Annotated in this window: 57 protein-coding genes, 3 tRNA genes and 1 other annotated feature (1 of these 61 running past the window's edge); of the genes, 5 read left to right on the top strand and 55 right to left on the bottom strand. The window is 32.2% G+C overall.

Features of this window, described 5'->3' with window-relative positions; all coding sequences use genetic code 11:
- The 35 genes from rplP to KQI89_RS08035 all read right to left on the bottom strand — a co-directional run.
- A protein-coding gene (gene rplP, locus KQI89_RS08205; RefSeq protein WP_032120403.1) for a 50S ribosomal protein L16 crosses the window boundary here: on the bottom strand, window positions 1-149 show its 5' portion. 295 nt of this gene lie to the left of the window's left edge; 149 of the gene's 444 nt are visible here — the first part of the coding sequence; its start codon is at window positions 147-149; the stop codon falls past the left edge of the window.
- A 17-nt stretch (window positions 150-166) separates the two neighbouring features.
- A complete protein-coding gene (gene rpsC, locus KQI89_RS08200; RefSeq protein WP_032120402.1) occupies window positions 167-832 on the bottom strand; it encodes a 30S ribosomal protein S3 in 666 nt (221 codons plus the stop codon).
- A 16-nt stretch (window positions 833-848) separates the two neighbouring features.
- Window positions 849-1184, bottom strand: coding sequence for a 50S ribosomal protein L22 (gene rplV, locus KQI89_RS08195; RefSeq protein WP_032120401.1), 336 nt, complete (start codon window positions 1182-1184; stop codon window positions 849-851).
- A 24-nt stretch (window positions 1185-1208) separates the two neighbouring features.
- Window positions 1209-1490 carry a 30S ribosomal protein S19 gene (rpsS, locus tag KQI89_RS08190; RefSeq protein ID WP_032120400.1) on the bottom strand — a complete coding sequence of 94 codons (282 nt, stop codon included), beginning with the start codon at window positions 1488-1490 and terminating at the stop codon, window positions 1209-1211.
- Window positions 1491-1553: 63 nt separating this feature from the next.
- Window positions 1554-2387, bottom strand: coding sequence for a 50S ribosomal protein L2 (gene rplB, locus KQI89_RS08185; RefSeq protein WP_032120399.1), 834 nt, complete (start codon window positions 2385-2387; stop codon window positions 1554-1556).
- Between the two features lie 56 nt (window positions 2388-2443).
- Window positions 2444-2740, bottom strand: coding sequence for a 50S ribosomal protein L23 (rplW, locus tag KQI89_RS08180; protein ID WP_032120398.1), 297 nt, complete (start codon window positions 2738-2740; stop codon window positions 2444-2446).
- Window positions 2740-3360 (bottom strand): 50S ribosomal protein L4, encoded by a 621-nt coding sequence (rplD, locus tag KQI89_RS08175; RefSeq protein WP_032120397.1) that lies wholly within the window; start codon window positions 3358-3360, stop codon window positions 2740-2742. The genes rplW and rplD overlap by 1 nt, the downstream gene beginning before the upstream one ends.
- Before the next feature lie 26 nt (window positions 3361-3386).
- Window positions 3387-4016 (bottom strand): 50S ribosomal protein L3, encoded by a 630-nt coding sequence (rplC, locus tag KQI89_RS08170; RefSeq protein WP_032120396.1) that lies wholly within the window; start codon window positions 4014-4016, stop codon window positions 3387-3389.
- Between the two features lie 96 nt (window positions 4017-4112).
- Window positions 4113-4421, bottom strand: a complete 309-nt coding sequence (gene rpsJ / locus KQI89_RS08165) for a 30S ribosomal protein S10 (protein ID WP_032120395.1) — start codon at window positions 4419-4421, stop codon at window positions 4113-4115.
- 445 nt (window positions 4422-4866) lie between these two features.
- Entirely contained in the window at window positions 4867-6060 is a 1194-nt protein-coding gene (gene tuf, locus KQI89_RS08160; RefSeq protein ID WP_216456717.1) for an elongation factor Tu, read from the bottom strand.
- A 44-nt stretch (window positions 6061-6104) separates the two neighbouring features.
- Entirely contained in the window at window positions 6105-8168 is a 2064-nt protein-coding gene (gene fusA, locus KQI89_RS08155; protein ID WP_216456721.1) for an elongation factor G, read from the bottom strand.
- A 90-nt stretch (window positions 8169-8258) separates the two neighbouring features.
- The gene (gene rpsG / locus KQI89_RS08150; RefSeq protein WP_032120392.1) at window positions 8259-8729 is read right to left on the bottom strand and encodes a 30S ribosomal protein S7; all 471 of its coding nucleotides are present in this window, start codon (window positions 8727-8729) and stop codon (window positions 8259-8261) included.
- A 144-nt stretch (window positions 8730-8873) separates the two neighbouring features.
- Window positions 8874-9251, bottom strand: coding sequence for a 30S ribosomal protein S12 (gene rpsL / locus KQI89_RS08145; RefSeq protein WP_032120391.1), 378 nt, complete (start codon window positions 9249-9251; stop codon window positions 8874-8876).
- A gap of 63 nt (window positions 9252-9314) precedes the next feature.
- Window positions 9315-9560: a ribosomal L7Ae/L30e/S12e/Gadd45 family protein gene (locus tag KQI89_RS08140; RefSeq protein WP_032120390.1), complete on the bottom strand. Its 246-nt coding sequence runs from the start codon at window positions 9558-9560 to the stop codon at window positions 9315-9317.
- A gap of 163 nt (window positions 9561-9723) precedes the next feature.
- A complete protein-coding gene (gene rpoC / locus KQI89_RS08135) occupies window positions 9724-13260 on the bottom strand; it encodes a DNA-directed RNA polymerase subunit beta' (RefSeq protein ID WP_216456720.1) in 3537 nt (1178 codons plus the stop codon).
- A gap of 20 nt (window positions 13261-13280) precedes the next feature.
- The gene (gene rpoB / locus KQI89_RS08130; RefSeq protein ID WP_032120388.1) at window positions 13281-16985 is read right to left on the bottom strand and encodes a DNA-directed RNA polymerase subunit beta; all 3705 of its coding nucleotides are present in this window, start codon (window positions 16983-16985) and stop codon (window positions 13281-13283) included.
- A gap of 280 nt (window positions 16986-17265) precedes the next feature.
- Entirely contained in the window at window positions 17266-17628 is a 363-nt protein-coding gene (gene rplL, locus KQI89_RS08125; RefSeq protein ID WP_032120387.1) for a 50S ribosomal protein L7/L12, read from the bottom strand.
- 55 nt (window positions 17629-17683) lie between these two features.
- Window positions 17684-18187 (bottom strand): 50S ribosomal protein L10, encoded by a 504-nt coding sequence (gene rplJ, locus KQI89_RS08120; protein WP_032120386.1) that lies wholly within the window; start codon window positions 18185-18187, stop codon window positions 17684-17686.
- 32 nt (window positions 18188-18219) lie between these two features.
- Window positions 18220-18349: a sequence feature (ribosomal protein L10 leader region), on the bottom strand.
- A gap of 43 nt (window positions 18350-18392) precedes the next feature.
- The gene (gene rplA, locus KQI89_RS08115; RefSeq protein ID WP_035324440.1) at window positions 18393-19082 is read right to left on the bottom strand and encodes a 50S ribosomal protein L1; all 690 of its coding nucleotides are present in this window, start codon (window positions 19080-19082) and stop codon (window positions 18393-18395) included.
- Window positions 19083-19146: 64 nt separating this feature from the next.
- Window positions 19147-19572, bottom strand: a complete 426-nt coding sequence (gene rplK / locus KQI89_RS08110; RefSeq protein WP_032120384.1) for a 50S ribosomal protein L11 — start codon at window positions 19570-19572, stop codon at window positions 19147-19149.
- Between the two features lie 77 nt (window positions 19573-19649).
- The gene (gene nusG / locus KQI89_RS08105; RefSeq protein ID WP_216456719.1) at window positions 19650-20171 is read right to left on the bottom strand and encodes a transcription termination/antitermination protein NusG; all 522 of its coding nucleotides are present in this window, start codon (window positions 20169-20171) and stop codon (window positions 19650-19652) included.
- Between the two features lie 36 nt (window positions 20172-20207).
- Window positions 20208-20444: a preprotein translocase subunit SecE gene (gene secE / locus KQI89_RS08100; protein WP_216456718.1), complete on the bottom strand. Its 237-nt coding sequence runs from the start codon at window positions 20442-20444 to the stop codon at window positions 20208-20210.
- Window positions 20445-20474: 30 nt separating this feature from the next.
- On the bottom strand, window positions 20475-20624 hold the full coding sequence (gene rpmG, locus KQI89_RS08095) for a 50S ribosomal protein L33 (RefSeq protein ID WP_081923153.1): 150 nt from the start codon (window positions 20622-20624) through the stop codon (window positions 20475-20477).
- 167 nt (window positions 20625-20791) lie between these two features.
- Window positions 20792-21985 (bottom strand): elongation factor Tu, encoded by a 1194-nt coding sequence (gene tuf / locus KQI89_RS08090; RefSeq protein ID WP_216456717.1) that lies wholly within the window; start codon window positions 21983-21985, stop codon window positions 20792-20794.
- A gap of 72 nt (window positions 21986-22057) precedes the next feature.
- Window positions 22058-22133, bottom strand: a tRNA-Thr gene (locus KQI89_RS08085).
- Between the two features lie 156 nt (window positions 22134-22289).
- Complete coding sequence (gene sigH, locus KQI89_RS08080; protein WP_032123652.1) at window positions 22290-22931, bottom strand: RNA polymerase sporulation sigma factor SigH; 642 nt, start codon at window positions 22929-22931, stop codon at window positions 22290-22292.
- Window positions 22932-23002: 71 nt separating this feature from the next.
- The gene (locus KQI89_RS08075) at window positions 23003-23512 is read right to left on the bottom strand and encodes an NYN domain-containing protein (protein WP_216456716.1); all 510 of its coding nucleotides are present in this window, start codon (window positions 23510-23512) and stop codon (window positions 23003-23005) included.
- Between the two features lie 2 nt (window positions 23513-23514).
- The gene (gene rlmB / locus KQI89_RS08070; protein ID WP_216456715.1) at window positions 23515-24345 is read right to left on the bottom strand and encodes a 23S rRNA (guanosine(2251)-2'-O)-methyltransferase RlmB; all 831 of its coding nucleotides are present in this window, start codon (window positions 24343-24345) and stop codon (window positions 23515-23517) included.
- 13 nt (window positions 24346-24358) lie between these two features.
- Window positions 24359-24784, bottom strand: coding sequence for a Mini-ribonuclease 3 (locus tag KQI89_RS08065; protein WP_216456714.1), 426 nt, complete (start codon window positions 24782-24784; stop codon window positions 24359-24361).
- A 302-nt stretch (window positions 24785-25086) separates the two neighbouring features.
- Window positions 25087-25680 (bottom strand): 30S ribosomal protein S4, encoded by a 594-nt coding sequence (gene rpsD / locus KQI89_RS08060; RefSeq protein ID WP_216456713.1) that lies wholly within the window; start codon window positions 25678-25680, stop codon window positions 25087-25089.
- A 286-nt stretch (window positions 25681-25966) separates the two neighbouring features.
- Entirely contained in the window at window positions 25967-27751 is a 1785-nt protein-coding gene (locus KQI89_RS08055; RefSeq protein ID WP_216456712.1) for a penicillin-binding transpeptidase domain-containing protein, read from the bottom strand.
- Window positions 27752-27865: 114 nt separating this feature from the next.
- Window positions 27866-29263: a cysteine--tRNA ligase gene (cysS, locus tag KQI89_RS08050; protein WP_216456711.1), complete on the bottom strand. Its 1398-nt coding sequence runs from the start codon at window positions 29261-29263 to the stop codon at window positions 27866-27868.
- Window positions 29264-29358: 95 nt separating this feature from the next.
- Window positions 29359-31044: a proline--tRNA ligase gene (gene proS, locus KQI89_RS08045; RefSeq protein WP_216456710.1), complete on the bottom strand. Its 1686-nt coding sequence runs from the start codon at window positions 31042-31044 to the stop codon at window positions 29359-29361.
- 148 nt (window positions 31045-31192) lie between these two features.
- Window positions 31193-31870, bottom strand: a complete 678-nt coding sequence (gene ispD, locus KQI89_RS08040) for a 2-C-methyl-D-erythritol 4-phosphate cytidylyltransferase (RefSeq protein WP_032123645.1) — start codon at window positions 31868-31870, stop codon at window positions 31193-31195.
- A 35-nt stretch (window positions 31871-31905) separates the two neighbouring features.
- A complete protein-coding gene (locus KQI89_RS08035) occupies window positions 31906-33006 on the bottom strand; it encodes a PIN/TRAM domain-containing protein (protein WP_032123644.1) in 1101 nt (366 codons plus the stop codon).
- Between the two features lie 346 nt (window positions 33007-33352).
- Here KQI89_RS08035 and KQI89_RS08030 point away from each other — a divergent pair, with 346 nt between their 5' ends.
- Window positions 33353-33751 (top strand): nucleoside triphosphate pyrophosphohydrolase family protein, encoded by a 399-nt coding sequence (locus KQI89_RS08030; RefSeq protein WP_032123643.1) that lies wholly within the window; start codon window positions 33353-33355, stop codon window positions 33749-33751.
- A gap of 54 nt (window positions 33752-33805) precedes the next feature.
- On the opposite strand, the gene disA is transcribed toward KQI89_RS08030, so the two are convergent.
- From disA to KQI89_RS07985, 9 genes are all read right to left on the bottom strand, one after another.
- Window positions 33806-34870, bottom strand: coding sequence for a DNA integrity scanning diadenylate cyclase DisA (disA, locus tag KQI89_RS08025; RefSeq protein ID WP_032123642.1), 1065 nt, complete (start codon window positions 34868-34870; stop codon window positions 33806-33808).
- A 62-nt stretch (window positions 34871-34932) separates the two neighbouring features.
- On the bottom strand, window positions 34933-36300 hold the full coding sequence (gene radA / locus KQI89_RS08020; protein ID WP_216456709.1) for a DNA repair protein RadA: 1368 nt from the start codon (window positions 36298-36300) through the stop codon (window positions 34933-34935).
- A 332-nt stretch (window positions 36301-36632) separates the two neighbouring features.
- A complete protein-coding gene (nagB, locus tag KQI89_RS08015) occupies window positions 36633-37370 on the bottom strand; it encodes a glucosamine-6-phosphate deaminase (protein WP_216456708.1) in 738 nt (245 codons plus the stop codon).
- Window positions 37367-38092, bottom strand: a complete 726-nt coding sequence (locus KQI89_RS08010; RefSeq protein WP_216456707.1) for a GntR family transcriptional regulator — start codon at window positions 38090-38092, stop codon at window positions 37367-37369. The genes nagB and KQI89_RS08010 overlap by 4 nt, the downstream gene beginning before the upstream one ends.
- 215 nt (window positions 38093-38307) lie before the next feature.
- Window positions 38308-41235 carry an insulinase family protein gene (locus KQI89_RS08005; protein ID WP_216456706.1) on the bottom strand — a complete coding sequence of 976 codons (2928 nt, stop codon included), beginning with the start codon at window positions 41233-41235 and terminating at the stop codon, window positions 38308-38310.
- A gap of 219 nt (window positions 41236-41454) precedes the next feature.
- A complete protein-coding gene (locus tag KQI89_RS08000; RefSeq protein WP_216456705.1) occupies window positions 41455-43905 on the bottom strand; it encodes an ATP-dependent Clp protease ATP-binding subunit in 2451 nt (816 codons plus the stop codon).
- Between the two features lie 20 nt (window positions 43906-43925).
- Window positions 43926-44954, bottom strand: coding sequence for a protein arginine kinase (locus tag KQI89_RS07995; RefSeq protein WP_216456704.1), 1029 nt, complete (start codon window positions 44952-44954; stop codon window positions 43926-43928).
- 10 nt (window positions 44955-44964) lie between these two features.
- On the bottom strand, window positions 44965-45480 hold the full coding sequence (locus KQI89_RS07990) for a UvrB/UvrC motif-containing protein (protein ID WP_032123635.1): 516 nt from the start codon (window positions 45478-45480) through the stop codon (window positions 44965-44967).
- A 35-nt stretch (window positions 45481-45515) separates the two neighbouring features.
- A complete protein-coding gene (locus KQI89_RS07985; protein WP_032123634.1) occupies window positions 45516-45977 on the bottom strand; it encodes a CtsR family transcriptional regulator in 462 nt (153 codons plus the stop codon).
- Between the two features lie 283 nt (window positions 45978-46260).
- On the opposite strand from KQI89_RS07985, the gene KQI89_RS07980 reads away from it, so the two are divergent.
- A complete protein-coding gene (locus KQI89_RS07980) occupies window positions 46261-46908 on the top strand; it encodes an MBL fold metallo-hydrolase (protein ID WP_216456703.1) in 648 nt (215 codons plus the stop codon).
- Window positions 46909-46970: 62 nt separating this feature from the next.
- Here KQI89_RS07980 and KQI89_RS07975 read toward each other — a convergent pair whose 3' ends face one another.
- The 8 genes from KQI89_RS07975 to KQI89_RS07940 form a co-directional block, all read right to left on the bottom strand.
- Window positions 46971-47141 (bottom strand): DUF362 domain-containing protein, encoded by a 171-nt coding sequence (locus KQI89_RS07975; protein ID WP_032123632.1) that lies wholly within the window; start codon window positions 47139-47141, stop codon window positions 46971-46973.
- 153 nt (window positions 47142-47294) lie between these two features.
- A complete protein-coding gene (locus KQI89_RS07970; protein ID WP_032123631.1) occupies window positions 47295-47501 on the bottom strand; it encodes a heavy-metal-associated domain-containing protein in 207 nt (68 codons plus the stop codon).
- A 14-nt stretch (window positions 47502-47515) separates the two neighbouring features.
- A complete protein-coding gene (locus KQI89_RS07965) occupies window positions 47516-48421 on the bottom strand; it encodes a PSP1 domain-containing protein (protein WP_032123630.1) in 906 nt (301 codons plus the stop codon).
- A 1-nt stretch (window position 48422) separates the two neighbouring features.
- On the bottom strand, window positions 48423-49358 hold the full coding sequence (locus KQI89_RS07960; RefSeq protein ID WP_216456702.1) for a DNA polymerase III subunit delta': 936 nt from the start codon (window positions 49356-49358) through the stop codon (window positions 48423-48425).
- A gap of 17 nt (window positions 49359-49375) precedes the next feature.
- Entirely contained in the window at window positions 49376-49705 is a 330-nt protein-coding gene (locus tag KQI89_RS07955) for a cyclic-di-AMP receptor (protein ID WP_032123628.1), read from the bottom strand.
- 494 nt (window positions 49706-50199) lie between these two features.
- A complete protein-coding gene (locus tag KQI89_RS07950) occupies window positions 50200-50895 on the bottom strand; it encodes a dTMP kinase (RefSeq protein WP_096878010.1) in 696 nt (231 codons plus the stop codon).
- Entirely contained in the window at window positions 50891-52336 is a 1446-nt protein-coding gene (locus KQI89_RS07945) for an aminotransferase class I/II-fold pyridoxal phosphate-dependent enzyme (protein ID WP_216456701.1), read from the bottom strand. Before KQI89_RS07945 ends, KQI89_RS07950 begins: the two co-directional genes overlap by 5 nt.
- Before the next feature lie 49 nt (window positions 52337-52385).
- Window positions 52386-52598: a sigma factor G inhibitor Gin gene (locus tag KQI89_RS07940; protein ID WP_216456700.1), complete on the bottom strand. Its 213-nt coding sequence runs from the start codon at window positions 52596-52598 to the stop codon at window positions 52386-52388.
- 338 nt (window positions 52599-52936) lie between these two features.
- Here KQI89_RS07940 and KQI89_RS07935 point away from each other — a divergent pair, with 338 nt between their 5' ends.
- Window positions 52937-54094: a zinc-binding metallopeptidase family protein gene (locus KQI89_RS07935; protein ID WP_216456699.1), complete on the top strand. Its 1158-nt coding sequence runs from the start codon at window positions 52937-52939 to the stop codon at window positions 54092-54094.
- A 205-nt stretch (window positions 54095-54299) separates the two neighbouring features.
- Here the strand turns inward: KQI89_RS07935 and KQI89_RS07930 are convergent, their stop codons facing one another.
- Window positions 54300-54818: a hypothetical protein gene (locus tag KQI89_RS07930; protein ID WP_032123623.1), complete on the bottom strand. Its 519-nt coding sequence runs from the start codon at window positions 54816-54818 to the stop codon at window positions 54300-54302.
- 321 nt (window positions 54819-55139) lie between these two features.
- Between KQI89_RS07930 and KQI89_RS07925 the strand changes: the two genes are divergently transcribed.
- Window positions 55140-56084: a magnesium transporter CorA family protein gene (locus KQI89_RS07925; RefSeq protein ID WP_216456698.1), complete on the top strand. Its 945-nt coding sequence runs from the start codon at window positions 55140-55142 to the stop codon at window positions 56082-56084.
- Window positions 56085-56197: 113 nt separating this feature from the next.
- Window positions 56198-57112 (top strand): S66 peptidase family protein, encoded by a 915-nt coding sequence (locus tag KQI89_RS07920; protein WP_216456697.1) that lies wholly within the window; start codon window positions 56198-56200, stop codon window positions 57110-57112.
- 230 nt (window positions 57113-57342) lie between these two features.
- Here KQI89_RS07920 and KQI89_RS07915 read toward each other — a convergent pair.
- Window positions 57343-57417 (bottom strand) — tRNA-Cys (locus tag KQI89_RS07915).
- A 7-nt stretch (window positions 57418-57424) separates the two neighbouring features.
- Window positions 57425-57500: transfer RNA gene (locus KQI89_RS07910), tRNA-Phe, on the bottom strand.
- Between the last annotated feature and the right edge of the window lie 171 nt (window positions 57501-57671).

Raw genomic sequence — 57671 nt, 5'->3', positions numbered from 1 at the left:
GCTGCTTCTATTTGATTGCTTGTTATCCAACCACATTCAGTTGCTTGAATTGCGTAATCTCCGTAAGCTATAAAATTACCTCTTGTAGCTTTACCACGCATTCTACCTTTCTGAACCTTACGATGCTTTACTCTTTTAGGCATTAACATCTCGAATTCCTCCTTTCTTACGCGTTAGCTTCTTCCTTTACTACATTTTTAACTGGAAGAACTTCTCCTCTATAAACCCATACCTTTACTCCAATTTTTCCGTATGTTGTATTTGCTTCCGCAAATCCATAATCAATGTCTGCTCTTAGTGTTTGTAGTGGAATTGTTCCATCATGATATTGTTCTGTTCTTGCAATTTCTGCACCAGCTAATCTTCCTGCACAAGCTGTTTTAACTCCTTTAGCTCCTGCTCTCATTGCTCTTTGAATTGTTTGTTTCATTGCTCTTCTAAATGAAATTCTCTTTTCAAGTTGAGCTGCTATATTTTCAGCCATTAATTGAGCGTCTATCTCTGTGTTCTTAACTTCAACTATATTTATTAATATGTTTTTATCAGTTACGAACTGTTCTAAACCTTTTTTAAGAGCTTCTATTCCTGATCCACCCTTACCAATAATTACTCCTGGTTTAGCAGTATATATGTTTAGTTTAACCCTCTTAGCTGCTCTTTCAATTTCTATTCTTGAAATACCTGCTGAATATAGCTTTGTCTTAACATACTCTCTTATTTTATTATCTTCTACAAGATAATCAGAAAAATTCTTCTTATCAGCGAACCATTTTGCATCCCAATCTTTGATTACGCCAACTCTTAAACCGTGCGGATTTACCTTCTGTCCCACTCTCTTTCCCTCCTTTTTAAGCTCTTTCTTTAACAACTAGTGTTATGTGGCTTGTTTTTTTATTTATTCTAAATGCTCTTCCTTGAGCATGAGGTCTAAATCTCTTTAAAGTTGGGCCTTGACCTACATGCGCTTCTGCAACAAATAATCTTGAAGCATCTAGATTCATATTGTTTTCAGCATTCGCTACAGCTGATTTCAAAACTTTATTTACAACTACTGCAGCATCCTTTGGAGTGTATTGTAATATAGCAAAAGCCTCATTTACATTTTTTCCTCTTATTAAATCTAAAACAATCCCAACCTTCATTGGAGACATTCTCACATATTTAGCTATAGATTTAGCTTCCATTTAATAATCCTCCTTTCTAAAGGCTTATCTTACCTTTGATGATTTCTCGTTACCTACGTGTCCTCTGTAAGTTCTTGTTAAAGCGAACTCACCAAGTTTATGTCCAACCATATCTTCGCTCACATAAACCGGCACATGCTTTCTACCATCGTGAACTGCAATAGTGTGACCTATCATTTGTGGAAAAATAGTTGAACTTCTTGACCAAGTCTTTATAACTTTCTTCTCACCTGATTTGTTCATTTCATTTATCTTATTTAAAAGACCTTCATGGACAAATGGTCCTTTTTTAATTGATCTACTCACTAGATTTGCCTCCCTTCAAAATGGATATATTGGGTTGAAGAGAATAATTTATATTCTCTTCAATTATTTATCGTTTCTTCCCTTTATTATTAATCTATCTGAATACTTCTTAGTCTTTCTAGTCTTGTAACCAAGTGCAGGTTTACCCCATGGTGTAAGTGGTGATGGTCTTCCGATAGGTGATCTACCTTCTCCTCCACCGTGTGGGTGATCAACAGGGTTCATAACAGATCCTCTTACTGTTGGTCTCCATCCCATATGTCTCTTTCTTCCTGCTTTACCTATGTTAACTATTTCATGAGTTAAGTTTGAAACTGTTCCTATAGTTGCTCTACACTCAACTCTAACGTATCTCATTTCTCCACTTGGAAGTCTTAATGTAGCATAATTACCTTCTTTAGCCATTAATTGAGCAGATGTTCCTGCTGACCTAACTAATTGGCCACCTCTTCCTGAATGTAACTCTATGTTATGAATTACTGTACCTACTGGTATATTCTTCATTGGAAGAGTATTTCCTGGTTTAATATCAGAATCTGGTCCAGATACTATAACATCTCCAACCTTTAGTCCAACTGGAGCAAGTATGTATCTTTTTTCACCATCAGCATAAACTACAAGTGATATGTATGCTGATCTGTTTGGATCATATTCTATTGTTGCAACCTTTGCTGGTATATTATCTTTATTTCTTTTGAAATCTATTATTCTATATTTTTGTTTAGCTCCACCACCGTGGTGTCTAACAGTTATCTTTCCATGAGCATTTCTACCACCACTTTTGTTTAATGCTACTAAAAGAGATTTTTCCGGTTTGTCTGTAGTTATCTCTTCAAATGTTGGCATTGTCATTTCTCTTCTTGATGGGGTAGTCGGTTTAAAAGTTTTAACTGCCATCTAAATTCCCTCCTTGCTTACGCTTTTCTGGCTTTCCGCCAATACCTGCTTTTTTACTATTGCATTCCTTCAAAGAATTCTATAGCTTTGCTATCTTCTGTTAACTTAACAACAGCTTTTTTATAATCTGCTCTTTTTCCAACATGTACGCCTACTCTTTTTGTCTTTCCCATAGTTCTTATAGTCTTTACATCTTCAACTTCAACGCCAAAAACTTCTTCAACAGCTCTCTTTATTTGAGATTTGTTAGCCGATATATGAACGATGAAGGTGTATTTCTTTTCAGCCATAGCTGTCATACTTTTTTCTGTTATAACAGGCTTTCTAATTATATCATGGCTTGTTAATTTCATTATGCGTACACCTCCTCAATTTTAGACACAGCGTCTTTAGTTATAATTACTTTTTCATACTTTAATAAATCATACACATTTATGTTGTTTACTGGAAGTACAGTTACTCCCTCTATATTTCTTGCTGATTTGTATACTGCCTCATTTGATTCTGCTGTTACGATTAAAGCCTTTTTAGTTTCAAATGCATTTAACATCTTAACTATCTCTTTTGTCTTTGGAGCATCTAAGCTTAAGCTTTCTAATACTACCATTTCATTGTCTTGAACTTTACTTGTTAAAGCAGATTTCATAGCAACTCTTCTCATTGTCTTTGGAACTGAAACTCTGTACTCTCTTGGCTTTGGTGCAAATACGATACCTCCATGTATCCATTGAGGTGCTCTTATTGAACCCTGTCTAGCTCTACCTGTTCCTTTTTGTCTCCAAGGCTTTATTCCGCCTCCTGAAACCTCAGCTCTTGTCTTTGCTGATTGAGTTCCTTGTCTTTTATTTGCAAGTAATGCAACAACTACTTGATGCATTGCGTATTGATTAACTTCAACACCGAAAACATTATCTGATAATTGGAAATCTCCAACTTTTTGTCCTTCTCTATTAAATAATCCTACTGTAGGCATTCTACTTCCTCCTTTCTTTCAAAGAATTAAGCCTTAACTGAATTTCTTATTATAACCATGCCTTTATTTGGGCCTGGGATACCACCTTTGATTAATATTACATTTTTCTCAGGCATTATTTTAACAACTTCAAGATTTAATACAGTTGTTTTTTCATTTCCCATATGTCCTGGCATTTTCTTGTTTTTAAATGTTCTTGCTGGGTCGGATGAACCTCCCATAGAACCTACTGCTCTGTGGAATTTAGAACCGTGGGACATTGGTCCTCTGTGTCCATTCCATCTCTTAATTGTACCTTGGAACCCCTTACCTTTAGAAATTCCGCTAACATCAACTTTTTCACCTTCTGCAAACACATCAACTTTGATCTCTTGACCAACTTGGTACTCGCTAGTGTTATCAAGTTTAAATTCTCTTACAAATCTTTTAAAGGAAACTCCAGCTTTGTTAAAATGTCCTTTCTTTGGACCATTAACTAACTTTTCCTTTATATCTGCGAACCCAACTTGGATAGCTTCATAACCATCTCTCTCTAAAGTTTTCTTTTGAAGTACAACACATGGACCTGCTTCAACAACAGTCACTGGAACTACTTTTCCATTAGCATCAAATATTTGGGTCATTCCAACTTTTCTACCCATTATTGCTTTTTTCATTACTTTACACCTCCTAAACATATTAGCGGATCACTGCTATTGCAGCAATCATAATAGTTCGTAATAGTTATCTATTACGCGTACACCCTATGTACGTTATAGCTTAATTTCGATGTCAACTCCTGCTGGTAGATCTAATCTCATTAGAGCATCAACAGTCTTTGGTGACGGATTTACTATGTCTATTAATCTTTTGTGAGTTCTTATTTCAAACTGTTCTCTAGAATCTTTGTACTTATGAACAGCTCTTAATACTGTAATAATGTCTTTTTCTGTTGGTAGTGGTACCGGACCAGCTACTTTAGCTCCTGTGGATTTTGCTGTTTCAACAATTCTCTCTGCTGATTGATCTAATATTTTGTGATCAAAAGCCTTCAATCTGATTCTAATTTTTTGTTTTGACATTTAATTTCCCTCCTTTTCATGTACGCATTACTTCTAACGCACAACAGCGGACGTTCTGTAAACTGCCCCAGGTGTTTCCTTTTTGTGCACCCTAGAACTCAGTCTATGAAATCCCGACGTTGGGTTCTAAGACCCTAACATACTCAACAAGAATTCCCCCGGAAGTCCGGCAACCTCTTGTCTCATCGCTGTTATAGCTTTACAACTACTTTATTATACTATATTTATTTTAAAGTTACAAGCATTTTTTATTCATTTGTTTTTTATTATTGACATATATTTAATGCCCTAATCTACTAATTTATTTATAAAAAAATTTTTTAAACTTACTTTTAAAATTATATATTTATTTTTAAGTTAATGCAACAAAAATGGGTAAGATCTCGTCTTACCCATTTAATGTCAATCGATTGAATTTTTTATTTTAACTAATCTAAGCCTTTAATTATTCAACTATTTTAGTAACAACGCCTGAACCAACTGTTCTTCCGCCTTCTCTTATAGCGAATCTTAGTCCTTCGTCCATTGCTACTGGGTTTATTAATTCAACATTCATATCTATGTGATCCCCTGGCATTACCATTTCCATTCCGTCTGGTAATTTGATTGATCCTGTTACGTCTGTTGTTCTGAAATAGAATTGTGGTCTGTATCCATCAAAGAATGGTGTATGTCTTCCACCTTCTTCTTTCTTTAATACGTAAACTTGACCTACAAATTTCTTGTGTGGGTTTACGCTTCCTGGTTTTGCTAATACTTGACCTCTTTCGATTTCTGTTCTTTGTATTCCTCTTAATAATGCTCCTATATTGTCTCCTGCTTGTGCTTCATCTAGTAACTTTCTGAACATTTCTACTCCAGTTACTACTACTTTTCTCTTATCTTCTGATAGTCCGATTAATTCTACTTCGTCTCCTACATGTAAAATTCCTCTTTCTACTCTTCCTGTTGCAACTGTTCCTCTTCCTGTTATTGTAAATACATCTTCTACTGGCATTAAGAATGGTTTGTCAGTTGCTCTTTCTGGTGTTGGAATGTAGCTATCTACTGCATCCATTAAGTCTAATATCGGCTTAATTACTGCTTCATCTGTTGGATTTTCTAATGCTTTTAATGCTGATCCTGCGATTATTGGTGTATCGTCTCCTGGGAAGTTGTATTCGCTTAATAGCTCTCTTACTTCCATTTCAACTAACTCTAATAATTCTGCATCGTCTACCATATCTGCTTTATTTAAGAATACTACTATATAGTCAACACCAACTCTTGATGCTAGTAGTATATGTTCTCTTGTTTGTGGCATTGGACCGTCTGCTGCTGATACAACTAAGATCGCTCCATCCATTTGTGCTGCTCCTGTTATCATGTTCTTTACATAGTCAGCGTGTCCTGGGCAGTCAACGTGTGCATAGTGTCTGTTTTCTGTTTGGTACTCAACGTGAGAAGTATTGATTGTGATTCCTCTTTCCTTCTCTTCTGGTGCCTTATCTATTTCGTCATACTTAAATGCGTCTGCAAATCCCTTGTTTGCTAATACTGATGTTATTGCTGCTGTTAATGTTGTCTTACCGTGGTCTACGTGTCCTATTGTTCCAATATTAACGTGAGGTTTACTTCTTTCAAATTTTGCTTTTGACATTTATAATTTCCTCCTTACTATTAAAGCTCATATATTTATTTTAATTATTTATTTCCTACTATTTGTTCTTGTATGCTCTTTGGAGCTTGTTCATAATGGTCAAATTCCATACTATAAGTTCCTCTACCTTGTGTTCTTGATCTTAAGGTTGTTGCATATCCAAACATTTCTGAAAGGGGAACAAACGCTTTTATAACTTGCGCTCCACCTCTTGCTTCCATACCTTCTATTCTTCCTCTTCTAGAGTTTATATCTCCTATAACATCTCCCATGTATTCCTCTGGAACAACAACTTCAACTCTCATTGAAGGTTCAAGTAATACTGGGTCAGCTTTTGACATAGCATTTTTGAATGCCATAGATCCAGCTATCTTAAATGCCATTTCTGAAGAGTCAACATCGTGGTATGATCCATCAACTAGCTTAACTTTAAAGTTTATAACTGGGTATCCTGCTATAACACCACTATCAGATGCTTCTTTAATTCCGTTATCTACAGCTGGTATGTATTCTCTTGGGATAGCTCCCCCAACAATAGCATTTTCGAATTGATATTCTCCCTCATGCGGCATCATCTCAATCCAACAATGTCCATATTGTCCACGTCCACCTGATTGTCTAACGAATTTACCTTCAGCTTTAACAGCTTTTCTAATAGTTTCTTTATAAGCAACTTGTGGCTTACCAACATTACATTCAACCTTAAACTCTCTTTGAAGTCTATCTACTATAATTTCAAGGTGAAGCTCACCCATACCTTCTATAATAACCTGACCTGTTTCTTGATTAGTGTAAGTTCTGAATGTTGGATCTTCTTCTGCTAACTTAGCAAGAGCTATACCCATTTTTTCTTGACCTGCTTTTGTTTTAGGCTCAATAGCTACGTTTATAACTGGTTCAGGGAATTCCATGCTCTCAAGTATAATTGGAGCGCTATCATCACATAATGTGTCCCCTGTAGTCGTTTCTTTTAATCCAACTATGGCACCTAAATCTCCTGCACGTAATTCTTCAACTTCTTCTCTATGATTTGCGTGCATTTTAACAAGTCTTCCAACTCTTTCTTTCTTACCTTTTGTTGAGTTAAATACATATGTACCACTCTTCATTATTCCAGAATAGATTCTTGTAAATGCTAACCTTCCTACAAATGGGTCAGTTGCAATCTTAAATGCTAATGCAGACATAGGCTCTGCATCATCTGCTTTTCTTTCATCTTCTTCGTTAGTGTCCGGTGACATACCTTTTATTGCAGGTATATCTAATGGTGATGGCATGTATTCAACTGCTGCATCTATCATTTCTTGAACACCCTTATTCTTGTATGAAGAACCACAGATAACTGGAATTATTTCATTGGCAATAGTTCCTTTTCTTATAGCTACATGAATTTCTTCTTCAGTGATTTCTTCACCTTCCAAATACTTCATCATTAATTCTTCATCGCTTTCAGCAATAGCTTCAATCATTGCAGCTCTATATTCTTCTGCCTTTTCTTTTAATTCTGCTGGAATTTCACCTTCTTCTATTTCAGTTCCTAAATCATTCTTATGAACTATTCCAACCATTCTTATAAGGTCAACCATTCCAACGAACTCTGATTCTTGACCTATAGGAATTTGAATTGGCACTGCATTTGCTTTTAATCTATCTCTTATGGAGTTTACACAGTTATAAAAGTCTGCTCCAACGGCATCCATTTTATTAACATAAATCATTCTTGGTACTCCATACTTATCTGCCTGTCTCCAAACAGTTTCAGTTTGTGGTTCAACACCACTTTTAGCATCAAGAACTGTTACAGCTCCATCTAGAACTCTTAGTGATCTTTCAACCTCAACTGTAAAGTCTACGTGTCCTGGTGTATCTATTATGTTTATTGTGTAGCCTTTCCATTGACAGGTAGTCGCTGCTGAAGTAATTGTTATACCTCTCTCTTGCTCTTGAACCATCCAGTCCATTGTAGCTGCACCTTCGTGAGTTTCACCAATCTTATGTGTTTTTCCTGTGTAGAATAAAATACGCTCAGTAGTTGTAGTTTTACCTGCATCTATATGTGCCATTATTCCTATATTACGATATTTATCTAAAGGATTTTGTCTTGCCACTATTTTTTCCTCCTCTCAAGTATAATTTATACAAAATTAGTAATTAAAATTCGATAAAACTGTTTTGGCAAAAGCCAAAACAGTTTTATATTAGTATCTGTAATGAGCGAATGCTTTATTAGCTTCAGCCATTTTATGAGTATCTTCTCTCTTCTTAACAGCAGCTCCTGTGTTGTTAGAAGCATCGATTAGCTCATTAGCTAATCTTTCTCTCATGTACTTTTCTCCTCTTTTTCTAGAAGCAGCTAACATCCATCTTATTCCTAATGTCTGTCTTCTCTCTGGTCTTACTTCCATTGGTACTTGGTAAGTAGCTCCACCTATTCTTCTAGCTTTAACTTCTAATAATGGCATAACATTGTTCATAGCAGCTTCGAAAACCTCTAAAGCTTCTTTACCTGTTTTCTCTGCAATTATGTCAAATGCGTCGTAGCATATTTGTTGTGCTACTCCTTTTTTACCATCTATCATTATACTGTTTATGAACTTTGTAACAACTATACTGTTGTACAAAGGATCTGGTAAAACATCTCTTTTTCCTATATGTCCTTTTCTTGGCACTTTTCTTCCCTCCTTAACATGAATATTTAAGTTCATTGGTACTCGACTTTACGCCGTAAAGTGCTCTGCGCTCCGAAATCTATATAAACTTAGGTTTATAAATCTATTTAAACGACGAAGACATAGCACTATGATTTTGCAAAATTACTTTTGCTTTGGTTTCTTAGCACCATACTTTGACCTACTTTGCATTCTGTTAGCTACACCTGCTGAGTCTAATGCGCCTCTTACAATGTGGTATCTAACACCAGGAAGGTCCTTAACTCTTCCACCTCTGATTAAAACAACACTATGTTCTTGTAAATTATGTCCTATTCCTGGGATGTACGCAGATACTTCATAACCATTTGTCAATCTAACTCTGGCAATTTTTCTAAGCGCTGAGTTAGGTTTCTTTGGTGTAGTAGTTTTAACTACAGTACATACACCTCTTTTTTGAGGACAATTTTTAAGAGCTGGAGAATTAGATTTAGTTGCTACTGTCTTTCTGCCTTTTCTAACTAATTGGCTAATTGTTGGCATGTTTTCACCTCCTGAATTTTTAAAATAAATTTATTAATCTATTAAAATAAGATAATAGCTAAATTATTCTTCTTTTAGGATTAAAGTAGTTGCTGCACCCACTTCTATACCACACATCTTTCCCAGATGCTTCATGGTACTAACATATTCTATATCTATGTCTTTTTCTTTAGCCATGTCTACTATAGGGACAATAAGCTTTGAATCGGCATCTTTTGCTACATATAGCTTTAAACCTTTATCATCACTTAAAGCTTTTTTCACTTGTTTTATACCGACTACTTTCTTTCCTAAAAGTCTGTCTATCATGAGATTTACCTCCTTGAATTAAATTAAACCCGGAGCGAAGCTAAAGCTTCACCCCGCAAAACTCATGTAAACAAATTTAAAATTGATTTTTCAAAGTGTGATTATGATAAAATCACACAAATTGTATTTTATCATTTTCGTTATATGCTGTCAATAAAATTAATTAATCTTCTAAAGTATTAACAGCTTCTTTTTCTATTAGATCAACTTCTGTATTTAATCTTACTGATCTATATCTACTCATCCCTGTACCTGCTGGTATAAGTTTTCCTATGATTACATTTTCCTTTAATCCTAGCAATGGATCAATTTTTCCTTTTATTGCTGCATCAGTTAACACTCTTGTAGTTTCTTGGAAAGATGCTGCAGATAAGAAAGAATCAGTAGCTAAGGCTGCTTTAGTAATTCCAAGAAGTATTTTTTCACCTTTAGCTTCTTCCATTCCTAATTCTGTAACTCTTTCATTTTCTCCAATAAAATCAAACATATCTATCATAGTTCCTGGTAAAAGTTCTGTTTCCCCAGATTCTATTACTTTGATTTTTCTTGTCATCTGTCTTATTACAACTTCAAGGTGCTTATCGTTTATGTCAACCCCTTGTAATCTATAAACCTTTTGAACTTCAGATAAAAGATAACTTCTAACGCCTTCAACACCTTTAATTCTCATGATATCGTGTGGGTTTACAGAACCTTCTGTTATCTCATCCCCAGCTTCAATAAAGTCCCCATCGCTAACTTTTAATCTTGAACCAAATGGTATATCATAGCTAAATTCTTCACCTGATTCTGTGGTTATAAAAGCAACTCTCTTTTTCTTTGTTTCTTCAATTTTAACTGTACCAGGAACTTCTGTTACTATAGCTAATCCTTTTGGCTTTCTAGCTTCAAATAATTCTTCAACTCTAGGAAGACCTTGCGTTATATCTGCTCCAGCAACTCCACCTGTATGGAATGTTCTCATTGTAAGCTGTGTACCTGGTTCCCCTATAGACTGTGCTGCTATTATACCAACAGCTTCACCAATATTTATTCTTTGTCCTGTAGCCATGTTCATACCATAACATTTAGCACAAACACCAACCTTAGACTTACAAGTAAATACGGATCTTATCTTAACTTTTTTAATTCCCGTTTTTTGTACTCTTTCAGCTATTTCTGCGTTCATGTAGGAATCTTTTTCTACTATTACATTACCAGTTTCAGGATCCATAATATCCTCAGCTGAATATCTTCCTGTTAATCTCTCTTTTAATGGCTCTATTACTTCGCTTCCTTCTTTTATTTCTGCTACATAAATTCCTTCTGATGTTCCACAGTCCTCTTGTCTTACTATTACGTCCTGACTTACATCAACAAGTCTTCTTGTAAGGTATCCTGAGTCAGCTGTTTTTAACGCTGTATCTGCATTACCTTTTCTAGCTCCGTGGGTAGATATGAAGTATTCTAATACATCAAGTCCTTCCCTAAATGAAGCTTTAATTGGAAGCTCTATTATCTTTCCTGAAGGGTTCGCCATAAGTCCCCTCATACCGGCTAGCTGCTTAATCTGACTCTTAGAACCTCTCGCCCCTGAGTCAGCCATCATAAATATTGGATTAAATCTATCCAAGTTAGCCATAAGAGCATCTGCTACTTCTTCAGTAGTCTTAGTCCATTTATCTATAACTCTTTCATATCTTTCATCTTCAGATATGAAACCTCTTTTATACATTTTTTCTATCTTCTTTACAGTTTCTTCTGCTTCTTTAAGAAGTACTGACTTTTGTTCTGGAACAACCATATCAGATACAGAAACTGTAATAGCTCCAATAGTAGAATAATGATATCCTTTTGCTTTAATCTGATCTAACATTACAGATGTTTCAGTTGGACCATGTGTTGCATAACATTTATCTACTATCTTTCCAAGATTCTTTTTATCTACTAGGAAATCTACTTCCAATTTAAATATATTGTCCTTTAAAGATCTATCAACAAACCCTAAATCTTGTGGTATGGATTCATTAAATATTATCTTACCTACAGTGGTTTCAACTATTCCTTGTTGGATTTCTCCATTAATTTCCTTAGATAATCTAACCTTTATTTTAGCGTGTAAAGATATTTCTTTTAACTGATAAGCCATTATAGCTTCTTCTGGTGTTCCAAATAAATTTCCTTCACCTAACTCCCCATCTTTATCTAGGGTCAAGTAATATGAACCTAGTATCATATCCTGAGTAGGTACACAAACTGGCTTTCCATCTGAAGGTTTCAATATATTACCCGCTGCAAGCATTAAAAATCTTGCCTCTGCTTGAGCTTCCACTGAAAGTGGTACGTGAACCGCCATCTGATCTCCGTCAAAGTCAGCGTTATAAGCAGTACATACTAGTGGATGAAGCTTTATAGCTCTTCCCTCTACCAATACAGGTTGGAATGCTTGAATCCCTAATCTATGTAGTGTAGGAGCACGATTCAATAATACTGGATGGTCTGAAATAACTTCCTCTAACACATCCCATACTTGAGGCATTACTCTTTCCACCATTCTCTTTGCACTCTTTATGTTATGAGCTATACCATTTTCAACCAATTTTTTCATAACAAAAGGTTTGAAAAGCTCAAGAGCCATTTCCTTTGGTAAACCACATTGATACATTTTAAGTTCTGGTCCTACAACTATAACAGATCTTCCAGAGTAATCAACACGTTTTCCTAATAAGTTTTGTCTAAATCTACCTTGCTTTCCCTTTAGCATATCTGACAATGATTTTAAAGGTCTGTTTCCAGGACCTGTTACAGGTCTACCTCTTCTACCATTGTCTATCAAAGCATCTACCGCTTCTTGAAGCATTCTTTTTTCATTTCTTACTATTATATCCGGAGCCCCTAAATCCAATAGCTTTTTAAGTCTATTGTTTCTATTTATAACTCTTCTATATAAATCATTTAAATCAGAAGTTGCAAACCTTCCTCCATCTAATTGAACCATAGGCCTTAAATCTGGCGGTATAACAGGAATTACACCTATTATCATCCACTCAGGTTTATTTCCTGATTTTCTGAAAGACTCAATAACTTCAAGTCTTCTTATGATTCTAACTTTCTTTTGACCTGTGCTGTTTTTTAATTCTTCTTTTAAATCTACTGCTGATCTTTCTAAGTCAATCTCTTCTAGTAAATTTTTTACGGCTTCTGCTCCCATACCAGCAGTAAAACTCTCTTCACCATATTTGTCTACAGCTTCTCTATACTCTTTTTCATTAAGAAGTTGTTTCTTCAAAAGTGGAGTATCTTGAGGATCTAAAACCACATAAGAAGCAAAATATAGTATTTTTTCAAGGGATCTTGGAGACATATCCAGCATTAATCCCATACGTGAAGGTATTCCTTTAAAGTACCAAATGTGAGATACTGGGGCAGCTAATTCTATATGCCCCATCCTTTCACGTCTTACTTTAGATTTTGTAACCTCAACTCCACATCTGTCACAAACTATACCCTTATATCTTACTCTTTTATATTTACCACAATGGCATTCCCAGTCTTTCATAGGTCCAAATATTCTTTCACAGAACAAACCATCTCTTTCAGGTTTTAATGTTCTATAATTGATTGTTTCTGGTTTTTTAACTTCGCCTCTAGACCATTCCCTTATCTGTTCTGGAGAAGCTAGACCTATTTGCAAAGCATCAAAATTGTTTAATTCAACCAAGGGTAATCCTCCCTTCAAAATTAGTGTTCATCGCCAAAGTCATCTAATTCCAATTCTTTTTCAAAATCATCTAACGGCAACTCATCATAATCTATATCTATTTCTTCTTGTTCTTCTTCATTATTTTCAACATAGTCATCTTCTGGTTCTGCAGGTTGCACAACTTGTTCTGCACCTTCAATATTTACATCTAAATCTTCTTGTTCTTCTTCTACGGACTCTTTTAATTTAATTTCTTCATTTTCATCATTAAGAACTTTTACGTTTAAGCATAACGCTTGAAGTTCCTTTATAAGAACCTTAAAGGATTCTGGCACACCAGGTTCTGGTATGTTTTCACCTTTAACTATTGACTCATAAGTTTTAACTCTACCTACAACGTCATCAGACTTAACTGTCAATATTTCTTGAAGAGTGTGCGCTGCTCCATATGCTTCAAGAGCCCAAACTTCCATCTCTCCAAATCTTTGTCCGCCAAACTGAGCCTTTCCTCCTAAAGGTTGTTGTGTAACCAATGAGTAAGGTCCTGTTGATCTTGCGTGGATCTTATCGTCAACTAAGTGGGCAAGTTTTAATATATACATATATCCAACAGTTACCCTATTATCGAAAGGTTCTCCTGTTCTTCCATCATATAATACAGTTTTTCCATCTCCATTATATCCTGCTTTTATAAGATGTTCTTCTATGTCATATTCATTTGCTCCATCAAATACTGGAGTAGCTATATGCCATCCTAGCTTACTTGCTGCAAGACCTAAGTGAACTTCTAATACCTGACCTATATTCATACGTGAAGGAACCCCTAATGGGTTTAAGCATATTTGTAACGGTCTTCCATCTGGTAAGAAAGGCATATCTTCTTCTGGTAAAACTCTTGATATAACCCCTTTATTTCCATGACGACCCGCCATTTTATCTCCTACAGATATCTTTCTCTTTTGAGCTATATAGCATCTTACAAGTTGATTTACCCCTGGTGGCAATTCATCTCCGTTTTCTCTAGTAAACACTTTAACATCTACTATGATTCCTGCCTCCCCATGAGGAACTCTTAATGAAGTATCTCTTACTTCTCTTGCTTTCTCTCCAAATATAGCTCTAAGCAATCTCTCTTCTGCAGTCAACTCAGTTTCACCTTTTGGTGTAACTTTTCCTACAAGTATATCTCCAGATCTTACCTCTGCACCTATTCTTATAATTCCACGTTCATCTATGTCTTTTAATGCATCTTCACCTACGTTTGGTATGTCTCTTGTTATTTCTTCTGGCCCTAGCTTAGTATCTCTAGCTTCACATTCATATTCTTCTATATGAATAGAAGTAAACACATCGTCTCTTACCAACTGTTCAGAAATAAGCATAGCATCCTCATAGTTATACCCTTCCCATGTGATGAAGCCCATTCTTATATTTTTACCTAATGCAATTTCCCCTAAATCTGTAGAAGGTCCATCAGCTAATACTGCTCCCTTTGCTACATAATCACCTTTACTTACAATAGGTCTTTGATTTATGCAAGTACCTTGGTTGGATCTTTTAAATTTAAGCAATCTATATACATCCATACCACCATCAGAGTCTCGTTTAACCCTAACTTCACTTGCCCCTACATAAGCTACAGTTCCTGCATTCTTAGCCTTAGGAAGAACCCCTGAGTCTACTGCTGCTTTATATTCGATACCTGTTCCAACTATCGGAGCTTGAGGTTTCAATAAAGGTACAGCCTGACGTTGCATGTTAGATCCCATAAGCGCACGGCTGGCATCATCATTTTCAAGGAAAGGTATCATAGCTGTAGCAACAGATACTATCTGCCTTGGGGATACGTCCATTAAATCAACATCTTCATAAGGTACAACTAAAATATCTTCTTTTGTTCTTACTGTTACCCTATCATCTAAGAACTTATTATTTTCATCTAAAGGCTCATTGGCTTGAGCTACTAGATAATGATCTTCTTCGTCTGCTGTATAGTATCTGATTTCACCTGTTACTATACCAGTCTTTTTATCTACCACCCTATATGGCGTTTCTATAAACCCGTATTCATTAACTCTAGCATAAGTAGCTAAAGAGTTTATAAGTCCTATATTCGGTCCTTCTGGCGTTTCTATAGGACACATTCTTCCATAATGGGAATGGTGAACGTCTCTTACTTCAAATCCAGCTCTTTCTCTAGATAAACCACCTGGTCCAAGTGCTGAAAGTCTTCTCTTATGAGTAAGTTCAGAAAGTGGATTGGTTTGATCCATGAACTGTGAAAGCTGTGAACTACCAAAGAATTCTTTTATAGCTGCAGCTACTGGTCTTATATTTATAAGAACCTGAGGAGTTATCCCTTCTTGGTCCTGTATTGTCATTCTTTCTTTTACTACTCTTTCCATTCTAGAAAGACCTATTCTGAATTGGTTTTGTAGCAATTCTCCAACTGATCTTAATCTTCTGTTTCCTAAGTGATCTATATCATCCACATAACCCACAACATACAAAAGACCTATTTCATAGTTTATAGTTGCATATATATCATCCTTGATTATATGTTTTGGTATAAGCCTATGTATATTTTTTTTGATTTCTTCTTTTATAGCGGACTCTTCTGTATAATTGCTAAGTATTTCTCTTAAAGTTGGATAATGCACAAATTCCCTTATGTTTAAATCATCTATATCGAAAGGTAGATGTTTGCGTATATTGACAAAGTTATTTCCTACAATCCTTACTATTCTATCATCAATAACTATGTCTACTGAATTTATTCCGCTATCTTGTATATCAATAGCTTTCTCTCTATCTATTTTCTCTCCCTTTTGAACAAATATTTCACCAGTTTCAGGGTGAATTATATCAGCTCCTGCTATTTGGTTAGTAATCCTTAAATTTAAAGCCAATTTCTTATTAAATTTATACCTACCAACCTTTGATAAATCATAACGCTTAGCGTCAAAAAACAATGAATCTATTAAACTCATTGCACTATCTACTGTAGGAGGTTCTCCTGGTCTTAATCTTTTATATATCTCTAATAGGGCTTCTTCCCTTGTTTTAGTATTATCTTTTTCTATAGTAGCTTTTAATCTTTCATCTTCACCGAAATAATCCATTATCTCTTGGTCACTTGCAAAGCCCATAGCCCTAGCAAGAATAGTAATTGGTAGCTTTCTTGTCTTGTCTATTCTTACATATATTACATCATTTGAGTCTGTTTCATATTCTAGCCATGCCCCTCTGTTAGGTATTACTGTGGAAGAAAATAATTTCTTTCCATTTTTATCCAGTGACTGACTATAATACACACCCGGTGATCTTACTAATTGGCTTACAATTACTCTTTCAGCACCGTTTATAATAAAAGTTCCCTGTTCAGTCATTAATGGGAAATCTCCCATAAATACTTCTTGTTCTTTAAGTTCACCAGTTTCCTTATTTTGAAGTCTAACCTTAACTTTTAGTGGTGCTGCATAAGTTGCATCTCTTTCTTTACATTCTTCTACAGAATACTTGATATTATCCATATCAAGTTTATACCCAACAAATTCAAGTACAAGATTTCCTGTATAGTTTGCTATTGGATTTATGTCATCAAATACTTCTTGAAGTCCTTCATCCAAAAACCATTGGTAGGAATCTAACTGTACCTCGATTAAGTTAGGCATCTCTGCCACATCTTTGACTCTTGCAAAGCTCATTCTTGTTCTTTTCCCGACTTGGACAGGATGTACCATTAGCTTTTCACCCCTTGTATAAACTAAAATAACCAAAAACAAACTTTCTTTAAGAATTTTTGCTTCTGGATTGCATACACATCATCATATTAGTATAACCAATTGTGTCAAAAAAAATCATCATATCGCTGAAATATTGAAATATATTATTACTTTGAATATACTTCCCCATATTCAACGGTACATTAAATAATAGTATCATAATAAATATTAGCCGTCAATAGGAAATACTTTAAAAAAGAGGCACTTTAACTATAAAGCGCCTCTTATGTATATACTACTACTTAACTTCTACTGTAGCACCAACTTCTGAAAGTTTAGTTTTGATTTCTTCAGCTTCTTCTTTAGAAACTCCTTCTTTTAATGTCTTAGGAGCTCCGTCTACAACTTCTTTAGCTTCTTTTAATCCTAATCCAGTTATTTCTCTAACAGCCTTTATAACTTTTATCTTTTCTGATCCAGCACTTGCTAATACTACATCAAATTCAGTCTTTTCTTCAGCAGCTGCTGCTGGAGCTCCACCTGCTACCGCAACTGGTGCTGCAGCACTTACTCCAAATTCTTCTTCACAAGCAGTAACTAATTCGTTTAATTCTAATACACTCATTTCTTTTATAGCTTGAATTATTTCTTCTCTTGTCATTTAAATACACCTCCGAATTTTCTATCTAATAATAATTAATGTTTTGATAATTGAATTACTCAGCTGATTCGCTTTCTTTCTTTTCTTTAATCGCATTTAACAAGTAAGCTAAATTTGATAATGGAGCTTTGAAGCTTCCAAGAAGTTTTGCAATAAGAACTTCTTTTGGTGGTATTGATGCAAGTTGTTTAACTTTATTAGCATCGTATACTTCACCTTGAACAACACCAGCTTTCAACTCAAGCTTCTTATGATCTTTAGCAAAATCGCTAAGTATTCTAGCTGGAACAGTAACATCTTCATAGCCTAATGCTATAGAAACTGGTCCTTCTAAAAATTCAACCATTCCATCTAAGCCTAAGTCTTTTGCAGCAAGAGCAACTAATGAATTTTTATAAACTTTATATTCTACACCAGCTTCTCTTAATTTCTTTCTAAGCTCTGTATCTTCTTCAACTGTTAATCCTTGATAATCAGTAAGTACAACAGCTTGAGCTTTTTCTAATTTTTCTCTTATTTCAGCAACTTTAGCTTCTTTTAATTGTCTATTCTTATTCACTGTGTGTCCACCTCCTCACAGTTTCCACTGCTTTTTATAATAACAAAGGCCTTCTCGCAGACGTGAGAAGACCTATAATTATCTCTATTATTGGGTCCTCGGTAGGTAGTTAAACTATTATGCTTTCGCACCTACTGTCTACGGAATATCTTTATTTAATTTTCAACAAAAGAAATTATACTATATGTATTAACCTTTGTCAATACTACTCTAAAACTTTTGTTGGATTTATTTTCACTCCAGGTCCCATAGTGCTAGAAACAGATACTGACTTAATGTATTGTCCCTTAGCAGCTGCTGGTTTAGCCTTCACCAATGCTTCCATTAATACACGGAAGTTATCCATTAGCTTATCATTTCCAAAGGATTTTTTTCCTACTGGAACGTGAACTATAGCAGTTTTATCTACTCTATATTCAACTTTACCTGCTTTTATTTCTTGAACAGCCTTTGCTACATCAAATGTAACTGTTCCTGATTTTGGGTTTGGCATTAATCCCTTAGGTCCAAGTACTCTACCTAATCTACCAACTACACCCATCATATCTGGAGTTGCAACAACTACATCATAATCGAACCAGTTTTCTTTTTGAATTTTATCAACTAGATCTTCTGCTCCTACAAATTCTGCACCAGCCGCTTCAGCTTCTTTAGCTTTATCACCCTTAGCAAAAACTAAAACTCTAACTTTCTTACCAGTTCCGTGTGGAAGCACAACTGCTCCTCTTACTTGTTGATCAGCGTGTCTAGGATCAACTCCAAGTCTTACGTGTAATTCTATTGTTTCATCGAATTTTGCTTTAGCTGTTTTTAAAGTTAAATCTACCGCTTCTGCTGGTGTATATAAAACATTTCTGTCTATTAGCTTTATGCTTTCTAGATAATTTTTACCCATTTTTCCCATTGTTAAGCCTCCTTTGTGGTATTAACGGTCCTAGCCTCCCACCAATTTACAATAATTAGTCTTCTACAACTATTCCCATACTTTTTGCTGTTCCTTCAATCATGCTAATAGCTGTTTCTAAAGATGCTGCATTTAAATCAGGCATTTTAGTTTCTGCTATTTGCTTAACTTGTTCTCTTGTAACTTTACCAACTTTAGTTCTGTTTGGTACTCCAGATCCACTTTCAAGTCCAGCTGCTTTCTTTAATAATACCGCTGCTGGTGGTGTCTTAAGTATAAAACTGAAAGATCTATCTTGATAAACAGTTATTACAACCGGGATTATTAATCCAGCTTGATTTGCTGTTTTAGCGTTGAATTCTTTACAGAATCCCATAATATTTACTCCATGTTGTCCTAGCGCTGGTCCAACAGGTGGTGCTGGTGTTGCCTTCCCTGCAGGAAGTTGAAGTTTTATCATTCCTGTTACTTTCTTAGCCATGAGTTATTCCTCCTATACTGTGGTTATACGGGACTTTAAAAAGCCCTCCCACTTAATTAAGACCTTTAGTCTAGAATTTAATCTAATTTTTCTACTTGGTTAAAATCAAGTTCTGCAAGAGTTTCTCTTCCGAACATACTAACCAAGGCTTTAACTTTTCTTTTCTCAAGGTTTATTTCTTCTATAGTTGCCATAAATTCTTTTAAAGGACCTGAAATAACCTTGACACTTTCTCCTACCTCTAAATCGATGGATACAGGAGTTTCATATATCCCCATAGAACCCACTTCTTCATCAGTAAGCGGTACAGGTTTAGACCCTGGACCTACAAACCCAGTAACTCCTCTTGTGTTTCTTACAACATACCAAGAGTCGTCTGTCATTATCATTTTTACCAATACATATCCTGGAAATACTTTTTTCATAGTAACCTTTTTCTTTCCATCTTTTTCTTCTACGGACTCTTCCATAGGAACTTGTACGTCATGTATTAACTCATGCAAGTTTCTATTTTCAATGGTTTTCTCAAGGTTAGCTTTTACTTTATTTTCATATCCTGAATACGTATGTACTACATACCATCTAGCTTTTTCACTCATAATATTCGGGACGAATTCTCATCCCAACCTCCTTTTTTACTTTAATTTGAAAATTAACTTAAAGAGGTTTTTAAATAAAAGATCTACTGCGCCTATAAAGACAATGTATAACAAACAAAAGCTAATGACAGCTAAAAAGGCCTTTTTAATGTCTTTTTTAACTGGCCAGCTTATCCTCTTAAATTCTGACTTAACTTCTCTAAGAAAATTAGTCTTTTGATTTGATTTATTGCCTGTACTCTTAACCACTTTGTTTTTTTCATCCACAGCCATAAATTCACATCCTTAAGGTTTCTAAGCGCGCTATTTTGTCTCTTTATGAAGTGTGTGCTTTTTACAGAATTTGCAGTATTTCTTCATTTCTAATCTGTCTGGGTCGTTCTTTTTGTTTTTCATTGAGTTGTAGTTTCTCTGCTTGCACTCTGTGCATGCTAAAGTTATCTTCACTCTCACCTTGTGCACCTCCAGTATTTTCGTATATAACCATAAGAACTCTACTGCTCTTATACTCGTTTTTACGCATTACCTTAATAATTTATCATAATTAAAGCTCTATGTCAACTTTAAACTTATGTAAAGGACTAGGTTTTTAAACCCAGCCCCGTTATGTTCTAAGACGATTATTCAACTATTTTAGTAACAACGCCTGAACCAACTGTTCTTCCGCCTTCTCTTATAGCGAATCTTAGTCCTTCGTCCATTGCTACTGGGTTTATTAATTCAACATTCATATCTATGTGATCCCCTGGCATTACCATTTCCATTCCGTCTGGTAATTTGATTGATCCTGTTACGTCTGTTGTTCTGAAATAGAATTGTGGTCTGTATCCATCAAAGAATGGTGTATGTCTTCCACCTTCTTCTTTCTTTAATACGTAAACTTGACCTACAAATTTCTTGTGTGGGTTTACGCTTCCTGGTTTTGCTAATACTTGACCTCTTTCGATTTCTGTTCTTTGTATTCCTCTTAATAATGCTCCTATATTGTCTCCTGCTTGTGCTTCATCTAGTAACTTTCTGAACATTTCTACTCCAGTTACTACTACTTTTCTCTTATCTTCTGATAGTCCGATTAATTCTACTTCGTCTCCTACATGTAAAATTCCTCTTTCTACTCTTCCTGTTGCAACTGTTCCTCTTCCTGTTATTGTAAATACATCTTCTACTGGCATTAAGAATGGTTTGTCAGTTGCTCTTTCTGGTGTTGGAATGTAGCTATCTACTGCATCCATTAAGTCTAATATCGGCTTAATTACTGCTTCATCTGTTGGATTTTCTAATGCTTTTAATGCTGATCCTGCGATTATTGGTGTATCGTCTCCTGGGAAGTTGTATTCGCTTAATAGCTCTCTTACTTCCATTTCAACTAACTCTAATAATTCTGCATCGTCTACCATATCTGCTTTATTTAAGAATACTACTATATAGTCAACACCAACTCTTGATGCTAGTAGTATATGTTCTCTTGTTTGTGGCATTGGACCGTCTGCTGCTGATACAACTAAGATCGCTCCATCCATTTGTGCTGCTCCTGTTATCATGTTCTTTACATAGTCAGCGTGTCCTGGGCAGTCAACGTGTGCATAGTGTCTGTTTTCTGTTTGGTACTCAACGTGAGAAGTATTGATTGTGATTCCTCTTTCCTTCTCTTCTGGTGCCTTATCTATTTCGTCATACTTAAATGCGTCTGCAAATCCCTTGTTTGCTAATACTGATGTTATTGCTGCTGTTAATGTTGTCTTACCGTGGTCTACGTGTCCTATTGTTCCAATATTAACGTGAGGTTTACTTCTTTCAAATTTTGCTTTTGACATTTATAATTTCCTCCTTATCCTTTATTTCATTTGCAATAAACTTTGCCTAGTGTTTTGTGTTTTCCATATATTTGGAGCCCACGATCGGGCTCGAACCGACGACCTCCACCTTACCAAGGTGACGCTCTGCCTACTGAGCTACATGGGCAACATCTGCTGAACTGAGAAACAGATTGGTTAATCTTTATTTATTATGAATTAAAATTATTAAGTTTAAACTGCCTCTGTTCAGATATTTATATCCGATTAACCACTTTTAGATTTTACTACTAATTTTATTCCATGTCAATAATTTTTGTGCAAATTATCTGTTATTTAAACATTTTTCAAGTTTCCTCTTAACCCTTTGAAGAGCGTTGTCTATAGACTTAGCATGTCTATCTAAATCACAAGCTATTTCTTGATAGGATTTTCCATCTAAATATGACATTAAAACTTCCATTTCTAAGTCTGAAAGTACCTTTCCTATCTCTTTTTCTATATGACTCATTTCTTCCTTACTTATAACTAACTCTTCCGGGTCACTAACCTTTATACTTGACAGTACGTCTAAAAGGGTTCTGTCTGACTCTTCTTCATATATAGGTTTATTAAGAGATACATAAGTATTTAAAGGAATATGTTTTTGTCGGGTAGCTGTTTTAATTGCGGTTATTATTTGCCTTGTTACACAAAGTTCTGCAAAAGCTTTAAAGGAAGCTAATTTATCTGGTCTGAAATCTCTTATAGCTTTATATAATCCTATCATTCCCTCTTGATATATATCCTCTCTGTCTGCCCCTATCAAAAAATAGGATTTAGCCTTTGCTTTTACAAAATTTTCATATTTATTTATAAGATATTCTTGGGCTCTTACATTTCCTTTTTTGGCCTCTACAACAATCTCTTCATCAAGCATATCTTGATAAGGAGAAAAATTTTTAGCAGCACTACCCCTCTTCTCCATCGCTCTCCCTCCAAATCATGTACATCATGTATTTAATTATAAGCTAGCGTAAAGCTTTAAGTCAAGGTATTTCAACGGCTTCTACGAATTTTCTCAAGTTTTTCCAATATATTCTTATCTATCCTATCTTCCAACAAATTCCTCTGTGAAGATGTGACTTTTTCCGCATTAACCATTATTTTACTTTCTATTTCTTTTACCTCATAATAAAATTCCAAAGAGGAAACTCTTATAGCTCCCCTTTGGAAAGCAACTTGCTGTTCTAAGGAGTCAGAAGTTACTACAGCAACTTCTGTTTTTCTTCCTATATTGTTTACGGATTTTTCTATGTAACTATCTGCTGTTTCACCATCTTTAGTAAATACCACTATTACATTTCCTATTTTCTCTTTTTTCTCTAAAGCACCTGAAACCTTGTGAGCATCAAATACCAAAAAGATTTTATGTCCTTTAAAACTAGAATAATTTTGCATATAATCTGTAAGCTTTTGTCTTGCGGCTTCATAGCTATATTCTTTCATCGCTCTTAATTCTGACCAGCTATTTATAACATTATAGCCATCTACAAAAACAATTCGCACAATTATTCCTCAAATCTACTCTTTAGAACTTCATACATTAATATTCCAGCCGCTACTGAGGCATTAAGAGAATTTAACTTTCCAGCCATAGGTATACTTACAATTACATCACATTTTTCTCTGGTTAATTTAGAAATACCTTTCCCTTCGCTACCTATAACTAATGCTACAGCACCCTTAAAATCCACATTATGACTATATTGGTCTCCTTCCATATCAGCTCCATATATCCATATTCCTTTTTCTTTTAATTTCTGTATGGTGGAATTAATATTAGTAACCTTAGCCACTTTCATATGTTCTGCAGCACCAGCAGAAGTTTTATATACAGTAGCAGTAACCCCTACGTTTCTTCTTTTTGGTATTATTATACCGTGTGCACCACATAATTCTGCAGTTCTTATTATAGATCCTAAATTATGCGGATCTTCAATTTCATCTAATATAACTATAAATGGATCCTCACCCTTTTCCTCTGCATTTTTCAATATATCTTCTACACTATAATAATTATATGGAGTTATAAGAGCTATAACACCTTGATGATTTCCCGTTTGAGAAATGGAATTTAGCTTTTGTCTATCTACCTCTTTAATTACTATAGACTTTTCTTTGGCTAATGATAGTATAGAATTTATAGATCCTTCTCTTTCTCCTTTTGCAACCCATAATTGCTCAATGGTTCTTTCAGATTTCAAAACCTCTATAACAGCATTTCTTCCTTCGATTAAGTCTTCTCTTTCTTTGGAATCTTTATTTTTATTATCTGAATATACTTTACTTTCTTTTCTTGGAGCTTTCTTTTCTTTTATATATGATTTTTTTTCTTTCATAATATTATTCTCCTTAACTATTTAATGATTTCAAATCCAATTTTATGGTTTCTTCAAGAATAAATTTCAACCTGTCTTCTTGACCTGTTAGGTACAGATATCCTAAAAGTGCTTCAAATCCACTAGCATTTCTATAATCCTTAACATCAGCATTTTTAGGTACTGTATGAGACTTCGTATTTCTCCCTCTTTTATATATATAAATTTCCTCTTCATTAAGCTCTTCCTTAAGTGCATTCACTATTTTACTTTGAGCAGAAGCTTTAACATAAGCTATAGCTCTAATATGTATTTTATGAGCTGAAAGCTCTCCATTCTGATCTAAAATATAATTTCTTATAAATAGCTCAAATACAGCATCACCAATTAGAGCCAATGTTAATGGGTTTAGTGTCTTTGCCTCTTGTATATCATATTTTCTGCTTTTTAAATAATCCATCTTAATTCTCCTTGACACTATTTTAGTATAGATTAATTATTACTCATATTTAAAATAATCTCAACCAAAATATAAATATTCCTATATAAAATATGCTATCTTAATATAAATAACAGAAAGATATTTTATATAGAAATATATTATACAACTTAAAATAGCAAAATCACACTATAAAAATAAAACTCTAAATTCATTATGATTATACATAAATAAATTTAGAGTTCTTTATAATTCTTTTTAACTATATATATGTAAGTTTATTTACATATATAATATTGTACCTAAAGTCACCTTTTTAATCTTTATTTAGAATAATATTCAACTATTAATTGTTCATTAATCTCTATTGGCAACTCATTTCTTTCAGGTAATCTTTTGAGAGTTCCCTCAAAGTTTTCCTCATCTCTATCTATATAAGGCAAGCTGAGTACATATGTGTTTTGAAAATTATCCTTGAATAAGTCCACATTTCTAGAAGATTCCCTAAGTGCTATTTTATCTCCTACCTTAACTTCATAAGAAGGTATGTCTACCTTATTCCCATTAACTCTTATATGTCCGTGACTTACCATTTGTCTTGCTTGTCTAATAGATGAAGCGAATCCCATTCTGTATATCATGTTATCTAATCTACATTCTAAATTTCTAAGTAACACTTCACCAGGCATTTCTTTGCTTTTCAACGCCTTATCTACATATCTTTTAAACTGTTTCTCCAAAACTCCGTAATAAGCTCTTAGCCTTTGTTTTTCTAAAAGTTGTACTCCATAATCAGATAGTTTTTTATCCGCTCTGCTAGTTCCTTTTGCAGATCTTTTCATTGCCTTTGGATGCCCACTTACATTTAAACCCAACCTTCTGCATTGTTTAAAACGTGGTCCCATCATTTTCGCCATAATATACCTCCATATAAATGAATTGCCGCGGTAAATTATTGCCTTAAAATAATATATCATATCCATGATAAATTGAAAATGATTATCATTTCTTCTATTTCCTTGTTATATTAAATTAATCTTATAATTCTCTCTGTACTTGCTTTATCCTCTTATTTCTTATTTTACTTTAAATAATTTTCAAGCTGAGAATCTAATTGTATTCTCAGCTTTATGAAAGACTAAAAGATACTTATTAAATTGGTTTAATTACAATTCCTCTTTTAAAATCAACTATACAATTACATTACTGCTCAGGTTTTATAGCTAATTGGTTAAATATCTCTTCAAATAATTCTTTAGCTACAGGCGAAGCTATTATACCTCCAAAATATTCTTTCTCAGGCTCATCAATTCCTATAAACACACTCACCTTAGGATCATTATACGGAGCTGCCCCTACAAAGGAAGCATATTTTTTTTCTGAATAACCTTTTCCACCTATATTAGCTTTTTCTGCTGTTCCTGTCTTTCCTGCTATACCGTAACCTTCTATATAAGCTTGTTTTCCTGATCCCTTAGATACAGTTTCTTCTAACATTCGTGCTACTTCATTTGCTGTAGATTTACTTATTACCTGCCTTTGATTTTTCTCTTCATATTCGCCCACCTTTGTTTTTTCACCATGCTTATCCACACTAAAAACTTCTTTCATAAAATGCGGAGTAGTATATATTCCATCATTCATTATGGTATTCAGTGCTGCAAGTACTTGTATAGCTGAAACTGCATCAGTTTGACCAAAGGCTATAGTTGCAAGATCCAAATCTGTCATTTTATCTGCTGGTTTAATTATTCCAGCGGCCTCTCCTGTTAAATCTATTCCTAAAGGCTTTCCAAACCCAAAATCATATATGTATTTATTCAGTTTTTCTTGGCCTAACCTTTTACCTAACTCAACAAAACCTGGATTACAGGAATTTTCTAAGATATCTATTAATTTTTGTGCTCCATGACCTTCTGGTTTCCAACAATTTAGCCTAACTCCATTAATTATACTAAACCCCTTACAATAAAAACTATCATCAACAAAAGTTAACTTTTCCTCTAAGGCAGCGGAAGTTGTTACTATTTTAAAAGTTGATCCAGGTTCAAAAACATCATTAACAGCCTTGTTTCTCCAAAGATGTTGAAGTTCATCATTATTTGTTATACCCTTTCTTGGATCGTTTGGATTAAAGTCTGGTTTGTTAACCATAGCTAATATTTCACCATTTTTAGGGTTACTTACAATAATAGTCACTCCTTTAGCCTTATTATCCTTCATAGCTTTATCAGCAATAGCTTCTGCGGCGTACTGTATATTTTCATCTACGGTTAAAGCTAAGTCTTTTCCATTTATAGGTTCTGTGTAAATCGCATCCTCATAAGGTAATTCATAAGAATTCTTATCCATTTCAGATATTCTTATTCCTGGTACACCTGTAAGTTCTTTATCATAATATTTTTCTAAACCAAAAACCCCTTCATCTTCTAAGTTCACTATTCCTAAAGCATGAGCTAAAAAGTTATTATTGGGATAAACCCTTAAAGAATCGTTCTCTATTATTACAAAGTTATATTTTTCTTTTTTTCTAATATCCTTAAGCTTGTCTATCTTGTTTTTTTCTACTTTTCCAACTAAAGGCATACCTCTTAAAAGTCTTCCATTACCATCTCTTTTATCAAACATAGCAAAGACCTTATCATTTTCTAATCCCAATGATTCAGAAATCTTGTTAGATATATCTTCCTTAGTTTTTTTATATCGTGTGCAATATTCTTCCATAGCCACTAAATCCAAGCTAACTTTGTAAACATCGGCACTTACTGCAAGTTCTCTCCCATTCCTATCTAGTATACTCCCTCGTTTAGGAGTTATTTTTACTTGATTTAAAGATTGACTTTCTGCCCTAACCTTTAAAAAATCACTTTGGACTACCATCCTTCTAAAAAGTTGTACACCAAGAAGAAAAAATACTAGTAAAAATATAATAAGTGTGGCTTTTATCCTTGTAGGATTAGTATTATTCTTTTTTTCTTTTCTTTTCATTAATCCTTTCCTCCTATGAAGTCCTTGGAAAACTTCTGTATAGATACTATATTATATTTAAGGCTTTCAAAGCCAAAGCTTGAAAGCCTTAAATATATAGGTAATATATGTTAACTATATTTTCTTCCATCTTACTCCCTGTGGAGTATCCTCAAGTATTATTCCTCTTTCTTTAAGTTCGTCTCTTATTTTATCAGATAAAGCCCAATTTTTTTCTTTCCTTGCCTTTTGTCTTTCTTCAATTAACACTTCAATTTCTTCTTCTAAATTTCCCTTGGTAGATTTTTGAAGAATACCTAGAGGACTTCCAAGTTCCCTTATAAACTCTAATGCATAATTTACTATTTCTTTAGATGAATTAACATTTAAGTTAGTGTTTAAATCTCTAACTAAATCAAATATAACAGATATAGCATCTGCTGTATTAAAATCGTCATCCATCTTATCAATGTACTTCTCTCTATAACTTTCAATATGTTCTTTATATGACTTTTCTTCTTCTTTAATAGTCTCTTCTTTTACTTCCTGTGAAAGACTCTCAAGATTAGCTATTGCATTATATAACCTCTCTACAGAAGCCTTAGCAGCATCTAAAACCTCTATGCTAAAGTTTAATTGTGTTCTATAGTGCCCCGATAACATAAAAAACCTTACCACATCAGAAGAATAATTTTCTAATATCTCTCTAGTAGTAAAAAAGTTATTTAAAGACTTTGACATCTTTTGATTATCTACATTTACAAAAGCTGAATGTATCCAGTAATTTGCAAAAGGCTTTCCATTTTTCGTTTCACTTTGAGCTATTTCATTTTCATGATGAGGGAATACAAGATCTGACCCTCCCGCATGAATATCAATAGTCTCACCTAGTATATTATACGCCATGCAAGAGCACTCAATATGCCATCCTGGCCTTCCCATTCCCCATGGACTTTCCCAAGCTGGCTCTCCTGGCTTTTGATTTTTCCATAAAGCGAAATCCATAGGATCTTTTTTCTTATCATCTACATCTATTCTAGCGCCCGCTTGTAAGTCCTCTATATTCTGTCCTGAAAGCTTACCATATTCATTGAATTTTTTTGTGCTAAAATAAACATCTCCATCTACGGCATAAGCATATCCTTTTTCTACAAGAGCCTCTACAAAATCTACTATCTGCCCAATGTACTCAGTAGCCCTAGGATTCACTGTAGCCCTTTGTATATTTAAAGCATCTGCATCTTTAAAGTATTCATTTATATATTTATCCCCTAAATTCTTTACTGTAGTTTCTTCTTCATTTGCTTTTTTTATCATCTTATCATCTATATCTGTAAAATTTTGAACATATTTAACCTTATATCCTCTATACTCAAAATATCTTCTTATTGTATCAAAGACAATAAAAGTTCTTGCATTGCCTATATGAAAAAAATTATATACTGTAGGACCACAAACATACATCTTCACCTCTCCCTCTTTCAAAGGGATGAACTCTTCTCTTTTTCTACTAAGTGTATTATATAATTTCATAATTTCCCTCCATTCAAGCCTTAATAAACATATATAGTCCTTTTTATTTAAGATACAATAAATTATATCATAAATAATTATACTATGATTAAAAACTATATATAAGTTTTAATTTTCTCCAAAACTTTTTCTATAGGTATAATTTTAATATCCTCTTCATTTCGTACTTTAAACTCCACATTTCCTTCTTGAATCCTTTTACCTATAGTTACTCTTAAGGGTATCCCCATAAGGTCAGAATCCTTAAATTTTACACCCACTCTTTCATCTCTATCATCTAGTAACACATCTATTTTCATATTTTTTAAATCCTTATAAATCTTATTAGCTACTTCCATTATATCTTCATTATTCACAAAAACAGGTAGTATTGCAACTTTAAAGGGTGCTACATCTACTGGCCATATAATGCCATTATCGTCATTATTTTCTTCAACCATGGCCGCCATAATCCTTTCTAAGTTTAAGTTAAAGTAACTCATGTTTATAGCATGACCCTTTCCATCTTCTCCTTTGAATGTAGCTTTAATTTTATCTGAATAGTAAGTACCTAGCTTATTTGCATAACCTAAGTTTATAGTATTTTGAAAACTTAACTTATCTCCGCAACAATTGCAAAGATCTCCTTCTTTAGGAGTTTTAAAATCCCCAATAATCCCTTCAAAATCTCTACCATAATTTACGTTTATATAATGATAATCCGTTTCATTTGCTCCCACTACAAAATTTTTCATATGGGTAATTTCTTCATCTACATACAAGGAATCCACATCTATTCCTATAGGACCTGCAAATCCTGTAGCAGCTTTAGTAACCTTAAATACCCTATGCTCTTCTGCTAGTTCCAACTTGTCCTTTATACCAATAGTTTTTATAATCTTATTCTCATCCACATCCCTGTCTCCTCTTACAAGGACTGCAAGATTTTTATCTTCTATATGATATATTATAGTTTTTACTATCCTTCTGGGTTCACAATTTAAAAAACTTGCTAGCTGCTCTATAGTTTTGATATCTGGTGTTATAATCTTTTCTTTTGCCCTTTCCTCTACACTTTCATTTTCTAATAACTTTATTTCAACTCTATCTTTAGAAGCTATATATCCACATTTATGGCACCTTACTATTTCTTCTGTACCAAATTCATTTTCTAATATAAAGTTTATAGATATAAAATCTTCTGACATAGGTGATAATTTTTCTATCTTATGATACCTTAAGTTCATCCTCTCTAGTATTTTTTCATAAACTTGTATCATAGTATCAAAACCTTTTTCCATTTCAGCTTTATCTTTATACATGTAACAAAGATCATGGCTGTAAATTTCTCTACTTTTTATTAATCCATTTTTAGGTTTTTGATAGTTTACAAACTTCTTTTGAAATTGGTATAACCCCATAGGTAATTGCTTATACGATTTTATTTCATGGAATGTTGTGAAAGCATAGAGTTCTTCATTGGAATTTAATAAAGCTAAATTCTTGTTATTTTTATCTTTAATTTGAAAATTTTCTTCATTATTTAAAAACCCGAAAGTCTCTAGAAAATCCACTGGAGATAAAGATGCCATCAATACTTCTTGAACTCCTACATCTTCTATTTCTTCCCTTATTATGTTCTCTATATTTCTTAACACCCTTACTCCTAAGGGTAATAGATTATGTACTCCCGGAGCAAACTTCCTTATAATCCCTGATTTAGTCATAAGTTGATTACTAATTGATTCAACATCTGCTGATAAATCTCTTAGCGTAAATACTGGCATGATAGTAGTTTTCATAACTCTAAACTCGACTTTAAGAAGTCAAGTTTCCACCTCCCCTTTATTATTGCTTATTTATAGTTAAAAAGGTAACTTTAATATATACAATATAAAAGTTACCTTTAATTTTTTCTTTTTTAATTTTATTTACAACTAAACTTGAAAGTTATATTATAGTTTCTGCTATTTTTAAATCCTCTGGAGTAGTAATTTTTATGTTATTATAACTTCCATCATATATATAAACATTATAATCTAACAATTCTACTACCATAGTGTCATCAGTCACTGTTATTTTGTTTTCCCTTATATAATTATGACCTTCTAATATAATAGAATACTTAAAACACTGTGGAGTCTGAATAGCTACCAATTCATCTCTATTTAGAGTGGTCTTTGAGAAACCATTATTATCTACAATTTTTATAGTATCTTTAAGTTTAACCCCTGGAGCTGCTGCCCCATATAAAAATGTACTTTCTATACCTTCATTTATAAGCTCTTCATTAATGAAGGGTCTTGCTCCATCATGAATAAGTACTACATCACAGTTATCCATAGCAATTAATCCATTGTAAACTGAGTGTTGTCTCTCTTTTCCGCCTTTAACTATATGAATAGGTTTATTAAATCTATACTTTCCTAAAATATATTCTTTAAAATATTCAATCTCATCTTCAGGTAATACTAGATATATCTCATCTACCCTAGAACAACTATCAAATTTATCTAAAGTATAATAAAGCACAGGTTTTTCTTGAATGGTTAAGAACTGTTTACTGATGCTCTTATTCATCCTTTTGCCTTTTCCACCTGCCAATATAAGCGCATTTACCTTTCCCATATCCGTCCTCCTTCTGATAAAGTTATATACCAACTTTACCTTTCAAAAGCGTCCTTTTGCTTTGCAAAAATCATCCTTCCTGCAGCAGTTTGAAGTACTGACGTAACAATTACATCTATAATTTCACCTATATATTTTCTTCCACCCTCTACAACTATCATAGTGCCATCATCTAGGTATGCTACCCCCTGTCCTGATTCTTTACCATCCTTTATAACTTGTATAGTCATTTCTTCCCCTGGTAAAACTACTGGTTTTATAGCATTGGCTAATTCGTTAATATTTAATACAGGTACTCCTTGAAATTCAGCAACCTTATTTAAATTGTAATCATTTGTTATAACTTTGCCATCTAAAACTTGGGCAAGCTTTAATAATTTATTATCAACTTCAGCTATATCCGGAAAATCTTTTTCTGATATCTGTACTTCAATACTAAGTTCTTTTTGAATTTTATTTAATATATCTAAACCTCTTCTTCCTCGAGTTCTCTTTAAACTATCTGAAGAGTCAGCAATATGGCGTAGCTCTGCTAAAACAAAATTAGGAATTATTAAAACGCCCTCTATAAATCCAGTTTGACAAATATCAAATATTCTTCCATCTATTATTACAGAAGTGTCTAAAACCTTAGGAGTAGCTCTACTGCTAGATTTAGATTTCTTATCTTTTGAAGACCCTACTTTTTTGATACTACCTATAAAGGACATCATATCTTCTCTTCTTTTAATAGCTATATCTGCTCCAATTACTGCTGCAACTATGTTTATTGCTGCATAAATTATTTTACCAATTAAGCTTGTGTTTAAAACACTTGCTAAAAGTGATGAAATTATAAGTGCAATTATAGCTCCCATAGCTCCAAATAAAATCTCAATGGCCGTTAGCTTTTGCATACTTTTTTCTATATAGTCTACAACCTTAGTAACTAACTTATTAATCCAAGGAGAAATTAAAAATAGTATAAGTCCAAATAATAAAGTGGTAAAAATCAAAAATAAAATTGTTTTAAAATTAATTGTATTGAAATATCCTGTCTTCTGCAAATATTCGGTTTTAAGTAATAAAACACCAATAAAATATCCAACCACTAAACCAATTACGGTAAAAAGTGATCTTAAAACCTTTTTTAACAAGACACTCACCTCCCTTTTTAATTGTTGCCAAAAAATCGCATTTTAAATCCTTAATATTTAATATATATGAATAAATTTTCTATTGCAATAGCACCTTGTTTATTTAATAAAATATTCACTACTGTTTACATTTTACTTCATATACCTTTTTATGTAAACAAATCTATTTTTTAATACTTATGTCCCCCTATGAAAAAGTTAGTATATAAGTTAATATATACGCATAGACAAATTTAATACTTTATACAGTTCATAGCTTTATTGACAAAATTGTCTGAAAAAATCTATAATTAAATCAAAGATATAATTTAGTAGCTAGCTAATAAAATAAGGAGTTGAGACTTATATGAAAGATATAATTTTTGATGATTTTCAAAACTGCGTCAATGAATATCTTATAAGGCATAAAAGCGTTTTAGATATACTTACTAAACTTCAAGAATCAGAAGCTAGGGTTAATAGAGCTGTAGCCAAGTCAGTAACAAACTGCGGCTGTATAAAGGTAAATGCTGAAAAACAGTGTATGCCTTGCGATGAAGACTCAATAAGTGATTTAAATAACTGCCTTAAAAATCACTTGAATGGGAAACTTTGCGAAAATTGTAGAGAAGTAATAGAAAGAGAATTAGGCAATAATATATTTTATCTTAGCTCTCTATGTAATCTATTAGATTTAAATCTATATGATATATTTTTAAAAGAATATGACAGAATGCAGACCCTTGGAAAGTATGATCTTAGATAATTTTTAATTACCCCGTCATTTGTAGGACGGGGTACATTGTTTATGAAACATAGTCTAAAGCTGTTTATCTAGAGCCACTTGTTCTTTTATTCTTCTTAACCCATTTTTTATAGCCCTTGCTCTTGCTTCTCCTATTCCTTCAACTTTATCTAATTGTTCATAAGAAGCTTCAATTACAGCCTTTAATTCTTTAAAGTTCTTTACAAGGTTTTCTATAACACTAGAAGGTATTCTAGGTATTTTATTTAATATTCTGTATCCTCTAGGTGATATCAGTGTATCTACTAAAGGAACTGCAACATAACCTAAAACTTTCGAAATCAAATCTAAATCCAAAAGTTCTTCAGAGCTTAAGAGTTGTATAGATTTATATATGTCATTCTCATCTAATCCAGTTTTGCAGTAGTCTCTTATTAGCAATATTCCATCTTCTTCAACAGATTTAATAAGTTCATTTAGCTGCATAGATATAAGTCTTCCCTCATTACCTAGCTCACATATGTACCTTTCAATTTCTGACACTATTCTCATTACCATCTCTGTTCTTTGAATAGCTGTCACCACATCAAATAAGGTTGCTAAGTCTTGGAACTCTAATAAATTTAGATTGCTTATCACTCTATTTAAAACAGCTACATACTTTTCTAAAGTTTGTATGGCTTGATTAGCTTTTCCTAGTATTATGCTACTATCTCTTAGTACATATTTAATATCGCCTTTATATACTGTTATTATGTTTCTTCTTTGAGATATAGCTATAACTATATATCCTGTTTGTTTAGCTACTCTATTAGCAGTCCTATGTCTTGTACCCGTTTCATAAGTAGCTATTAAATGGTCTGGTATAAGTTGTGCATTGGCATAGAGTATTTTTTTTATATCAGAACTTATTACAATAGCTCCATCCATTTTTGCTAACTCATATACATAAGAAGGGGTATATTCGGAGTTAATTGCAAAACCTCCATCTACTATTTTTAAGATCTCTTCACTATCACCTAATACTAGTAATCCTCCAGTTTTTGCTCTTAAAATATTTTCCATTCCTTCTCTTAATAAAGTTCCAGGTCCCATTATCTTTAGTATGTTTTTTAATTCTTTATCCCTTTCTATTCTCATATAAAACCACCTTAATACTATTGCATAAATTTAAACTTACTTTTTAAGCGACATAGTTTTAATTAAAAAACCTTGCCTATAACTTCTTTTAAATTATTTACACCTATAATATTTACGTCCTTACCCTTTAAGTTTTCTGTATTTCTTGAAGGCGCTACTACATTTTTAAATCCCATTTTATAGGCTTCATTTATTATTCTTTCACAGGTCATAACAGGTCTTATCTCACCTGTAAGCCCTAATTCACCAATACATAAAGCTTTTTCTATATTTAGACTCTTTCCTTTAGCACTAGAAATCAGTGCTAAAGCTATACCTAAGTCTGCAAAGGTTCCTTCTAAACTTAGTCCACCTACTACATTAACATAAACATCACATTTGTAAAAGGGTATTTTAAACTTCTTTTCTAGTACTGCTAAAATAAGATTTAATCTTGAAGTATCTAATCCTACAGAAGTTCTTCTTGGAAAATTAGCATTAGTTTCACTCACTAAAGCCTGAACTTCTACTAATATAGGCCTACTTCCCTCCATGGTCCCCACAACTATTGATCCTTCTTGATTAAATGAGGTATCCTGCAAAAATATCTTAGATGGATCATATATCTCTATGAGCCCTTCTTGCTTCATCTCGAAAACTCCAATTTCACTAGTAGTTCCAAATCTATTTTTCATTGTTCTTAATATCCTAAATTCTTCTGTTCTTTCTCCTTCAAAAGACAAAACAGTATCTACCATATGTTCTAAAACCCTGGGTCCTGCTAGTTCTCCTTGCTTTGTTACATGAGCCACTATAAAGAAAGGGATATTTTTTATCTTTCCTATACGCATAAGCTCATTAGAGCACTCCCTAACTTGTGAAACACTTCCAGGTGCTGAAGACAATGAATCTTTAAATACAGTTTGAATTGAATCTATTATTACAAAAGATGGTTCCAGCTCATCTAAATGAGCTTCAATGGTAGTTAAATTTGTTTCTGCTAATATATAGAGGTTTTTAGATGAAAGTCCTAGCCTATCTCCTCTTATTTTTATCTGCTCTTCTGATTCTTCTCCTGATACATATAATACCTTTCCATAGCTTTCTGCTATATTGTTAGCTGTTTGAAGAAGGAGAGTAGATTTACCTATACCAGGATCTCCCGAGATAAGTGTTAATGATCCCTTCACCAATCCTCCTCCAAGAACCCTATTAAGTTCTACAATGCCAGTATTATATCTTTCCTGTTCTCCAGACTTTATACTATTTATATTTTTCGGTAGACTCTCCTTGCTAAACGGCAACTTGTGCCTTTCATGAGTAGTTGTTGGAGCCACCTTTTGCTCCTCTACAAAACTTCCCCATGCATTGCAAGAAGGGCATTTACCTAACCACTTTAATGTCTCATATCCACATTGTTGACACACATAGTTTGTTTTAATCTTTGCCAACTTTTATCAACTCCAATTTTATATATCAGAATATAATTATACATTAATTTCAAGGTGTTTTGTTAAATAATATTCTTTATTATCAAGTTTTTCTTATATTACTATGAAGATTACCTAAGAAAAATACTCTCCCTATGAATCTTATAAGAATTTTTTTTGATCTCGTAGCAGTGTTTATAACCTACTAACAGATACCTTAAGTCAAATATTTACTCATATTATCTTGCATAAAGTTCCATAGTGATGTTATCAATGGCATCCCTAGGATAAAAAATAAAACCAGGGAAACCTCTATCTTTAAGATTAAAATTCCCCTAGTTTAACTTTTAATACTATTTATTTTTAGGTAATAGCGACGCTGCATCCTCATCTACAATTATAGTAACATCTCTATGAACTAAAAGAAGAGTGGCTGGAACTTGTGTTGTTATTTTTCCCTCTACAAGTTTTGCAATAACTTCAGCCTTACTTTTTCCACTAGCAACTAAAAGTATTTTTTTAGCCTTCATTATTCCACCAAGTCCCATAGTTACAGCTGTCTTTGGAACCTCATCTATACTATCAAAGAACCTTGAATTTGCCTCAATAGTACTTTCAGTTAATCCAGTAACATGTGTACCTACACTTAATTCTTCACTTGGCTCATTAAAGGCTATATGTCCGTTATTACCTATTCCTAATAGTTGAAGATCTATGCCCCCTAATTCTATAATTCTTTCATCATAATTTTTACATTCTTCTTCCATATTTTCTGCTTTTCCATTAGGTACATAGGTTTTATTTTTATCTATGTTTATATGATTAAATAAGGTATCATTCATAAAATATCTATAACTTTGTGGATGGTCTCCTGAAAGCCCTATATACTCATCTAGATTAATACTAGTAACCTTAGAAAAATCTACTTTTCCTTCTTTATTTAGTTCTATTAGTTCTTTATATAGGCCTATTGGAGAACTTCCTGTAGCTAGACCTAATATACAATCTGGTTTACTATTAATTAAGTCTTTAATTTCCTCTGCAGCTCTTTTACTTATTCCATCATAATCCTTTTCAATTATTAATCTCATTTTAATTTCCCCTCTCCTCTTGATGATATGTTAACTTCTAATACATATTTATCCGATCTATAAACAGCCTCTTCAATAAATATAACCTTATCTTGCTCAGTCATATTTTTACTATAAGTTTTAAGAAGTGGCACTGATTTTTCAACTTCAAACAATTTACTATATTCCTCATTCATTATAACTGATTGTATTGAAGTCTCAGAATTTACTATAGTATATCCTTTACCTTCTAGTATTTTATAAAGAGAACCTTCTAGAACACTTTTATCCTTTACCTCTAAATACTCACATGGTATGTATACTACCTCATTAGCTATATTTTCTCCATTTACAACTCTCATACGATTTATTCTGTATATTTTTTCAGAATTAAATACATCCTTTAATTCTTCTATATCTTCCATAATTTCAAATTCAAGCACCTTAGTCTTCAGCTTCATACCTGACCTTGCTATTATTTCTGAAAAACTCATCATATTCTTTTGCTTTACCTTAGGTTCGCATACAAAAGTTCCTTTTCCCTTTTCTCTTACAAGCAGCCCTTCTTGAACTAACTCTCCCAAGGCTTGCCTTATGGTCATTCTGCTAACTCCATAGGTTTCTACTAATTCTCTCTCACTGTCAATACACTGTCCTACAGCCCAAACACCTTGAGATATTTTACTTTTCACATCTTCTTTAAGCTGATAATACACAGGGATAGGACTATTCTTGTCAATCATAATATCCCTCCTAAAATTTATTATAAACTATATACCTATAGATGTCTAGACCAGTTTAGAGCTAAATTAACTTTGAAAATAAAAATTTAATTATAATTTAGTCTACTTAATTAATAAATTGTCCACATATATTTATAAACTTTTAAATAATAATGTGGATAAAAAATAGCTTTTATCCACATTATGTTTTATATCTATATACTAAGTATTCTATATTATTCTATAGCACTTACTATAGTTTTAAATATGTCCTTATTTTCTCTTATTTTACCTTCATTTCCTAGTACACAAATATAGTTTTGCTTCATAACAGCATCCATCAAATCTGATAGAGCTTTAATATCTTCTATACTTGTATTTAAAACCTCTTCTCTCTCCTTTTGTATCATCTCTTGAGTTATATGATTAAAATAAAACTCCATAGCTCTTTCTGCTTTCATAGAACTTGTTAAAGGAGAGTCTAGGTCCCTTATAGCTCCTATTATATATTTCTCCATGTCTTTCTTTGAAACATTAAAACTTCTCAAATAATCTCCCATATCATCATAAGCCTTTAATGTGTCTACTACATTTGGATCCCTATAAGATGAAATATATAAATTACCTGACATTCCAAAATCTAAAGATACTCCGTAAGCTCCACCCTTTATTCTTACCTTGTTCCATAGATAGTCATATTTCGCTATGGTTTGAAGTACTAGAAGGGCTCCACCATATTTGAATCCTGCTTCTTTAAAATTACCTCCCTTAGCAACATATTGTACATTGGCTTGGGTAGTTAATCCTTCATTAATATTTTCATTTGAAAACTTATAGTTATAGTATTTATTTTCTTCTTTATTTAATGAATTTTTTACCTGCTTTAAATTGTTTTTAAAGATTTCATAATCCTCTTTATCTCCAGCAAAACTCATTATCATATTATCTCTATTAAATAATATTTTCGATACTTTTTCTAAATTTGAAGTTATTTCCTCCCACTTATTATTAAAGTTACGTTCTAAATCACACAAAAATCTATAGTACCCTATTCCATAAATATGTTCATCATAAGATGCCTTTTGTGATAAATAAGATAAAAGTCTTCTTGCTGCCACAATATTTCCAGAGCTTTGTATCATAGCCTCTTGATTTGCTTTATTTTCTCTTATAGTTTGTATTATAAGATTTTTTTCTTCAAACTTAGTATTATTTAATATCTCTAATATTAATTCCATGGTTTTATTAAGCTCATTATCTAAAGCTTTAGCTCTAACTATAAACTTTGGATAGTATTCATCCTTATTGCTATGTTCAGTATAATTATTTAACATAAATCTAATCCCACCAGTGTGGATAGAAATCTCATTTATAAGTTTTGAGTAGCCGTAATTCTTAGTGCTTATCTTTCCTAATACTTCAGATAGAAGCTTACCATACTGTATTAGCTCCTGTGGTATTACCCTAGCATCAAATATAAATTTTAAGTATCCAATTTTACTAGTGTGGACATCATGATATAAAACCTTTATATCTTCTTCATTTCTTTCTTCTAAGGGAAGAACTTCACTAGTGCTACTAACATCATTTATAGATACTGTTGGTATAGTATTAAGCTGCTCTTCACTATCTGGAGTTCCTTGTATTTCTCTTAACTTATTAACCTTAGAAATTATATTATTTTTATCCTCTTCAGTTAACTTTGACTTTATTTCACTTAGCTTTTCCTTAACTTCTTTTTCCTTCTTATCTGTATACCCCTTTTCAGGCTTTAAAGTATAGATAATGCAGTGATCATTATCTAGAAGGTATTTTTGAATTAGGTTTTCGAAATATCTATTATCCACTCCATTTTTTATATTTTCCATGATTTTATCGTACTGAAGTTGGGAGAATGGATTTCCTTCATACATGTAACTTTGAACTACTTTATAATAATATATAAGTCCCTTAGGATACCCTCCAAAGTCTGCTTCTCTTAATGCAAATTCTCTTTTATTAATTGATGCCTTAACTAGATCTTTATCTATTCCATTATTTACTAAATCTTGAAGACTCTTTCTTAAAACCATTTTAAAGTTTTCTTTTTCATCTGGATTAGATCCTTTAATTAATATTAAAAATAAAGGTTGCTTTAGACTGCTTTCAAAACCACCATCTACTGACTTACCTATTCCTGCATCCATCAATGCCTTTTTGACTGGAGCAGCAGGGTTATCTATAATCATGTCATACAAAATTCCTAAAGCAAAAAGCTCTTCCGGATTATTAAAACTTCCAACACTATAACCCATGGCAAGATAAGTCTTGTCTTTCTCACTTTCATCATTAGATATACCATAAATACCTTCTTTTTCAACCATAGATTCAAACTTTTCTTGCATAGGTATTTCTACATTAATATCTAATCTTTCAAAATCAGAAATATAATTATCATTTACAAACTCTAGTATCTTTAAAACATCTCCATCTCCATATAAAAACATATGGCTATTAGATGGATGATAATACTTTCTATGAAAATCTAAAAATTCTTCATAGGTTAAATCTGTTATATTGTCTGGGTTTCCTCCTGAATCATTTCCATAAGGAGTATCTTTATAAAGATTTCTAACTACTCCGTCAAAAGCCAATGAATCAGGTGAAGAGTAGGCGCCCTTCATTTCATTATAAACTACCCCATTATATTTTAATTCCCCAGTCTTCTCATCTATAACATAGTGCCATCCTTCTTGCATAAAGGTGTATTCACTATCATATATAGATGGGTAAAAAACTCCATCTAGATATACATCTATAAGATTAATGAAATCTTTGTGATTTCTACTTGCCACAGGATATATGGTTCTATCAGGAAATGTCATGGCATTTAAGAATGTATTAAGAGAACTCTTCAATAAATCTACAAAAGGCTCTTTTGTTTTAAATTTTCTTGATCCTGCCAAAACCGCGTGTTCTATTATATGAGGAACTCCGGTACTATTTTCTGGTGGGGTTTTAAACCCTATGGTAAAAACCTTATTATCATCATCATTTTGAATATTTATAAGTTTAGCTCCTGTTTTTTGATGCTGAAATATTCTACCTATAGAATCTATTTCTTTTAATTCTACTTCTTCAATAAGTTTAAATCCGTGGTATATATCATTAATATTAAACTTCAAGTAAATTCGCTCCCTTCTACTTATGCAGTATTTCGATCTTTTGTAAATATCTGCATCTAATTTTATTACTGTATGTATATAATATACCCTATTAATTCCAAGAAATAAATAATAGTTCTTATAAAATATATTATTATTTAAAACTCTGCATAAAATACATAAAACTAATATTAAAGGAGCTTTTCAAAATACAATGAAAAGCTCCTTCATTTTCATCTATTATTTAACATTAAGATCTCTTTTTTTAAACACTAATTTGTCTTCTTCTACTAATACATCTACTTCATTACCTTGAGATATATTCCCTCTTAGTATCTCTTCACTTAGTTTGTCTTCAACGGTTTTAGTTATAGCTCTTCTAAGTGGCCTAGCACCATAAACCATATCTACACCTTCTTTTGCTAAGAGTTTTTTACTCTCCTCATCAAAATTCATATTTATACCTTGTTCTTTTAATCTTTTATTTACAGAGCTTAACATTAAATCTACTATTTTAATTAAATCTTTTTCTTCTAGAGCATGAAATACTATTATATCATCAATTCTATTTAAAAACTCTGGTCTAAAGCTTCTCTTTAATTCCTCCATTATGTTATCTTTCATCTTTTCATAATCTGAATCCTTACTATCATCTAATGTAAATCCTACAGTTTTCTGTCTTTTTATCGTTGATGCACCAGCGTTTGATGTCATTATGATTATAGTATTTTTAAAATTAACCGTCTTTCCTTTTCCATCAGTTAATCTTCCATCTTCTAATATTTGAAGCAATATATTAAATACGTCTGGATGAGCTTTCTCAATTTCATCAAATAAAACTACAGAGTAAGGATGTCTTCTAACTTTTTCAGTTAACTGCCCCCCTTCATCATAACCCACATACCCTGGAGGTGAACCTATAAGTTTTGACACAGTATGTTTCTCCATATATTCAGACATATCTATTCTTATCATATTGTTTTCATCACCAAACATAGCCTCTGCCAAAGCCTTTGAAAGTTCTGTTTTACCTACCCCTGTAGGTCCAAGAAATATAAATGATCCTATAGGCCTATTAGGGTCTTTTAATCCCACTCTTGCACGCCTTACAGCTCTTGCTACAGACTTAACTGCTTCTTCTTGACCTATAACTCTATTATGAAGTATTTCTTCTAACTTTAATAATTTTTCCGACTCTTTCTCTGTAAGTCTTTCCACTGGTACATTTGTCCATCTGGAAACCACTGTAGCAATATCCTCTTCATCTACCATTTGAGTTTGCATATTATTTTGAGTATGCCATTGATTTTTAAAAGCTTCAAGCTTATCTTTATACTCTTTTTCCTTATCTCTTAGCCCTGCTGCCTTTTCAAAATCCTGTAACCTAATAGCATCTTCTTTTTCTTTTGCTACTCTTTCTATCTCTTCTTCCATCCTCTTTAAATCTGGTGGAGCAGTTAGGTTTTGTATTCTAACCTTAGCTGCTGCTTCATCAATAAGGTCAATAGCTTTGTCTGGAAGATATCTATCTGTTATATATCTATCTGATAAATTAACTGCTGCCTCTAAAGCCTCGTCAGTTATCTTAACTCTATGATGAGCTTCATATTTATCTCTTAACCCTTTTAATATCTGTAGAGCCTCCCCTACAGTAGGTTCTCCTACCATCACTGGTTGAAATCTTCTTTCTAAGGCAGCATCTTTTTCTATATACTTTCTATATTCATCTATGGTGGTAGCACCAACACACTGAATTTCTCCTCTAGCTAAAGATGGCTTTAATATGTTTGAAGCATCTATAGCTCCTTCAGCTCCTCCTGCACCTACCATTGTATGAATTTCATCTATAAATAATATTATATTACCAGCCTTTCTAATCTCCTCCATAACCTTTTTAAGTCTTTCTTCAAATTCTCCTCTATATTTCGCTCCTGCTATCATAGCTGAAAGATCTAAAGTTACCACTCTTTTATCTCTTAAAAGCTCTGGTATATTGCCCTGAACAACTTTCTGTGCTAATCCTTCCACTATAGCTGTCTTTCCTACTCCTGGATCACCTATGAAACAAGGATTATTCTTTGTTCTTCTAGATAATATCTCTAATACCCTTTGAGTTTCTGAATCTCTTCCTACTACAGGATCTAACTTTCCCTCTCTAGCCATTTCCGTTAAATCCCTACCATATTGATCAAGGGTAGGTGTAGCTGTACTCTTCTTTTGCTTTTCACTATTATTAGTTGTGTTTGTAATATTTTGTCCTGTTAAGCTATTTATAAGTTGATTTCTTAACTTATCAAAGTTTACATTAAGATTATTTAATATAGTAAAGGCTACTCCTTCTGGTTCCCTTATGAGAGCCAGCAATATGTGTTCTGGAGTTATATAATTATTATTTAAATTTCTAGCTTCCAATAAGCTTAGATCCAACAATCTTTTGGTCCTAGGCGTAAGTGGAATCTCATTTTTATATAAAGTTACCTCTCCTTTTCCTTCTAATTGATCTACTAATGTCTTAACAGCTTCTAAAGAAACTCCCATTCCATTTAGTATATCTTTACTTATGCCTTCCTCTTTCAATATTCCTAACAAAATATGCTCTGTACCTATAAATCCATGTTTAAAATCCAAGGCTGCTTCCTGAGCATATATAACCACCTTTTGTGCTCTTTCTGTAAATCTTTCAAACATCATATGCGTCTTTACACCTCCTATTACTTTCCATCAAAATATCTTCTTATAAGGTTTGCTCTTTCAATATCCCGATCTTTTGCTTTTAATTCTTTACCAGTAACTAATTGTAGTGTAGCTGGTTGAGTTTCTACTAATAACTTATTAAGCTTAACTTTATCTATATCTTTTAGTATTGACATTTCAACTCCCATTCTTACATTAGAAAGCAAATCTAATGCCTCTTTTGAAGTTAAAATTCTTGCATTTTTAAGCACTCCTAAAGATCTATATATTTTATCCTCTAATTCATATTTATATCTTCCTAAAAGCTGATCCCTAGCTCTATTTTCCTGTGATATTAATTGAGCCACCACAGCCTCTAAATTGCTTAATATATCTTCTTCTTTCATACCAAGAGTTATTTGATTTGACACCTGATATATATTTCCTTCCGCTTTGGATCCTTCCCCATAAAGACCTCTTAATGTCATACCCAGCTGAGTAAGAGCCTTTAAAGCATCATTAATTTCATCCTTCATAGTAAGTGCAGGAAGGTGAAGCATAGCAGATACTCTCATTCCCGTTCCTAAATTAGTCGGGCAGGCAGTTAAATATCCTAACTTTTCATCAAATGCAAAGTCTAGCCTTGCTTCTAAAGCATCATCTATTTTATTAGCTACTTCATAAGCTTCCTTTATATTAAATCCAGCCGTTATACACTGAAGTCTTATATGGTCCTCTTCATTTATCATAAGACTTATAGTTTCATCTTTACTTAATATAAAGGCAGATTTATTTCTTGAATTTAAAAGATTAGTACTAATAAGGTGCTTTTCTAAATAGTTTCTCCCTTGATTTTCACCTATTTCCCAAAGATCAACATTATTAAATTCATCTTTAATTTCTTCTATTTCATAAAAAGTATTTTCAATATCTTTAGCTAAAGATTTACCTCTATCTTCATCTAATTTATGAGGAAAAGGAAAGTTTTTTATATTTCTTGCAAATCTTACTCTACTGCTTAGAACCATATCATTATTATCTGTAGAATTGCTTATCCAATTTTTCATACTATCCCTCCTACTCTGATTTTTGAAGGGCTTTTAATTCATCCCTTATCATAGCTGCTTTTTCATATTCTTCGTTTAATATAGCCTTTTGCAATTCTTCCTTTAAATTTATCACTTTCTTCTTTTCCATAAGTTCTTTACCAGACTTTAATGGTAACTTACCAATATGCTCTGTATCACCTTGTACCCTTTTTATAATAGGCATAATTGTTTCATTAAAAGTATCATAGCACTTGCTACACCCTAACAGACCTTTTCTTTTAAATTCACTATAGGTAATACCACAATTTTTGCAACTTATTTCTTTAAAAGGTTCACCTTGTGAAGATTGATTTATATAGTCTACTAATCCACTAAGTAAACTTTGAAATGAAAAAGGGGAAACCATATTAAAATCTGATCCTATGCCGAAATTTTCTTGCTCTTTAGCACATTGTTCACATATATTGGTCTCTTCTTTTACTCCATTTACAACTTTAACTATATGAACTGTAGCTGGATTTTCATTACATCTTTCACATAACACTGCATCATCACTCCATTTCTTTTAAATATAAGTTCTTAAGATAACACTACCATTATCATAGATTTTAAAAGGTCAGATCTTATCTTATTTCTCATTTCACTACTTACGCTAGAAAGAACCCTGTCATTCATAGCTGCTTTTATTATATCTCCCTCTCTTTCTCCTATTATCTCAAGTTCTATAAGCCCCTCCACTAGAGACAAGGAGTAGTCATAGGTTATGCTATCTCCAATTCGCTGGTTTATTATGTCTCTTATCTTTTTATAGTCATTATATCTAACTTGCTTTATTATTATATAGCCACCACCGCCGCGTCTACTCTCAATTATATATCCCTTTTCTGTGGTAAACCTAGTAGTTAAAACATAGTTAATCTGAGAAGGAGCGCAACTAAAATGAGTTGCTAGTTCATTTCTTTGTATCTGTAGTTCCTTTTCTTCACTTTCTTCTAAAAGTGATTTGATAAAATCTTCTATTATATCCGATAATCTAGCCATTCTGTCACCTCTTTGACTTTGTCTTTCTTTGACCTTACTTTTATCATATTATTTTTTTAGATTTTATTCAATAGACAAATTTAAAACTTTTATTGTAAAAACCGTTAAATTCTATAATTATATCTATTTAATTTGCCCTTGCTTTTATTTTTTAGTTCTTTCTTTTATTTTCTATATATCGTAATTAATAATTTTAATACTTTTCTAAAATCTAAATTTCCTTAGTCTATTTAATATTATAACTAATTTAGCTATTGGTTATACTACTTATGAGGTGAAAATTATGCGAATAAATTGGATTGGTCATTCTTGTTTTTTAATAATAACTTCTGAAAACACTAGCATATTAGTAGATCCTTTTGAAGGAATGGATTTAGACTCCTTATATGAGGTTTATCCTACCATAGATGTAGTAACCACGAGCCATAAGCATTTTGATCATTCATATATAGATCCCTTTAAAAGTAGCTCATTAATAATTGATGAAGCTAAACCATATGTTTTTAAAGATCTTAAAATACAAGGATATTCATCCTATCACGATGATTATGGTGGTTTAAAAAGAGGAGAAAATATAGTGTATACAATATCTACAGAAAATTTTAATCTATGTCATTTTGGAGATATAGGTCATATACCTTCTAAAGAACTTATAGAAAAGATAGGAGATCTAACTGTGCTTTTTATACCTGTGGGAGGAAATACCACTTTGGATGGGAATAAAGCTTATTCTACTACAAAACTTATTAAAAGTAATATAATAATACCTATGCATTACAAAACTAAAAACTATTTATTTTTAACTGAAGATGCCTCTAGATTTATAGTTAATATAAAAAATGTGATAAAACATGATAGTTATGAGCTTATATTGCATGAGAGTATAAACAGAATGCAAAATCAAGTAGTCTTACTAAATTCTTTACAATAAATTTAAGTTAAAATTCTAACAAAAAAAGACCGTCCTAAGGACGATCTCTTTTCAGTTCAAAATTATTCTTGAACTGGAGCACCAACTGGGCAAACATTAGCACAGTTTCCACAATCGATGCAACTATTAGCATCTATAACGTATATAGTATCTCCTTGACTTATAGCGTTTACTGGACACTCTGAAGCGCATGCTCCACAGCTCACACATGAATCTACAATTTTGTATGCCATATAAAACACCTCCTAAGAATTTTAGACAAGCCTAATGTCCATTTATATTTTAACACGTTTCATTTAAATTTAAAAGAAGTTTTTCATAGTGTTTAATATAAATTTAATAATTCTTGAAGATACAATATGTAACCTGTAATAATTATTAAGGATTTATTCTAGTACAGTGTATCCCATGTCTTCTATGGACTCTATTATATCTTCCACAGTAACAAAATAATTATCATACACTATTTGAATTTCACCTTTATCCTTTGTTATTTCGCAAGCTATAACCCCTTCATTTTGAGCTATGGCTTTTTTCACCTTATCTACATCTTGATTTGTATTCATATTGCAAACTTTTATAGTAGCCTTCATCTGATTTAGCCTCCTTAGTCAGCCTTAAATAAATCTTTTATTAAAGCTTTATCTGACTCATCTGTAATCTCTATTTTAATCTCTTCTTCATTTATACTACCCTCATAGGAACCAGATATCATAGATATCTCACTTATTTTAAATTCTTCTAAAAATTCTTCATCATTAGACTTAAGTTTTACTTTTACCAATTCCTTTACTACACTATTTGATACTACTTCCCCGTTACCCATTTCAGTTTTTACTATAGAGCCTACTCTAGGAAGTCTCTTTCTAATGTCTTCGTAGGTATCTTGTTCATAATTTAAACAACACATAAGTCTTCCACAAATACCTGAAATTTTAGTTGGATTAAGAGATAAATTTTGCTCTTTTGCCATCTTTATTGAAACTGAGGCAAAATCTCCTAAAAATGAAGAACAACACATAGGTCTTCCGCAAGGTCCAAGCCCACCTATCATCTTAGCTTCATCCCTTACTCCTATCTGCCTTAATTCAATTCTTGTTTTAAATATAGTGGCTAAGTCTTTTACCAATTCCCTGAAGTCTACTCTTCCTTCTGCAGTAAAGTAAAATATAACTTTATTATTATCAAAGGTATATTCTACATCTATAAGTTTCATAACTAAATTATGTTCACTTATTTTTTTAGAACATATATCAAAGGCATCTTTTTCTTTGGACTTATTTTCAAGATGTCTTTTTATATCCTCTTCTGTGGCTTTTCTTAACACAGTTTTTAATGGAGATACTATCTCCTCTTCCTTTACTTCTTTACATCCTATAACACACTGACCAAATTCTATCCCTCTTGCTGTCTCTACTATTATATTCTGTCCTTTTTCTATATCTAAATCAACTGGATCAAAATAATAAATCTTTCCAGCCTTTTTAAAACGCACCCCTACTACTTTTATCATATTAAACCTCCAATATATTAAGCAACATAACATCTAGAGTCATTGCTGAATTAGTATTTCTATCTAAACTATACTTGGTATCATTTATTATATTAACTAACTTATCCAACTTACTAAAAGATACTTCTTTAGATATGCAACTTATATCCTTTATTTTATCTTTATTTATTATAGAATATTCCTCTCCAACTTCTTTATATATCATTATATCCCTTATTAAAAAAAGCATTGTAGTAAGTAGTTCTTCATAGTTATCTTTATACTTCATCATCTCTTCTTCATACTTTACTACATACTCCATGTCTTTACAATTCATATCTTTTAATATACTTAAAATTAAATTTCTCATATCATTAAAATTACTATCTTTAAGAAATTTATCTATTCTTCCCGGTATACCATTGCTAAAAGCCAGCATAACCTTTATGTCATCTTCTCCTAACTCTGGATAAGTGTTATCTATATACTTTCTCATTTCATCCTCTTTAAGCATATTCATTTTATGTATTTGACATCTAGATTTTATGGTGTCTAAAATAGCTTCCGAGTTTTCACATAATATAATTATATAAACACCTTTTGGTGGTTCTTCTATTGTTTTTAAAAAAGCATTTTGAGCCTGGGTAGTCATCTTTTGTCCTTCATATATTATAATCACCTTTTTATTTCCTTCAAAAGGTTTTTTATTTATCTCTTCAATTAACTCTCTAATCTCATTTACTCCCATACTCTTTTTAGTATTTTTATAATGAATTATATCTGCATACTGCTTTTCTTCTTCTTCTTTATTTAAGATTTTAAGCGCTAAATTGTGTGCTAAAATACTTTTACCTATGCCATCTTCCCCTATAAGGAGATGGGCATGAGAGAGTGTTTGATTTTGTATAGCATTATAGAAGCTAAATATGACTTTCTCATGACCTATGATATTTTGCATTTAAAGTTTCTCCTAATTTAAATTTTAATAAATTGGTCTACATCTACTACAAATATAGTAGCTCCTCCTACCTCAACTTCTACTGGATATGGAACATATACTCCTGTAGAGCCTGCTATTGGTGAAGGTGAGGTTACCACTTGTTGTCTTACTCTACAAGTTTCTTCAATCATATCCAATACTTTTTTTACATTTTCCTCTTCAACACCTATCATCAATGTGGTATTCCCTGATTTTAAAAATCCGCCTGTAGTAGCTAGTTTAGTAACTCTAAAACCGCCTTCTGTTAAGACATCTAGCACATCACCAGCATCATCATCTTGAACTATAGCAATTATAAGTTTCATAAGAGCACCTCCTCTTAAATTTCAAACACTCTCCTACCCTAAAGTTAGCTTCTTAACCTTTATTAACTTTATTTTATATATATTTTATCACAACTTTAATATTTCTGAATAGTTTATTAACATTAATGATATTTTTCTTTAAAATTTCGTGAAAACCCTCTCTATTATTGATAGTAGTATTTATAGGAAACTCATCTTCATAACTTCAGATGAGTAAGTGATTCACACAAGATCATAGATCTTGGTTCTCTACTTAGGAAACTCATCTTCATAACTTCAGATGAGTAAGTGATTCACACAAGATCATAGATCTTGGTTCTCTACTTAGGAAACTCATCTTCATAACTTCAGATGAGTAAGTGATTCACACAAGATCATAGATCTTGGTTCTCTACTTAGGAAACTCATCTTCATAACTTCAGATGGTACTCCAAGAGTAAGCCACTACCATCAAACCATAGGCTTTGCTATTTACTTTAAGGTCTATCACCAAATCATAGATTCGTGATATCTCTTATGTACTCCATTACCTTTACATATATTTCTTCATGAATTTCATCTATACTCTTTATTATTCCATTATCTACACAATTTATTTTAATCCAATTATATTTATTAGCTAAATTTACAGCATTATTATATGAATCCATAAGATAATCATAGTGACTTTCATGTATATCCTTTACGCTATCTCCCGTAAATTTATTTTCTCTATGTTTTATGAGTTTCTTACTATATTCAGGAGACATATCTAAAAATAAAACTAAATCTGGTACTGGTAACTTGTACATTTCAAACTCAAAATTCCAAAGCCAATTTAAAAACCGTTCTTTTTCCTCTTCATCTTCTATCTTTGAAGCTTGATGAACCATATTAGAAGTAGTATATCTATCTGCTATAACTACGCCGCCCTCTATATAAAATTTTTCCCACTCCTTTTTATATGATGCATATCTGTCTGCTGCAAAAAAAGTAGAGGATACATATGGGCTAACGTCTCCTGGACTATTACCGAAATCTCCCTTAAGATACATCTTTACAAGAGATGAAGATTCGCTTTTATAATTAGGATATTCTACTTTAATTATATTGTTAATTTCTTTGGATAGCCTCTGATATAACTTATCTGACTGAGTCTTCTTTCCACTACCATCTGCACCTTCAATAATTATAAGTTTACCTTTATTAATCATAATATTTCTCCTCCATATCAACTATTACCGATATCCTACCTTCACTTATACCCATTACATTTATATTATTGGATAAATAGTATTTTATCATGTCTATAGATTCTTTATCTATAATCTCTCCCATAGCTATTATAGGAGTTCCAGGAGGGTAAGGGCAAACATTTACAGCTGAAACCTTTCCTCTCGAATCTTCTAATAAAACTTCAGCTTTTTTCTTTTTAAAGGCTTCAAAAGGTAGCATAGCTTGCCTTGGTATAGGATAATCCTTAATTTTTATTTGATTTCCTGTAACCTTATCTATATTTAAATTTATAAGAGTCTTATACAATCTCTCAAAGTCTTCTATAGTATTAAAAGGTGAAGGTATTAAAACTAAGTTAGATGCATCTATCATCTCAACTTGGATTTTATTAATTTTTAAATATTCCTCTACCTTTCTTGTACTTAAATCCTTCCTAAGATTTATTACAATCCTACTAAAGTCTATATCTATATTATCATAACCTGTTAAAGCATTACTATCTAATAATTTTAAAAACTCTAATCCCCTTAACCTTACTCTCAAGTTATCCATATTTTCAAGTAGTTTTCCATAAGAAGATTTTCCTTCTTCTTCAAGATACCATCTTGCATAATCCATGCTAAGCATCAACATATACGAGGGACTTGTACTTAAAAATGCACTTACATAAAAATCCGTGTTTTCTATCAATTCCTCCCTAGCCACATGTAAATAGGCACTCTGTGTTAAACTTGGAAGAGTTTTATGAGCACTCATAACCACCATATCAGCACCTATTTTAATAGGATTTTTGGGAAGCCTTGGATGAATACCAAAATGAGCTCCATGAGCAGCATCTACTAATACCTTTATATTTTTATCTTTACAAAGCTCAACAATATGAGCTAAATCACAGCATACTCCATAATAATTAGGATATGTTATTATTATGCCCTTTATATCATTATGATTATTTATAATTTCTTTTAAGTGCTCCATATCAATTCCTAAAGGTGTATTAAACTCTTCACTCAACTTATTTTTAATGTATATGGGATTTAGTTTTCTCATTACTATACCATTAAATATTGATCTATGGCAGTTTCTCTCAACTAATATTTTATCCCCTTCTTCAAAAGCAGAAAAAATCATGGCCATATTTCCACTAGTACTTCCATTTACTAAAAAGTAGGATTTCTTACTACCATAAAGATCTCTTAATAAGCCTTCTGCTTCCTTTATAACTCCCTCTGGATCATGTAAATTATCTAATCCGTCAACTTCAGTTAAGTCTGATTTTAAAATTAGATCTTCAAGTTTTATCTTTTGTATTTCTCTTTTAAAAGCCCTTCCCCCTTTATGCCCTGGCATACAAAACAAGGAATTATCTTCCTTCACATAATCAGAAAGTGCTTTTAACATAGGAATCTCCTGCAAAATAATCTCTCCTCCTAGATAAATATAACGTTAATCATAAATTAGTCCTTTAGCCCCTATATTGCTCCATATTTAAATAATTACTTTTTACCATGTGTTCAACTAGATGTTTTTTTATACACTCCTTATAATATTCATAAAAATCCGTTTCCACATTGGCGTTTACTAACCTATCTTCACAAGCTTTGCATATATACTTTCCGTTTATTATTATACCATCATTAATAGATTTCCTACATAGAATACATATTCCTTTACTCATAATCTTATCATTCTAAAAACTTAGAATGATATACACCTCCTTATGATTATTGTATATATTACTTGGATTATTGCCTCATACAATATATTCTATTCAGGACTATGGCAAATTTTATTTTGTCCACTTTTTTTATTTGTATATAAATTATGGTATTTTTATACAAAGTACTTACTGTTTTTACATTTATTTCTGTATATCATAATTATTATGTTTTATATTAGTATATATCTTACTTTTACGCCTTATAAATTATATCATTTAGGGAAAAATATATTAAGCATAAACTTTTTTCTCTTTCTATAAAATTGAATCAATCTATTATAAGGAGGTTTATCTAAATGAAACAAGAAATAATCTCATATATATCCACCTTTGAAGATAATTTGTTAGATCTAGCTACCTATCTTTATAAAAACCCTGAAGAAAGCTATAAAGAAATTAAGGCCTCTGAATACATAACTAACTTTTTAAGCTCCCAAGGATTTACCATTGAAAAAAACTTTGTAGATATAAAAACGGCCTTTAAAGCAACTTACGGTGAAGGTCATCCTAAGATATGTCTTATATGCGAGTATGATGCTATAAAAGACAAGGGACATATAACAGGTCATAATCTAATATCAGAAATTTCTATAGCTACTGCACTAGGTTTAAAAAAAGTTATAGATAACATAAAGGGTAGTATAGTCTTATTAGGTTGTCCCGGAGAGTATCTAGGTGGCGCAAAAGTGACCTTTGCAAAACAAGGAGTTTTTGATGATGTAGATGTTGTCCTTATGGCACACCCTTACACTGAAACTCATGAAAGTGGAACCTCTTATGCTATCTTACCCCTGTCCTTAAGCTTTCAAAGTGATGGAGGGTTTAATTACATGGAAAGTTCTAAGTTAAATGCCCTTGAAGGACTTTTATTTTTTCTGGATAGCCTGAACAGATTAGCTAAAACTTTTCCTCAAGAAGTAATAATAAATCCAATTATAGAAAATGGGGGTATAACCCCTTTATTAGTTCCAGACTCTACTAAAGCAAATCTATACATAAGAGCTGAAACTACTAAAATTCTAGAAATCACTGAAGCTAAAGTTAAAGCCATAGCCTCCTCTATATCATCCTTAACATCAATAACTCATAGTTTTAATCTCTATGAATTGCCCTATGGAGAGCTCATAACAAATGCAACTTTATCAAGATTATTTTGCCACAACCTAAAGGAATGTGGAGTAATTGACATTTATGAAAAAAGAGATATAAAAGCAGGTTTAAGTTTAGGAACTGTAAGCCATAAAGTCCCCTGTATACATCCCTATGTTTCAATTATAGAAAATAACTCCATCAAATATGCTACAGAAGAATTTGCTTTAACCACACTAAGTAACTTTGCACAAAAGCAAGTTTTAAAAACAGCTAAAGCATTAGCTTTTACCGCACTAGATTTAATTGAAAAAGAATCTCTTTTGAAAGAAGTTAAAGATGAGTTTTACAAGGCAAAACTATGATTTAACCTCTTACATTTTATGATTTACTTTATAATTTAAAAATAAAAAAATGTAAGCTTAGGGCCTCTAATATGATCTTCTTATATTAATTGAGTAAGAAAATCATATTAAGCCTTTGCTTACATTAAATAAATATTTTTATATTTATAGATTTTAATTTATTCAAAAACTATTTTTTTAATTTCATACATTATATTTTCAATACCTAAGCTGCCTGTAGATGACTATTCACTTTATTTATGAACTCTCCACTTGGTTGAAAATAAAACTTTTTATATTTAGCCCCATTTTTATATATGCAACAATATTGATTAGGCATTATTGGAGAACATACATATCTCTTAGTTCCTATAGAATTCACTACCTCTTTCATATCCTTGCTTATATTACTTTTTATATCTCTTACTTTTCCTATAAAAACTATATCTTCAAGCTGAACATTTTCTACTACACTTTGTTCTTTGTTTTTAAGCCTATGTATAATAAGCTGGTTAGAAATTATAGAATATTTATATTTAACTTTACATTTTAATAATTCTAGAAAAATCACTATAGATGTTATAGTAAAGAATACTGGATTTGTTATAAACCCAATTTCATAATTTGCAATCTTAATCTCTTCAACAATATTAGCAATTATTATCATTATAATAAGCCCCAGCAGTATAGAAACTATAACAGGTATCCTTCTTCTCGTTACAACTTCTTTGTACATTGTTCTCATATAAATCCCCCGATATAATGTATTTTTTTTGGTAACATAGAGATTATACTAGGGTTTTTGCTTTTAATCCACAGTGATTAATCCCTAATTTCAGCCTTTAATCCTTAATTAGATTCATAATTACAAGTTGAATTGTTTTTCTGTGGCCAAGTTCTTTATATCTTTAATAATCTCAAGTTCTCTAGAATATAAAGTGATAATAATGTTATGGTAAATTTAACATACTAAACTTAAAAAATAATTGTTTTTACGTTTAATATACTTTATTATATATTTGAATATTTAATTTGCTTATTTAAAACCTCAAAGGAAGGTGTTAGCGTGATATCTATTTATAAAACTACAAATGAAAAATATACTACTTTAAAACAAATTGATGAATTAGAGCCTGGTTGTTGGATAAATATTATAGATCCATCTGAAGAAGAACTTCTTTTAATTTCTAAAAAAACTAAGGTTCCTCTAGATTTTCTAAAAGCGCCTTTAGATGATGAGGAAACTTCACGGATAGACATAGAAGAAAATAATATATTAGTTATTGTAGATATCCCCTTTACAGAAATGGATGATAACTCCTTAACTTATGATACTTATCCCTTAGCTATAATTCATAGCGAAAAAGAAATAATTACTGTATGCCTTAAAAATAGTAAAGTATTAACTGATTTTGTAGATAATAAAATCAAATCTTTTTTTACTTTCAAAAAATCTAGATTTATACTTCAAATATTAAGTAGAATAGCCACCTACTATCTTCTTTACTTAAGACAAATAGATAAAAAAAGCTTACTTGTAGAAAAAAAATTACATAAATCTATGAAAAACAGAGAACTCATTCAACTCTTATCTTTAGAAAAGTCCTTAGTTTACTTTTCTACTTCTTTAAAGTCAAATGAAATAACCTTAGAAAAAATGCTTAAATTAGAAATACTTCAAAAATATGAAGATGATAAAGATCTCCTTGAAGATGTTATAATTGAAAATAAGCAAGCCATAGAAATGGCTAATATCTATAGTAATATATTAAGTGGTACTATGGATGCCTTTGCTTCAGTTATATCTAATAACTTAAATATAGTAATGAAACTTCTAGCTTCAGTTACCATAGTAATGGCCATACCCAATATGATTTCTGGTTTATTTGGTATGAATCTTTCGGGAATTCCTCTATCAGCACATCAAAATGGATTTTTAATAGTTTTAGTTTCCATTATAGCGCTGTGCATAATAGTAACTGTATTTTTAAGCAAGAAGGATATGTTTTAAAATTAATTATTATTTATATAATAATTACAATAATATGTGATTTAAAATACTAATTCTTATAATATGTTGCATAACATATAAAGATTAGTATTTTTATTTTTGGAGGTTTAAATATGTTAGCAAACAAGCTAGAGTTTGGAGATACAATTGCAGTGGTAGCCCCTGCTGGTTTTGAAGATAATTCTTTAATTGACGAAAAAATAAGCATTATTAGTTCTTTAGGGTTTAACATAAAAAGAGCAGAGCATTTATATAATAAATATGGTTACTTAGCTGGACAAGATATAGACAGAGCCAAAGATGTTATGGATGCCTTTTTAGATGATTCTGTTAAGGCTATAATTTGTTTTAGAGGTGGCTATGGCTCCTTAAGAATATTGCCCTATTTAAATTTTGAAATTATAAGGAAAAATCCTAAGATATTCATGGGATTTAGTGATATAACTGCATTATTAAATGCTATCTATGAAAAATCCTCATTAATTACTTTCCATGGTCCTATGATAAATTCAGACATGATGAATATATATAATCTCAAAAGTTTTGTAAACACTCTTATGAAAAATAGTGATACTTTTGAAATAATTAATCCTAAAACAAATATGATGAGATTTTACGGTTCTGAATCTGCAGATGGTATATTAGTAGGGGGAAATCTTTCTTTAATATGTAGCACATTAGGAACTGATTATGAGATAGATACAAAAGATAAAATCTTGTTTATTGAAGATGTGGATGAAGAACCTTATAAAATAGATAGGATGTTAACTCAATTAAAACTTTGTAATAAACTTAGTGAATGTAAGGGGTTTATTGTAGGTGACTTTATAGACTGCCATAGCTCAAATAGTATGTCCTTTTCATTAGAAGAAGTTCTAAAAAAAGATTTACTGTCTTTTAATAAGCCCACCGTTATTGGAATTAGTAGTGGTCATGGAAGTACAAATCTTATACTTCCTATAGGTGCTAGATGTAAAATTAATACTAATGAAAAGAAAATTGAAATATGTGAACGACTATTAGTTTAAAGTTATTTATAATTTAAATAGCTATTAATTATAAATAACTTTAAACTACGCCTTATTTACTAAGCTTTTATCCGATGACTACCCGCTCTAATGCTCCATCTTCTTAAAGAGCGGCTAGGTCTCTGGATAATGATTTCTAAGCTTTATCGGAAGCAGAAACTCCCTCTAAAGGCAATAACTCTGTGTATAAAACAAAAAAGTTTTAGAACAGTTAGTTCTAAAACTTTTTTTGGAGGCGCCACCCGGATTTGAACCGGGGGATAGAGGTTTTGCAGACCTTTGCCTTACCACTTGGCTATAGCGCCATAAAAATGGTGGCTGGACCAGGAATCGAACCAGGGACACGAGGATTTTCAGTCCTCTGCTCTACCGACTGAGCTATCCAGCCACATAAGCTTTTTAAAAGCCGACAATTAAAATTTTAATATGTTTTTACATTTTTGTCAATAGTTTTTGAAAAATTATTCTTTCAAAACTGCATATGGTTTAAAAATTTGGTCAAGCCCTCGACCTATTAGTATCAGTCAGCTAAATACATTGCTGCACTTACACCTCTGAC

This window comes from Clostridium simiarum, assembly GCF_018919175.1.
GTDB classification, from domain to species: Bacteria; Bacillota; Clostridia; order Clostridiales; family Clostridiaceae; genus Clostridium_L; species Clostridium_L simiarum.
Note: the sequence above shows the minus strand (reverse complement) of the source record. Positions and strands in the feature narration are given on the sequence as shown.

Coding starts and splice junctions, on each gene's coding strand:
- KQI89_RS07930 (WP_032123623.1), bottom strand. CDS start 54,818: ATGAGAACAATGTACAAAGAAGTTGTAACGAGAAGAAGGATACCTGTT.
- secE (WP_216456718.1), bottom strand. CDS start 20,444: ATGGCTGTGGATGAAAAAAACAAAGTGGTTAAGAGTACAGGCAATAAA.
- KQI89_RS08065 (WP_216456714.1), bottom strand. CDS start 24,784: ATGGATTATTTAAAAAGCAGAAAATATGATATACAAGAGGCAAAGACA.
- sigH (WP_032123652.1), bottom strand. CDS start 22,931: ATGGAGAAGAGGGGTAGTGCTGCTAAAAATTTTTCTCCTTATCAAGAT.
- KQI89_RS08055 (WP_216456712.1), bottom strand. CDS start 27,751: ATGAAAAGAAAAGAAAAAAAGAATAATACTAATCCTACAAGGATAAAA.
- cysS (WP_216456711.1), bottom strand. CDS start 29,263: ATGAAATTATATAATACACTTAGTAGAAAAAGAGAAGAGTTCATCCCT.
- KQI89_RS07935 (WP_216456699.1), top strand. CDS start 52,937: ATGAAACAAGAAATAATCTCATATATATCCACCTTTGAAGATAATTTG.
- KQI89_RS07985 (WP_032123634.1), bottom strand. CDS start 45,977: ATGGCTAGATTATCGGATATAATAGAAGATTTTATCAAATCACTTTTA.
- rplV (WP_032120401.1), bottom strand. CDS start 1,184: ATGGAAGCTAAATCTATAGCTAAATATGTGAGAATGTCTCCAATGAAG.
- rplW (WP_032120398.1), bottom strand. CDS start 2,740: ATGAAATTAACAAGCCATGATATAATTAGAAAGCCTGTTATAACAGAA.
- nusG (WP_216456719.1), bottom strand. CDS start 20,171: ATGAGTGAAAAAGCTAGATGGTATGTAGTACATACGTATTCAGGATAT.
- tuf (WP_216456717.1), bottom strand. CDS start 6,060: ATGTCAAAAGCAAAATTTGAAAGAAGTAAACCTCACGTTAATATTGGA.
- rplK (WP_032120384.1), bottom strand. CDS start 19,572: ATGGCTAAGAAAGTAACAGGAATGATAAAACTTCAACTTCCTGCAGGG.
- rplC (WP_032120396.1), bottom strand. CDS start 4,016: ATGAAAAAAGCAATAATGGGTAGAAAAGTTGGAATGACCCAAATATTT.
- KQI89_RS07965 (WP_032123630.1), bottom strand. CDS start 48,421: ATGATAAAAGTAGTAGGGGTGCGTTTTAAAAAGGCTGGAAAGATTTAT.
- rpoB (WP_032120388.1), bottom strand. CDS start 16,985: ATGGTACATCCTGTCCAAGTCGGGAAAAGAACAAGAATGAGCTTTGCA.
- KQI89_RS07980 (WP_216456703.1), top strand. CDS start 46,261: ATGCGAATAAATTGGATTGGTCATTCTTGTTTTTTAATAATAACTTCT.
- KQI89_RS07955 (WP_032123628.1), bottom strand. CDS start 49,705: ATGAAACTTATAATTGCTATAGTTCAAGATGATGATGCTGGTGATGTG.
- rplL (WP_032120387.1), bottom strand. CDS start 17,628: ATGACAAGAGAAGAAATAATTCAAGCTATAAAAGAAATGAGTGTATTA.
- tuf (WP_216456717.1), bottom strand. CDS start 21,985: ATGTCAAAAGCAAAATTTGAAAGAAGTAAACCTCACGTTAATATTGGA.
- rplA (WP_035324440.1), bottom strand. CDS start 19,082: ATGGGTAAAAATTATCTAGAAAGCATAAAGCTAATAGACAGAAATGTT.
- KQI89_RS07940 (WP_216456700.1), bottom strand. CDS start 52,598: ATGAGTAAAGGAATATGTATTCTATGTAGGAAATCTATTAATGATGGT.
- KQI89_RS07920 (WP_216456697.1), top strand. CDS start 56,198: ATGTTAGCAAACAAGCTAGAGTTTGGAGATACAATTGCAGTGGTAGCC.
- rplB (WP_032120399.1), bottom strand. CDS start 2,387: ATGGCAGTTAAAACTTTTAAACCGACTACCCCATCAAGAAGAGAAATG.
- rplD (WP_032120397.1), bottom strand. CDS start 3,360: ATGCCTACAGTAGGATTATTTAATAGAGAAGGACAAAAAGTTGGAGAT.
- KQI89_RS07970 (WP_032123631.1), bottom strand. CDS start 47,501: ATGAAGGCTACTATAAAAGTTTGCAATATGAATACAAATCAAGATGTA.
- KQI89_RS07995 (WP_216456704.1), bottom strand. CDS start 44,954: ATGAAAAATTGGATAAGCAATTCTACAGATAATAATGATATGGTTCTA.
- KQI89_RS08010 (WP_216456707.1), bottom strand. CDS start 38,092: ATGATTGACAAGAATAGTCCTATCCCTGTGTATTATCAGCTTAAAGAA.
- KQI89_RS08000 (WP_216456705.1), bottom strand. CDS start 43,905: ATGATGTTTGAAAGATTTACAGAAAGAGCACAAAAGGTGGTTATATAT.
- rpsJ (WP_032120395.1), bottom strand. CDS start 4,421: ATGTCAAAACAAAAAATTAGAATCAGATTGAAGGCTTTTGATCACAAA.
- rlmB (WP_216456715.1), bottom strand. CDS start 24,345: ATGAAAGAAAAAAAATCATATATAAAAGAAAAGAAAGCTCCAAGAAAA.
- KQI89_RS07975 (WP_032123632.1), bottom strand. CDS start 47,141: ATGGCATACAAAATTGTAGATTCATGTGTGAGCTGTGGAGCATGCGCT.
- rpsD (WP_216456713.1), bottom strand. CDS start 25,680: ATGGCGAAAATGATGGGACCACGTTTTAAACAATGCAGAAGGTTGGGT.
- proS (WP_216456710.1), bottom strand. CDS start 31,044: ATGAAAACTACTATCATGCCAGTATTTACGCTAAGAGATTTATCAGCA.
- KQI89_RS07960 (WP_216456702.1), bottom strand. CDS start 49,358: ATGCAAAATATCATAGGTCATGAGAAAGTCATATTTAGCTTCTATAAT.
- nagB (WP_216456708.1), bottom strand. CDS start 37,370: ATGAGATTAATAATTGAAAAGGATTATGATGGAATAAGTAAAAGAGCT.
- KQI89_RS08030 (WP_032123643.1), top strand. CDS start 33,353: ATGAAAGATATAATTTTTGATGATTTTCAAAACTGCGTCAATGAATAT.
- KQI89_RS08140 (WP_032120390.1), bottom strand. CDS start 9,560: ATGATAGACAGACTTTTAGGAAAGAAAGTAGTCGGTATAAAACAAGTG.
- rpsL (WP_032120391.1), bottom strand. CDS start 9,251: ATGCCAACAATTAGCCAATTAGTTAGAAAAGGCAGAAAGACAGTAGCA.
- ispD (WP_032123645.1), bottom strand. CDS start 31,870: ATGGGAAAGGTAAATGCGCTTATATTGGCAGGTGGAAAAGGCAAAAGG.
- disA (WP_032123642.1), bottom strand. CDS start 34,870: ATGAGAATAGAAAGGGATAAAGAATTAAAAAACATACTAAAGATAATG.